The sequence below is a fragment of the Natrialba swarupiae genome (genome assembly GCF_008245225.1).
GTDB classification, from domain to species: domain Archaea; phylum Halobacteriota; class Halobacteria; order Halobacteriales; family Natrialbaceae; genus Natrarchaeobius; species Natrarchaeobius swarupiae.
On record NZ_VTAW01000024.1, the window covers coordinates 1 to 55282 of the forward strand.

At 63.6% G+C, this 55282-nt stretch carries 54 protein-coding genes and 1 tRNA gene; 21 read left to right on the forward strand and 34 right to left on the reverse strand.

The features are described 5' to 3' along the window. Positions 1–280: 280 nt before the first annotated feature. The gene (locus tag FYC77_RS15590; RefSeq protein ID WP_149082426.1) at positions 281–604 is read right to left on the reverse strand and encodes a chorismate mutase; all 324 of its coding nucleotides are present in this window, start codon (positions 602–604) and stop codon (positions 281–283) included. Then, the gene (locus FYC77_RS15595; protein ID WP_149082427.1) at positions 601–1473 is read right to left on the reverse strand and encodes a shikimate kinase; all 873 of its coding nucleotides are present in this window, start codon (positions 1471–1473) and stop codon (positions 601–603) included. Before FYC77_RS15595 ends, FYC77_RS15590 begins: the two co-directional genes overlap by 4 nt. A gap of 144 nt (positions 1474–1617) precedes the next feature. Here FYC77_RS15595 and FYC77_RS15600 point away from each other — a divergent pair, with 144 nt between their 5' ends. The 3 genes from FYC77_RS15600 (at position 1618) to FYC77_RS15610 (ending at position 3556) form a co-directional block, all read left to right on the forward strand. Beyond that, the gene (locus FYC77_RS15600) at positions 1618–2055 is read left to right on the forward strand and encodes a DUF5796 family protein (protein ID WP_149082428.1); all 438 of its coding nucleotides are present in this window, start codon (positions 1618–1620) and stop codon (positions 2053–2055) included. 3 nt (positions 2056–2058) lie between these two features. Next, positions 2059–2304: a DUF7508 domain-containing protein gene (locus FYC77_RS15605; protein WP_149082429.1), complete on the forward strand. Its 246-nt coding sequence runs from the start codon at positions 2059–2061 to the stop codon at positions 2302–2304. Positions 2305–2491: 187 nt separating this feature from the next. After that, a complete protein-coding gene (locus FYC77_RS15610; protein ID WP_149082430.1) occupies positions 2492–3556 on the forward strand; it encodes a polyprenyl synthetase family protein in 1065 nt (354 codons plus the stop codon). Positions 3557–3705: 149 nt separating this feature from the next. Here FYC77_RS15610 and FYC77_RS15615 read toward each other — a convergent pair whose 3' ends face one another. After that, on the reverse strand, positions 3706–4314 hold the full coding sequence (locus FYC77_RS15615; protein ID WP_149082431.1) for a TetR/AcrR family transcriptional regulator: 609 nt from the start codon (positions 4312–4314) through the stop codon (positions 3706–3708). Positions 4315–4421: 107 nt separating this feature from the next. On the opposite strand from FYC77_RS15615, the gene FYC77_RS15620 reads away from it, so the two are divergent. Together FYC77_RS15620 and FYC77_RS15625 are read left to right on the forward strand one after the other, a co-directional pair. After that, on the forward strand, positions 4422–5777 hold the full coding sequence (locus FYC77_RS15620) for an amidohydrolase family protein (RefSeq protein WP_149082432.1): 1356 nt from the start codon (positions 4422–4424) through the stop codon (positions 5775–5777). A 2-nt stretch (positions 5778–5779) separates the two neighbouring features. Continuing rightward, a complete protein-coding gene (locus FYC77_RS15625; protein WP_149082433.1) occupies positions 5780–6673 on the forward strand; it encodes a fumarylacetoacetate hydrolase family protein in 894 nt (297 codons plus the stop codon). 58 nt (positions 6674–6731) lie between these two features. Here FYC77_RS15625 and FYC77_RS15630 read toward each other — a convergent pair whose 3' ends face one another. Continuing rightward, positions 6732–7745, reverse strand: coding sequence for a TatD family hydrolase (locus FYC77_RS15630; protein ID WP_149082434.1), 1014 nt, complete (start codon positions 7743–7745; stop codon positions 6732–6734). Between the two features lie 154 nt (positions 7746–7899). On the opposite strand from FYC77_RS15630, the gene FYC77_RS15635 reads away from it, so the two are divergent. Together FYC77_RS15635 and FYC77_RS15640 are read left to right on the forward strand one after the other, a co-directional pair. Continuing rightward, positions 7900–8946 carry a WD40/YVTN/BNR-like repeat-containing protein gene (locus FYC77_RS15635; RefSeq protein ID WP_149082435.1) on the forward strand — a complete coding sequence of 349 codons (1047 nt, stop codon included), beginning with the start codon at positions 7900–7902 and terminating at the stop codon, positions 8944–8946. A 3-nt stretch (positions 8947–8949) separates the two neighbouring features. After that, the gene (locus FYC77_RS15640) at positions 8950–9390 is read left to right on the forward strand and encodes a DoxX family protein (protein WP_149082436.1); all 441 of its coding nucleotides are present in this window, start codon (positions 8950–8952) and stop codon (positions 9388–9390) included. Between the two features lie 85 nt (positions 9391–9475). Here FYC77_RS15640 and FYC77_RS15645 read toward each other — a convergent pair whose 3' ends face one another. The 15 genes from FYC77_RS15645 to FYC77_RS15715 all read right to left on the reverse strand — a co-directional run bounded on the left by FYC77_RS15645 (position 9476) and on the right by FYC77_RS15715 (position 24625). Beyond that, on the reverse strand, positions 9476–10282 hold the full coding sequence (locus FYC77_RS15645; protein WP_149082437.1) for a CBS domain-containing protein: 807 nt from the start codon (positions 10280–10282) through the stop codon (positions 9476–9478). A 72-nt stretch (positions 10283–10354) separates the two neighbouring features. Further along, entirely contained in the window at positions 10355–11857 is a 1503-nt protein-coding gene (locus tag FYC77_RS15650) for a DHH family phosphoesterase (RefSeq protein WP_149082438.1), read from the reverse strand. Between the two features lie 52 nt (positions 11858–11909). Next, positions 11910–13433 (reverse strand): NADH-quinone oxidoreductase subunit N, encoded by a 1524-nt coding sequence (locus tag FYC77_RS15655; protein WP_149082439.1) that lies wholly within the window; start codon positions 13431–13433, stop codon positions 11910–11912. After that, entirely contained in the window at positions 13433–14962 is a 1530-nt protein-coding gene (locus tag FYC77_RS15660) for a complex I subunit 4 family protein (protein ID WP_149082440.1), read from the reverse strand. The genes FYC77_RS15655 and FYC77_RS15660 overlap by 1 nt, the downstream gene beginning before the upstream one ends. Continuing rightward, a complete protein-coding gene (gene nuoL, locus FYC77_RS15665; RefSeq protein ID WP_149082441.1) occupies positions 14959–16995 on the reverse strand; it encodes an NADH-quinone oxidoreductase subunit L in 2037 nt (678 codons plus the stop codon). Before nuoL ends, FYC77_RS15660 begins: the two co-directional genes overlap by 4 nt. 1 nt (position 16996) lies before the next feature. Next, positions 16997–17302, reverse strand: coding sequence for an NADH-quinone oxidoreductase subunit NuoK (gene nuoK / locus FYC77_RS15670; RefSeq protein ID WP_149082442.1), 306 nt, complete (start codon positions 17300–17302; stop codon positions 16997–16999). Beyond that, on the reverse strand, positions 17299–17763 hold the full coding sequence (locus tag FYC77_RS15675; RefSeq protein WP_149082443.1) for a hypothetical protein: 465 nt from the start codon (positions 17761–17763) through the stop codon (positions 17299–17301). The genes nuoK and FYC77_RS15675 overlap by 4 nt, the downstream gene beginning before the upstream one ends. Further along, positions 17760–18041, reverse strand: a complete 282-nt coding sequence (locus FYC77_RS15680; protein WP_149082444.1) for an NADH-quinone oxidoreductase subunit J — start codon at positions 18039–18041, stop codon at positions 17760–17762. Before FYC77_RS15680 ends, FYC77_RS15675 begins: the two co-directional genes overlap by 4 nt. Positions 18042–18043: 2 nt before the next feature. Beyond that, the gene (locus tag FYC77_RS15685; RefSeq protein ID WP_149082445.1) at positions 18044–18505 is read right to left on the reverse strand and encodes a NuoI/complex I 23 kDa subunit family protein; all 462 of its coding nucleotides are present in this window, start codon (positions 18503–18505) and stop codon (positions 18044–18046) included. Continuing rightward, the gene (locus tag FYC77_RS15690; RefSeq protein ID WP_149082446.1) at positions 18502–19587 is read right to left on the reverse strand and encodes a complex I subunit 1/NuoH family protein; all 1086 of its coding nucleotides are present in this window, start codon (positions 19585–19587) and stop codon (positions 18502–18504) included. Before FYC77_RS15690 ends, FYC77_RS15685 begins: the two co-directional genes overlap by 4 nt. Further along, positions 19584–21242, reverse strand: coding sequence for an NADH-quinone oxidoreductase subunit D (locus FYC77_RS15695; protein ID WP_149082447.1), 1659 nt, complete (start codon positions 21240–21242; stop codon positions 19584–19586). The genes FYC77_RS15690 and FYC77_RS15695 overlap by 4 nt, the downstream gene beginning before the upstream one ends. After that, positions 21239–21946: an NADH-quinone oxidoreductase subunit B gene (locus tag FYC77_RS15700; RefSeq protein ID WP_149082448.1), complete on the reverse strand. Its 708-nt coding sequence runs from the start codon at positions 21944–21946 to the stop codon at positions 21239–21241. Before FYC77_RS15700 ends, FYC77_RS15695 begins: the two co-directional genes overlap by 4 nt. After that, complete coding sequence (locus FYC77_RS15705) at positions 21943–22356, reverse strand: NADH-quinone oxidoreductase subunit A (protein WP_149082449.1); 414 nt, start codon at positions 22354–22356, stop codon at positions 21943–21945. The genes FYC77_RS15700 and FYC77_RS15705 overlap by 4 nt, the downstream gene beginning before the upstream one ends. A gap of 388 nt (positions 22357–22744) precedes the next feature. Further along, complete coding sequence (locus FYC77_RS15710; protein WP_149082450.1) at positions 22745–23383, reverse strand: AIR carboxylase family protein; 639 nt, start codon at positions 23381–23383, stop codon at positions 22745–22747. Positions 23384–23449: 66 nt separating this feature from the next. After that, a complete protein-coding gene (locus FYC77_RS15715) occupies positions 23450–24625 on the reverse strand; it encodes a 5-(carboxyamino)imidazole ribonucleotide synthase (protein ID WP_149082451.1) in 1176 nt (391 codons plus the stop codon). A 109-nt stretch (positions 24626–24734) separates the two neighbouring features. Between FYC77_RS15715 and FYC77_RS15720 the strand changes: the two genes are divergently transcribed. Then, on the forward strand, positions 24735–25529 hold the full coding sequence (locus FYC77_RS15720; protein WP_149082452.1) for a class I SAM-dependent methyltransferase: 795 nt from the start codon (positions 24735–24737) through the stop codon (positions 25527–25529). A gap of 343 nt (positions 25530–25872) precedes the next feature. Here the strand turns inward: FYC77_RS15720 and FYC77_RS15725 are convergent, their stop codons facing one another. Together FYC77_RS15725 and FYC77_RS20970 are read right to left on the reverse strand one after the other, a co-directional pair. Further along, the gene (locus tag FYC77_RS15725) at positions 25873–27054 is read right to left on the reverse strand and encodes a hypothetical protein (RefSeq protein WP_149082453.1); all 1182 of its coding nucleotides are present in this window, start codon (positions 27052–27054) and stop codon (positions 25873–25875) included. After that, positions 27054–27203, reverse strand: a complete 150-nt coding sequence (locus tag FYC77_RS20970) for a hypothetical protein (RefSeq protein ID WP_160046583.1) — start codon at positions 27201–27203, stop codon at positions 27054–27056. Before FYC77_RS20970 ends, FYC77_RS15725 begins: the two co-directional genes overlap by 1 nt. A gap of 824 nt (positions 27204–28027) precedes the next feature. Here FYC77_RS20970 and ribH point away from each other — a divergent pair. The 4 genes from ribH (at position 28028) to FYC77_RS15745 (ending at position 30691) form a co-directional block, all read left to right on the forward strand. Beyond that, positions 28028–28441 (forward strand): 6,7-dimethyl-8-ribityllumazine synthase, encoded by a 414-nt coding sequence (ribH, locus tag FYC77_RS15730; protein ID WP_149082454.1) that lies wholly within the window; start codon positions 28028–28030, stop codon positions 28439–28441. Between the two features lie 4 nt (positions 28442–28445). After that, on the forward strand, positions 28446–29594 hold the full coding sequence (locus tag FYC77_RS15735; protein WP_149082455.1) for a pyridoxal phosphate-dependent aminotransferase: 1149 nt from the start codon (positions 28446–28448) through the stop codon (positions 29592–29594). Between the two features lie 134 nt (positions 29595–29728). After that, positions 29729–30478 carry an HNH endonuclease gene (locus tag FYC77_RS15740; protein ID WP_149082456.1) on the forward strand — a complete coding sequence of 250 codons (750 nt, stop codon included), beginning with the start codon at positions 29729–29731 and terminating at the stop codon, positions 30476–30478. Positions 30479–30588: 110 nt separating this feature from the next. Continuing rightward, positions 30589–30691 (forward strand) — tRNA-Gln (locus tag FYC77_RS15745). A 236-nt stretch (positions 30692–30927) separates the two neighbouring features. Here FYC77_RS15745 and FYC77_RS15750 read toward each other — a convergent pair. Beyond that, positions 30928–32091 carry an LTA synthase family protein gene (locus tag FYC77_RS15750; protein WP_149082457.1) on the reverse strand — a complete coding sequence of 388 codons (1164 nt, stop codon included), beginning with the start codon at positions 32089–32091 and terminating at the stop codon, positions 30928–30930. 514 nt (positions 32092–32605) lie between these two features. On the opposite strand from FYC77_RS15750, the gene FYC77_RS15755 reads away from it, so the two are divergent. Together FYC77_RS15755 and leuS are read left to right on the forward strand one after the other, a co-directional pair. Beyond that, complete coding sequence (locus FYC77_RS15755) at positions 32606–33067, forward strand: SPW repeat domain-containing protein (RefSeq protein ID WP_149082458.1); 462 nt, start codon at positions 32606–32608, stop codon at positions 33065–33067. A 107-nt stretch (positions 33068–33174) separates the two neighbouring features. Further along, on the forward strand, positions 33175–35859 hold the full coding sequence (gene leuS, locus FYC77_RS15760) for a leucine--tRNA ligase (RefSeq protein WP_149082459.1): 2685 nt from the start codon (positions 33175–33177) through the stop codon (positions 35857–35859). A gap of 126 nt (positions 35860–35985) precedes the next feature. Here leuS and FYC77_RS15765 read toward each other — a convergent pair whose 3' ends face one another. From FYC77_RS15765 to FYC77_RS15785, 5 genes are all read right to left on the reverse strand, one after another. Beyond that, the gene (locus tag FYC77_RS15765) at positions 35986–37959 is read right to left on the reverse strand and encodes an ATP-binding protein (protein ID WP_149082460.1); all 1974 of its coding nucleotides are present in this window, start codon (positions 37957–37959) and stop codon (positions 35986–35988) included. A 49-nt stretch (positions 37960–38008) separates the two neighbouring features. Beyond that, positions 38009–38605, reverse strand: a complete 597-nt coding sequence (locus FYC77_RS15770; RefSeq protein ID WP_149082461.1) for a DUF420 domain-containing protein — start codon at positions 38603–38605, stop codon at positions 38009–38011. A gap of 51 nt (positions 38606–38656) precedes the next feature. After that, on the reverse strand, positions 38657–38944 hold the full coding sequence (locus FYC77_RS15775; RefSeq protein ID WP_149082462.1) for a HalOD1 output domain-containing protein: 288 nt from the start codon (positions 38942–38944) through the stop codon (positions 38657–38659). 201 nt (positions 38945–39145) lie between these two features. Further along, positions 39146–39919: an ABC transporter permease gene (locus tag FYC77_RS15780; RefSeq protein WP_149082463.1), complete on the reverse strand. Its 774-nt coding sequence runs from the start codon at positions 39917–39919 to the stop codon at positions 39146–39148. Then, complete coding sequence (locus FYC77_RS15785; RefSeq protein ID WP_149082464.1) at positions 39916–40932, reverse strand: ABC transporter ATP-binding protein; 1017 nt, start codon at positions 40930–40932, stop codon at positions 39916–39918. The genes FYC77_RS15780 and FYC77_RS15785 overlap by 4 nt, the downstream gene beginning before the upstream one ends. A gap of 130 nt (positions 40933–41062) precedes the next feature. Between FYC77_RS15785 and FYC77_RS15790 the strand changes: the two genes are divergently transcribed. Then, positions 41063–42019, forward strand: coding sequence for a TIGR03557 family F420-dependent LLM class oxidoreductase (locus FYC77_RS15790; protein ID WP_149082465.1), 957 nt, complete (start codon positions 41063–41065; stop codon positions 42017–42019). 144 nt (positions 42020–42163) lie between these two features. Continuing rightward, complete coding sequence (locus FYC77_RS15795; protein WP_149082466.1) at positions 42164–43162, forward strand: aldo/keto reductase; 999 nt, start codon at positions 42164–42166, stop codon at positions 43160–43162. 74 nt (positions 43163–43236) lie between these two features. Here FYC77_RS15795 and FYC77_RS15800 read toward each other — a convergent pair whose 3' ends face one another. The 3 genes from FYC77_RS15800 to FYC77_RS15810 form a co-directional block, all read right to left on the reverse strand. Next, positions 43237–43875, reverse strand: a complete 639-nt coding sequence (locus FYC77_RS15800; protein WP_149082467.1) for a DsbA family protein — start codon at positions 43873–43875, stop codon at positions 43237–43239. A gap of 69 nt (positions 43876–43944) precedes the next feature. Continuing rightward, entirely contained in the window at positions 43945–45366 is a 1422-nt protein-coding gene (locus FYC77_RS15805) for a heme o synthase (protein ID WP_149082468.1), read from the reverse strand. A gap of 285 nt (positions 45367–45651) precedes the next feature. After that, complete coding sequence (locus tag FYC77_RS15810; RefSeq protein WP_149082469.1) at positions 45652–45978, reverse strand: DUF7111 family protein; 327 nt, start codon at positions 45976–45978, stop codon at positions 45652–45654. 98 nt (positions 45979–46076) lie between these two features. On the opposite strand from FYC77_RS15810, the gene FYC77_RS15815 reads away from it, so the two are divergent. From FYC77_RS15815 to FYC77_RS20535, 3 genes are all read left to right on the forward strand, one after another. Then, positions 46077–46979, forward strand: a complete 903-nt coding sequence (locus FYC77_RS15815) for a DUF3267 domain-containing protein (protein WP_149082470.1) — start codon at positions 46077–46079, stop codon at positions 46977–46979. Between the two features lie 94 nt (positions 46980–47073). Next, positions 47074–47367 carry a PadR family transcriptional regulator gene (locus FYC77_RS15820; protein WP_149082471.1) on the forward strand — a complete coding sequence of 98 codons (294 nt, stop codon included), beginning with the start codon at positions 47074–47076 and terminating at the stop codon, positions 47365–47367. Positions 47368–47503: 136 nt separating this feature from the next. Then, on the forward strand, positions 47504–47827 hold the full coding sequence (locus FYC77_RS20535) for a hypothetical protein (RefSeq protein WP_200840325.1): 324 nt from the start codon (positions 47504–47506) through the stop codon (positions 47825–47827). Between the two features lie 96 nt (positions 47828–47923). On the opposite strand, the gene FYC77_RS15830 is transcribed toward FYC77_RS20535, so the two are convergent. Then, a complete protein-coding gene (locus tag FYC77_RS15830; RefSeq protein ID WP_149082472.1) occupies positions 47924–49069 on the reverse strand; it encodes an acyl-CoA dehydrogenase in 1146 nt (381 codons plus the stop codon). A gap of 242 nt (positions 49070–49311) precedes the next feature. Between FYC77_RS15830 and hemE the strand changes: the two genes are divergently transcribed. Then, positions 49312–50328, forward strand: coding sequence for a uroporphyrinogen decarboxylase (gene hemE / locus FYC77_RS15835; protein WP_149082473.1), 1017 nt, complete (start codon positions 49312–49314; stop codon positions 50326–50328). Between the two features lie 9 nt (positions 50329–50337). Here hemE and hemH read toward each other — a convergent pair whose 3' ends face one another. Next, entirely contained in the window at positions 50338–51411 is a 1074-nt protein-coding gene (gene hemH / locus FYC77_RS15840) for a ferrochelatase (RefSeq protein ID WP_149082474.1), read from the reverse strand. A 90-nt stretch (positions 51412–51501) separates the two neighbouring features. Next, complete coding sequence (hemG, locus tag FYC77_RS15845) at positions 51502–52776, reverse strand: protoporphyrinogen oxidase (RefSeq protein ID WP_149082475.1); 1275 nt, start codon at positions 52774–52776, stop codon at positions 51502–51504. 362 nt (positions 52777–53138) lie between these two features. Between hemG and FYC77_RS15850 the strand changes: the two genes are divergently transcribed. Next, a complete protein-coding gene (locus FYC77_RS15850; RefSeq protein ID WP_149082476.1) occupies positions 53139–54191 on the forward strand; it encodes a phytoene/squalene synthase family protein in 1053 nt (350 codons plus the stop codon). A gap of 54 nt (positions 54192–54245) precedes the next feature. On the opposite strand, the gene FYC77_RS15855 is transcribed toward FYC77_RS15850, so the two are convergent. After that, positions 54246–55100: a 3-hydroxyacyl-CoA dehydrogenase family protein gene (locus tag FYC77_RS15855; RefSeq protein WP_149082477.1), complete on the reverse strand. Its 855-nt coding sequence runs from the start codon at positions 55098–55100 to the stop codon at positions 54246–54248. Positions 55101–55282: the final 182 nt, after the last annotated feature.

Genomic DNA, 55282 nt, shown 5'->3' on the forward strand with positions numbered 1-55282 from the left:
CGAACGAAGCTCCACCGCCTCTATCCGACTCTCGAAGAGGTCGAGAACTAGTCACTCGACGCTTGGGAAGGTACTAGATCCGTCACTGACCGATTCGCGCTGTGCATTCATCACGACTCTTCAAACAGATGCGCTGATTGTCAGGAATTCGAGTGGTCAATAAGCACGTGTAGTGTCCGCCAGTTCCAATGTACTCACTCTACTGAACCAACTGGACAGCAACCGGAAGATTTCTGTTCGTTGATCGGGCAGTACACGCACTCAGAGGCCCCGCTTAACGCTATCTACTATTCCTTTGTTCAACCTTGTTCAACTCGATCAGCAGTCGGAAAATCGCTTTCACGAGATTGGCGTCGACATCGAACTGATCAGCATTGTCGCCCGCGCGATCCATCACCTGCTGTTCTTGGGATTCGTCCGTTGTCGGCAGGCCCTGTTCCTCTTTGACCTGGGCGATCGCGTCCGCCACGTACGTTCGCTGTGCGATCAGTTCGACGATCTCGCGGTCGATCGTCTCGATCTCTTCGCGGAGTTCGTCCAGGCTCATCTCCTCCGGGGTTCGACCCCTCGTCTCCTCTCCCGTGGCTGTGGATTCTCGAGTCATATCGTTCGTGTTCCGTCGGTCCGCGTTTGCAATAGTCGCATCGTTCCATCGCGTTCGTTCCACCGCTCCGACACCGCCTCGAGCGTTTCGCGGTCGCCGACTGCGACGTAGCTTGGCCCCGTTCCGGACAGCGAGACGCCCGTCACGTCGGGCAAGGCGTCGATCATCGGCCCGGTCGAAAAGCCAAGCGCCCCGCAGAACGCGAAGCCGTTGACGGTCATCGCCTCGCCGTATCGTCCCTCGAGGGCGAGTTCGGCGACGAGGTCGGCCATCGGCGCGATTCGCTCGCAGGCGGAGACGTCGGCGTCGGCGCTGTAGGCCCGTTCGGGCGGTGTGAAGACGAGCGCGTGCCAGTCGAGTTCGTCGCGAGCGAGCAACTCGTCGGTCTCGTTGTCGGTGACTGTGACGCCGCCGAGCATGCTCGCGCTGGCGTCGTCGAACGCACCGGTCACGGTAACGCCGGCCTCGCGGGCCGCGCGGACACCGAGACGGCAGGCGTCGATTCGCTCGACGGCGTCGGCGACGGCGAGCGCGTCGAGAGTCGCGAGCACCGTCGCGTTTGCTGCGGCGCTCGAACTCTTCAGCCCGCCGGCCATCGGGACCTCGCTTTCGGTTCTGACGCTGGCACCGACGGTCGACGGATCGAGCCCGGCGGTCTCGGCGTACTCGTCGACTGTCACCTCGACGCAGCGCTCGATGAGTGTCGTATCCGCGTCGGGCTGTTCGTCGACGTCGCCGACGACCTCGCCGTCGTCGGTGAGTTCGACCGTGGCTGTCGTCTCGAGGTCGATCGCGAACGCGGATCCGGTTCCGGTGGCGAGTGCGTTGAGAACCGTTCCGGCTGCGGGTGCGACGGCGCGGCCGTCCATACGAAATCACTCACAGAGGGCGTATTTACGGCTGACGGTCTCGACAGATCGTGTCCCCTCCCGGATAGCGATCGGTTTCGCCGACGAGCGGACGAAGCCGCGAGAACACACCGCTTTTCCCCCGTCCGATCGAACATCGGGGCGATGAGCACACGGAACAACGTCGCACCCAGTACGATCGGCGTCGACTTCGTCGAGGGCGGCGTCGTCGTCCAGTATCTCGACGGGCGGGAAGTCTTCTACCATGGTCCGCCCGAACCCGTCACGGGGTGGATCAAAACGCCCCCCGGCAAGGATGTCCACGTCCTCGTCACCGATCCCGACGGCGTCGAGGGCGTCATGACCTACGTCAACGACCGCGACACCCACGACGGCATCCTCGAGACGACCGGGGTCGGGCGGGTGATGCTCGAGGGAGACGACGAGGAGGTCCTCTTTCCGGGCGTGACGGTGTCTACGGAGGCGTACTCGATCCGCGTCGAGGCGGACCTCTCGGCCGTCGATGGCCGGGTGTTCGTCTTCGCCGAGGACGAGATGAGCGAACACGCTTACGAACTGGTCGACGAGGACCACGACGCCTGACCAATGCCACTCCAAAAACCCTGGCGCGACCTCGATCGATCGACGGTCTCGAGCGCACCCGACCGCCCCGGCGTCTACGAACTGGGGGATTCGTCGGGGACCGTACTCGCCGTCGAGAGCGGCGTCCTCCGCGACGAACTCAAGACGGCCCTGGCTTACGGCGACGGCGACCAGGTTCGCTGGACGGAGACACACACCCTCGAGCGAGCCCGCGAGATCGCAAGCGAACACCGCGACCGCCTCGAGTGACGAATCGTCTTCGACGACGGCGGCCGTCGACTCGAGTACGGAAACCCCGAACGAACTGGCGTCGCTTGCGCGTCGTCGACTTCTCTTTTCATCGATCGTGCAACAACCTCTCGACCTGTAATTCGTCCAATCGGTCTGGTACACGAATAACTGAATCTTTTTTACCCCGGTCACTCTCGAGACGGGTATGCGGGAGACGCTTGCCGAGTGGCGGCCGGCCGTAGACGAGGCGATCGACGACCTCGTCCCACGGGAGATCGACGCCGAATACCTCGAGTCGTTTTTCGGCGAGCCGACCTACGAGTACGATCCCGAGGGGATCCAGCGGGCGCTGTCGGATCCCCTCTGGGATCTGCTCAATCGGGGCGGCAAACGCTGGCGTGCAGTGCTCTTTCTCGTTTTCGTTGACGGGTTCGGACACGATCCGTCCGAGTATTTGCCGTACGCGTGTATTCCGGAGATCCTCCACAACGGGACGATCATCGTCGACGACGTCGAAGACGAGGCATCGATGCGCCGGGGAGAACCGGCGTTACATCACATCTACGGAGAGGACGTCGCGTTGAACGCCGGCAACGCGATGTACTTCCTACCGCTCAAGATCCTGACCGAGAATCCGGCGGATCTCCCGGCCGACAGACGGCTCGCTGCCTACGAGATGCTGATGTACGAACTCAACCGCACCCACCTCGGCCAGGGGATGGACATCTGCTGGCACAACGAACGTGAAGTGCGGATCACGCCCGAACAGTACCTCGAGATGTGTGCGTGCAAGACCGGCTGTCTCGGCCGCATCGTCGCCCGGCTCGCGGCGATCATCACCGACCAGCCCCTGGAGGTCGAGGAAGCCGTTGCCAGCTATGCCGAGCTGACGTCCGTCGCGTTCCAGATCGGCGACGACATCTTAGACGTCGAGAACTCGCTCGGACGGGCCGGCGAGTTCGGCAAGGAGTTCGGCAACGATGTCCGCGAGGGAAAAAAGACGTTGCTCGTGATCGATGCTATCGAGGGGAGTCCACCCGAGCAGGCCGACCGACTGCAGGAGATCCTCGAGGCCGACACTAACACGGACGAGGAGGTACTCGAGGCGCTCTCGATCATCGAGGAGGCCGGAAGTATCGACGACGCTCGCGAACGCGCACTGGAACTCGCGGCACAGGCTCGCGCGGAGATCGACGGGCTCGACTTCGACGAGGAGACGTCGGAATCGCTTCGCGAGTTTACTCGGTTCGTCGTCGACCGCGACGTGTAGATACGGTCTGCGATGACTGATTACCGGTCGATCGCCCGCCGGTGTGCGATCGGCCGGGCCACGTCGCAGTCCGTATGATACGCACTGCTGTCTCGATTCCTTACTTGGATCGCCGTCTGGCACTCTCCGGAAGACGGACAGAAGGGGTGTCAGGAGTGCAATGAATCGAGGATGAACTCGTCGATAGCTCGGCGGGTTTCCTCGGGGGCGTCTTCGTGACCGAGTGAGATCCGCCGTCCGCGGGCAGCGTGGATGACGTCGGTGATCAACTGTCCCATTCGTTCGGCGTCGACCGATCGGAACTGGCCCTGCTCGATTCCGTCTTCGACGACCTCGACGATGCTTCCGCGGATACGTTCGTAGTGGTCGTCGAAAATCTCTCTGTGTTCGCCGTCGTTCTGGGCGTACGTGTACAGTTCGTGATACACTTTCATCCGATCCCAGTGGGTGAACTCCTCGAACTCCGGTCCGAACAGACACTGGTCGATCCGGGCGTCGAGTTCGGACCGTGGATCGGTCTCTTCGTCGACCTGAACGCTCCCTTCGTACTGTTCGATGACGTACTCGAGAAACGACGACATCAGATCGTACTTCCCGTCGAAGTGGTAGTGGATGACCTGTCGGGTGAGGTCCATCTCTTCGCCGATGTCGCGCATCCGGAGGTCGGTGTAGCCGTGCTTGCTCAACGCACGAAACGTCGCTTCCATGATCACCTCCTCGGTGTCTTTCGCGGAGACCGTCTCGCTGGAGTCGCTCATACGATCACTCGGGGCGAGAGGTACATAATACGACTGTTCCGATCGGCGAACCAGTCTTTTACCGAGCGGTAAACTTTTACCCTCTTGGTCAGATCCTTTAACTGAGCATGACACGAACAATCATACGGAACGGAACGGTCGTCTCCCTCGATCCGGACGTCGGACAACACGACGAGGCGGACATCCTCATCGAGGACGGCGAAATCGTCGAGATCGGCCACGGGCTCTCGACGTCTAACGCGGAGGTCATCGACGCGGAGAACCACATCGTCCTCCCTGGATTCGTCGACTCACACATCCACCTCGCACAGACCCAGGTACGGGGCATCGCCGGTGACTGGTCGCTCATGGGCGAATACTTCGAGCACATGCTCGGCAACATCACCGGGCTCTACCAGCCCGAAGACATGTATCTCGGCGGCCTCTTCGGGGCCTTCGAGAAGCTCTATACGGGGACGACGACGGCACTGGACTGGTCGTACCCCAACACGCTCGAGCACGGCGAACGGGCCGTCGACGCGTTGCAGGATGCTGGACTGCGCGCAGTCTATACCTACGGGCCGCCGGGTGACGACGCGGCGAAGTGGTGGTTCGACAGCGACGTCGGCCTCCCCGAAGCGAAGATCCGCGACCTCTACACCGAACAGATCCGCGACGACGACCTGCTCAGCCTCGCACTCGGGCTCCGAGGGCCGGATTTCTGTACCGACGAAACCGCCCGCAGCGATCTGGAACTAGCACGAGACGTGGGGGCGCTCGCAACCGTCCACATGGGGGCGACGGTGTGGCCGTCCTCGGTCTATGGCGAGGACTACCAGGGCTTTGGCTGTCTCCACGACATGCTCGGCCCGGACGTCAACGTCGCCCACGGGAACCACTTCGCCCAGGAGGACATCGACCACGCCGTCGAGCAGGGCGTCTCCTTCTCGGCGACGCCGGAGGTCGAGATGCAGATGGGCCACGGCATTCCCGTGACGGGGAAGGTCCTGGAAGCCGGCGGTCGACCGGCCTGGGGCGTCGACGTCTGTTCGAACATCAGCGGGGACATGGGTACCCAGATGCGGGTCGGGCTGCAGGTCCAGCGGATGTTCGAGAATCAGGCGATCCTCGAGAGCGACGAGGAAGTCACCGGCGTCCAGACGACGGCCAGGGACACCCTCGAGATGGCGACCATCGAAGGCGCGAAGGCGCTCGGTCTGGAAGACGAGATCGGGACGCTCACGCCCGGCAAGCGCGCGGACATCGTCATGGTGCGTGCCGACGACTTCATGACGGCACCGTGTCACTCACCGATTCAGACCGTCGTCTTCCAGTCCGATCCGTCCCACATCGACACCGTGCTCGTAGATGGCGAACCGGTCAAACGCGACGGCGAACTCCAGAACCCTCTCGTCCACGAGGAGTTCGATCGGTTCGTCGAGTCCGGTTGCCGACTGATCGACGAAGCCGGTATCGACCGCTAACCATGCGACTCGGACAGTATCAGACCCAAACGGGGACGACGGACGAACCGTGGTGTGGCGTCGCGGCCGACGACGAAACGGTCGTCAACCTCTCGGAAGCGGGAGCAGCGATCGACGTTGCCCTTCCCGAGCGCAGTGTCGCCCTCCTCGAGACGTGGGAGTGGGAACGAAAGGCCGAACTCGCCCTCGAGTACGCCGCAGCGACTGGGGTCGGCGTCTACGACCGCGACGAAGTGACGGCGCTCGCGCCGATCACGGAGCCGGAGAAGATCGTCTGCGTCGGCCTCAACTATCGGGACCACGCGGAGGAAGGAGACAATCCGATTCCCGACGAACCCGTCCTCTTCTCGAAGTTCCCGACAGCGGTGACCGGCCCCGGCGAGACGATCTCGTGGGACCCAGACTACACTGAGAAGGTCGACTACGAGGCGGAACTGGTCGTCGTGATCGGCGAGGAGGCACGGCGAGTCAGCGAGGACGAGGCGATGGACCACGTCGCCGGTTTCCTCGTCGGCAACGACGTCTCGGCGCGTGACCTCCAGCACGGCGACGGCCAGTGGGTTCGGGGCAAGAGCCTCGACACCTTCGCACCGATCGGCCCGGAACTCGTCACGCCCGAGGAGGTCTCCGACCCGCACGACCTCGAGATCTGGACGGAAGTAAACGGCGAGCGCCTCCAGGAGTCGACGACGTCGAACCTGATCTTCGGGATCGACGAACTCGTCTCGTTCTGTAGTCAGGCGTTTACGCTGCGCCCCGGCGATCTGCTCTTCACCGGGACGCCACCCGGCGTCGGTGTCTACCGCGAGCCGCCGACGCTGCTCGAGGACGGCGACAGCGTGACGGTCGGTATCGAGGAACTCGGGACGTTGACGAACGACTGCGCGTTCGAGTAGCAGCGAACTGGCGAGCGGACAGAACGGTCCGTCGTCTGCCTGTTCGTGGTTCGTCTGGTTACGCCGAACCGCCGTCGGCAAGTCCGAAGACCTCGCGCGGGTTCTCGTAGACGACCTGTCGAATCGCGTCGACATCGATTCCGTACCGGTACAGCTCGAAGATCGCCCGTTTCAGCGCGTATGGGTCCGTTCTGAGGACGTTGGCGCAGTCGGTATCGACCATGATCCGCTCCGGGCCGTAGGCGTCGATCGCGTCCGCGACGTCGGCGGCGTCGACGCCGATCAGCCACGAGTGGCCGATCGTATAGCTCAGGTAGCAGTCGGTTTCTACCATCAGGTACTCGGTGTTGTTGCCGTCGGCGTGGGAGGCGACGACCCGCTCCTCGTCGAGTCCCGCCGAATGCGCCGCCTCGAGGTCCAGTTTCACCGCCTCGAGGGCGGGATTCTCGCCCTCCAGCACCGGCTCCTGACCGAGGGTGGTGTTCTTCTCGTAGCCCGGCGTCCCGAGTTCAGGCCGGTAGGAGCGACTCGAGTCGCTCGACTGGTTCGGCGTGTGCAGGATGGCCGGGAGGTCGTGGCGTGCCGCGAGTTCCAGCTGGGCCTCGACGACGGCCTGCTGGTGGTCGACGCCCCAGCGTTCGACGTGCTGGGCGGGCGTGACGCCGGTTTCGCCGACCGCGACGACTTCCTCGAGTTGGCAGTAGTCGTCCATCGCCTCGAGCAGTTCGTCGGGGTTCTCGATTCGGACGCCGGTGTGGGCGCCAAGGCCGAGTTTGGCCTCGAAGAAGTGGTTGCGCTCGATCGCTGCGCGGCGGTTGATCGCGTCGCCCCAGAGATAGCGGATGTCCGCGGCACGGACGGGTTTGTACGGCGTCCAGTGGTAACCCGAGGCGACCATCACCATCGATCGACAGCCCGAGAGGGCGTAGCGCTCGCGGTCGTCCCACGAGAGGGTGTGGGCGTGGTTGTGGCAGTCGATCCACGGCAGGTTCAGGAGTTCTCTCGGGAGGTCGGGTTCGTCCTCGAGATGCGCTGCGTCCGTCGGGCGTCGGGTCGGCTGTGTCGAAGTCATGGCTTGTGTGGGTGCGTCGGCGTCATCGCTGATGTGAAGACCGGGATATCGCCGCTCGCGGACGGTCCGCCGCGATCGTCCCGTTCGACTCGGTCTAACGTAGCGTTTTACAGCTTGGTAAAACTTTATTATGTGAGCAGGGCTCACACGTAGTATGTCACTGTTGATCGGTACAGACGACGGACTGTATCGGGTCGGGGAGGTGCCGTTCGACCGCGACGAGGCCGAACAGGTACTCGACTGCGGCGTGGTAACTGCCGTCGAGTCGTGGGACCACACCGAGGGCGCGTTCGTCGCCTCTTCGACCGGCGCGTACCGCTCTAGAGACGGAGGTCAGTCGTGGGAGGATCTGGGGGTACCGCTCGGCGATCGCTTCTGGCACGCCGGCGAGAGCGAGGTCTGGTCGATTCTGGCAACCGCCGAGGGCGCGCTCTACGCCGGCACGAACGACCCCTATCTGTTCCGCTCGACCGACGACGGGGAGACGTGGGCCGAACTGAAGGGGTTTCGCGAACTGCCCTCGAGAGGCCACTGGGAGTCACCGATCGACCCCCACTACGCGCGCTTGCGGGCGCTCGAGACCGTGCCGGGGCGACCGGACCAGTTGATCGCCGGCGTCGAGGCCGGTGGGATCCACCTGAGCAGGGACGGCGGGCAGACGTGGATCGACCGGCGCGACACGATCGTCGACGACGTCCATCAGGTGCTCCCCATTTCGGAAGATGTCTGGCTGGCGTCGACCGGCTACCTGGATCTGGATCTCGAGAATCTCGGTCTCGGCCACGCAGTCGGCGAGGGCGGGCTGTACCGGACGACCGACGCCGGCGAGTCGTGGACCCGGCTCGATCGGGGCAACGACTTTTCCTACATCCGGTGTGCGTTCGTTCACGACGGGACGCTCTTTTTCTGTGGCGGCGAGGAGGCGCCGCCGGCGTGGGTCAACGACGACCACGACGTGGCGCTGTTCGAATCGACGAACTTCGGTCGCGACTTCGAACGGGTCCCGTTCCCGGGCGAGCCACACGAGATCGTCGAGGCGTGGGTCGTCCACGACGGCGACGTCGTCTGTGGCTCGGGGCTGTTCGACGTCCCCGACCAGCGCGACGACGTCGAGGGACGAATCATGCGCCGCACCGACGACGGCGAGTACGAAACTGTCGGCCATCTCCCCGCAAACGTCAGCCGCCTCGAGGTGGTCTGATCGATGACGAAGACACGATCGCGATCATCGTCGGCATCGGCGTCCTCGAGCGAGAGTGGGGCCGGAAGCGAACGTCAGCCCCCGTCACGTCTCGGCCGCACGCTGTACAGCGGGATCCTCATGTACATGGCCATCGATGGCTTCCAGAACAACGACAAACGAGTCGCGGTCGCCGAAGAGAAGGGCGTCCCGATGGCGGACGTGCTCGTCCCCTTTGTCACCGGGATGCTCTTCGTCGCCAACCTCGGCGTCCTGTGCTGGAAGTTCCCGCGAGCGTCCGCCGGCGCGCTCATCGTCTTCTTCCTCGGGACGACGCCTGGAATCCACGATTTCTGGACGATGGAAGGCGAGAAGCGACAGGCCAACAAGATCAACTTCTGTAAGAACGTCGCGTTGCTCGGCGGCGCACTCGTCTTCCTCGAGGAGGCGAACCGCCACGAGTAGGCTCGACCTCCGTGGCGACGTCACGGATCGGCCCCCGAGATCCCGTACGCACACGAACGGTTGCTGGCGACAGTCGATTTCGGGCTCAGCCGTCCGACTGGAGGCGTTTCGTCGTCTGCACCAGCGGGTGTCGGGCGTAGTCGACGATATCGATATCCTGTATACCCTCGAGTCCCTCCTTCTCTGCCGTTTCGGCCATGCCGAGTTCGATCTCGTAATCGATGACGATCACGTAGGCGTCCATCTCGTCGATGCCCAGTTGGTCCGCTGCGAGCACGCGGTGGTGGCCGTCCGCGAGCAACAGCGTGCCGTCGTTGTCGATCACCACCAGCGGTTCGGCCAGTCCACGCTCGAGTTCGTAGCGCCGCCCCTCGAGTTCGTCGGCGTACACCCGGCCCTGCGTCGGTGTGAGCTCGGCAAGCGCGACCGTTCGCCGATCTTCTTCGAGGTCGACACCGTGGATCTGCTCGAGTGTTCGAGTGAGTTTACCGACTTTTTCTGGGGTTGCGCGTTCGATCTGGCTCCGGATCACATCGGCGTTCGAGATGATCCCGACGAGGTTCCCGGCGTCGTCGACGACGGGTAGCTTCTGGATGCCCGACCGGAGGATGACGCGAGCCGCGTCGGTGACCTTCATTTCGGGATGGGCGACCAGGAGGTCGGTCGTCATCACTTTGAAGATCGGTTCGTCGTCGTCTGCCAGCAACAGGTCGCGGGCGCTGACGAACCCCTCGACGCGACGGCGCTCACAGACGGGGAAGCCGCTGTGTTTCTCGCTCTCTGCGATCTGCGTTGCGACCGTCCCGACGGTGGTGTCGGGCGAAACCGTCACCACGTCCTGGGTCATGTACTCTTCGACCTGGGGTTTTCTCCTTTCCGACACGACGTCCATACGTGGATCGTAAGCGGTCCGTGCGCAAAAGCGCTGTCACCGAGTTGCGGGGACGATCGGTGTCGACGTCGACTACGCTGACTCGCCGTCTTCGGGATCGCCGGTTCGAGTGAACAGCCACTCGCTCGTCTGCGTGTAGGCACCGACGGGGACGCCGGGACGCGTCTCGATCGCCTCGAAAAACCGGTTCGTGATGACCTCCTCGACGACGCTGACGATCGACTCGACCTCGTCGGCGTCGTCGACGTCGCCGAGAATGCCGATCTCGAGTTGGGCACCCGCCATGTCGGCGTGTCCGCCCGCGCTGCCGATCCTGTCGAAGGCATCCCGGAGCGTCTCGCCGAGGTCGATCTCGCTGGCTCTCGAGCGCGCGGAGAGAAACGCCATCTCGTCTCTGAACCCGAACACGAGCGTCGTGTCGACGCCGTTCATCGCGAGTAACTGATCCGCCGCCTGCGGTAAGGCGTCCCGGTTCGTGATCCGGCCGGCGCTCGCCACGACGATCGATCCGTCCTGTGTTCGGTTCTTGATCGCTCGAGCGATCGTCTCGAGCGTGTCGCCCTCGATCGTTGGCTGTTCGACCCGCTCAAGGACGGAGGTGTCGACGTGGGGCCAGAGGATCGATGCCGCACGAAAGTCCGCCGGAGAGACTTCGCGTGTGAAGTCGTTCGTATCGACGCGGATCCCATAGAGTAACGCGGTCGCCGTCGTCGGGTCGAATCCGACGCCGAACTGATCGATGTACTCCGTCAGCACGGTACTCGTCGCGCCGGCGTGTTCGCGCAGGTCGACGAACGCGGCTGAAACCGGGGCGCGCGGTGGGTGGTGGTCGATGACGATCTCGATCGGCAGCGTCTCCGGCAACTGGTCGTTTACCCCTGGTCGGGAGTGATCGACCAGCGCGAACGCGTCGTACCGTTCGAGGGAGTCACCGGCGACGAGGTTTCGAAGGTCGAGCGAGAGCAAGTTGATCATCGCCCGGTTCTCCTGGTGGGAGATCTCCCCGAAGTAACAGGCTTCAGCCTCGATACCGACGGATTCGGCGAGATCGACGAGTGCAACGGCGCTCGCGATCGCGTCCGGATCTGGATTGTCGTGCATGACGACGCCCAGACGGCCGTCGATCGACTCGAGGTGGGAACGTAACTCGATCGCGGCCTCGGTCGTCGGTCGGGCGACCTCGTCTAAGACGCCGTCGACGAGGGCGTCGTTCGGATCGACGACGTGGTCTGCGAGGTCGTCGAAGCTCCGTCGGTCGGCCGTGGTCGGGTTCCCGCCGATGTGTGCGACGATCGAGGCCGCAGGGAATCGATCACTGGCTGCCTCGAGCGTCGCGCGGTTGACGTCGGTTCGATCGCCGCCGACGAAGATCACGTCCGGCTGCTCGATGTTCTCGAGAACTGTCGGATCGGTTGGATCGGCGTGTCGTGCTGGAACGCTCTCGTCTCGAAGCGCACCGACGACGCTCTCGTCGTCCGTCACGACCAGCAACCGTCCAGCGCTGTCGCGCTCGGCGAGCTGTTCGACGACGTGGCGGCCAACGGTCCCACAGCCGAGCACGAGCCGGAAAACCATCTGTCGCGGGTTGGAACGCCGCCGGGTAAAAAGTACCGGGTCTGCGCGCAGATCAAGCGATCATGGCCGCCGCCGCGTCGAGGGCGGTCTCGACGACCGGTCCGAAGCCGGGGAGCAAGACGACCGTCATCACGGCGGCGAAGACGATCGCCGCGTACAGCCCCGTCGGCTGTCCGAGCGAGTCGCGGGCGGCGGGTGGCTCCTCGAACCAGACCGCCTTCACCAGGCGCGAGTAGTAGTACAGCGAGAGCGCGCTGTTGACGATCAGCGCGGCCGCGACCACCAGCAAGCCGGCCTCGATCGCGCCGGTAAATAGGAAGTACTTGCTCCAGAAGCCACCGAGTGGCGGGATGCCCGCCAGACTGAACATGAAGATGACGAGCGCGAAACAAGCGACCGGTGCTCGCTGACCCAGGCCGTTGTAATCCTCGAAGGTCCGTCCGACGCCCCAGTGTTCTGCGAGCGCGACGAAGAGGAACGCGCCGGTGTTCATGAAGCCATAGACCAGCAGGTGCATCATCGCCGCACCCATCACGAGCTCGCTTCCCGCGCCGAGTCCGGCGAGGCCGATCAGCGCGTAGCCGGCGTGGCCGATCGAGGAGTACGCGAGCATCCGCTTGACGTTTTGCTGGGTCGCCGCGGCGAAGTTACCGACCGTCATCGTGACGATCGCCAGGATGACGAACGCGAGCGTCCAGTCGACGCCGATCAACGCCGAGGTCGCATCGAGTGGGAACGCCGTCGTGAACACGCGAAACGCGATGACGAAGCCGGCGGCCTTCGAGGCCGAGGAGAGAAACGCCGCGATCGGCGCGGGCGCGCCCTCGTAGGCCTCGGGCGCCCAGAAGTGAAACGGGACGCTGGCGGTCTTGAACGCGAAGCCGCCGATCAGCATGAGGATCCCGAGTCCGAGCAGCCCGCCGTAGGCGAACTCGCCGTCGGCGGCACCCGTCTCGAGTTGGGTCGCGATCGCGTCGAGTTGCAGGTAGCCGGTCGCACCGTAGACCAGCGAGATGCCGTAGACGAAGATGGCCGACGACAGCGCGCCGATCAGGAAGTACTTCAGCCCTGCCTCGATGCTTCCGCGATTGTCCTTCAAGATTGCGACGAGCGCGTACGACGGCAGGCTCGCTAACTCGAGGGCGATGAGAATGGTGACGAGGCTGTTGGCCGCGGCCATCGTCGCCATTCCGGTCGCCGCAAGCATAACCAGCGAGTAGTACTCGGCCTGGTAGGTGTGGCCCTCCATGTAGTCGTAGCTCGCGACCGAGACGAGCGCCGTCACGACGGCGACGATGATCATGAAGTAAAGCGCCATCTGATCGACGACGAGCTGGCCGTCGAACAGCTCGATGGCGCCGAAGCCCTCGAGACCGGACGCACCGACGCCGGCGACGGTGAACCAGACGGCGACGCCGAGGGCGACCAACGAGCCGATGGCTGCGGTGCCGGCGAGTACCGTCCGGTTGGTCGATCGCGGGTTGATGCTGTCGAAGACGAACAGCGCCAGGGCCGTCCCGGCGAGGATCAACACCGGTGCGAGCGCGGCCCACTCGGGGAGTTCGACGACCGCCATTACAGCTCACCTCCGTCGAGGATCGGATCGACTGCGTCGGTTATCATCTCGAATATCAGTTCGGGGGCCACGCCCAGGGCGATGATCAGCCCGAGCAACACGAACATCGGCGCGACGTCGTGAAGCGGCGCTCGACCCACCTCGTAGTCAGTTTCTAAGTTGTACGGTCCGAAGACGGCTCGTTGCATCGCAAACAGCAGGTAGCCGGCGACGACGACGATGCCGAACATCGCCAGTGCCGTGAATATCGGCGCGTACTCGAGGAACGTCGATTCGAACGCGCCGAAGAAGATGTAGAACTCCGCGGCGAAGCCGCTCATCAGCGGCAGCCCCATGTAGCCGAACGCGCCGGCGATCAGGATGCCGACGGCGACGGGCATTCGGTCGGCCATCCCGGACATGTCGGTGACCATCCGGGTGTGGGTGGCGTTGTAGATGACGCCGACGGCCATGAACATCAGCCCGGATATGAGTCCGTGGCTAACCATCTGGAAGGTTGCGCCGCCGATCCCGAACTGGGTGAACGCGATCAGTCCGAGGATGACGTACCCCATCGAGGAGACCGACGAGTAGGCGACGATCCGCTTTAGGTCCGTCTGTGCGAGTGCGAGCATCGCGCCGTAGATGACGCTGATCACGGCGATGGCCGCGATCGGAAGCACGAACGGTTCGATAATCTCCGTCGGGAACATCGTGAAGTTGAACCGGAGTAAGGCGTACGTCCCCATCTTCAGGAGGACGCCGGCCAGCAACACCGAGGCCGGCGTCGGCGCCTCGACGTGAGCGTCGGGAAGCCACGTGTGGAACGGCACTATCGGTACCTTGACCGCGAATCCGACGAACATCGCGACGAAGACGGCCGAGGCGAGCGTCGTCGGGCCGAGACCGTAGAAACTCCCGAGTTCGCCCGCCGCCATGGCGGCCGTGATCTCGGGTAAGGCGAAACTCGTCACGGAGTCACCGAGACCGAAGACGAGCGCGATGAACGCACCGAACATCAGAAGCGACGCCACGTTCGTGTAGACGAAGAACTTGATCGCGGCGTACTTCCGGCGCGGGCCGCCCCAGATCCCGATCAGCAGGTACATCGGGATCAACACGGCCTCCCAGAAGACGAACCAGAGGAAGAAATCCAGCGCCGCGAAGACGCCGATCAGGTTCGCCTCGATGAACAACACGAGCCCGTAGAACTGTGACTCGCGGTCGTCGATCGGCGTCCACGAGCTAACGATCGCCAGCGTGACGAGGATCGTCGTCAACACGACCAACGGCAGGCTGCTCCCGTCGAGACCGACGAACCACGTGATGTCGTATGCGCCGAGCGTGATCCACGCCGCCTGTGATTCGAAGGCGAGATCACCGCCGAGCAAGGCGTTTCCGCTGCCGTCGAACGCCGAGAACATCCATATCGACAGCCCCGCGGGAATCAGACTGATCGCGAACGCCAGCTTGCCAGCGATGCGATTCGGCGCGAGGAACGTCGCGAACGCGCCGATCAGTGCGACCCCGATCAGTATCTCGATCATCATAGGAACCACCCTCCAGCGTAGCCGAGGACGAGTAAGAGGACGATGAAGCCGGTCACGAGGAGTGCCGCGTAGTTCGTCACGATACCCGTCTGGATTCGTTTCAGCCGATCACTGCCGAACAGACTCGCAGTCGAAACGCCGTCGACAGCGCCGTCGATCGCCGTCTGGTCGAACCGGTCGGCCGCTCGAGCCAGCGGAAGCGTCACGCCTTCGGCGAGCCAGACCTGGTACTCGTCCTGGTAGTAGTTGGCCTCGATGACGTCGCCCACGCGGCCGAGTCGGTCGCGGTAGACGACCGGCTCCGGGACGTTGTACAGTTTCCAGGCGACTCCGGCACCGGAGAACGCGAGCAACAGCGAGAGCCCGGCGGCAATCATGACTGTCAGCTGTTCCGTGCCGACGACGCCGGTCTCGTAGGCGAGTAACTCGCCGTAGGCGCCGTACGTCAGTCCCTCGATTGCGCCGTACTCGCCGTCGAGCCAGGACTCGAGGAACGTCAACTCGAGGCCGGTGAGTTTGTACACCGGCGCGAGGTTAGCCGCTCCTGCGACGACCGCGAGGACGCCGAGGACGATCAGCGGCGCCTTGATCGACCAGCCGACCGGGTGTGGGTCTTCGGCCGCTTCGGACCGTGGCTCGCCGTGGAACGTCAGGAAGACCATCCGGAACGTGTAGAAGCCGGTGAAGAAGACGGCCGCGAGCCCCATCGCGTAGGCGGCCATGATCACCGGCTCCTCCAGGCCCACGATGAACGCGTCGTAGAGGATCTCGTCTTTGGACCAAAAGCCCGAGAACGGGATGATTCCCGCGAGTGCGAGCGCGCCGGCGAGGAACGTGTAGTAGGTAACGGGCGCTTTGTCCTTCAAGCCGCCCATCTTCCACATGTCCTGTTCGTGGTGCATGAGGACGATGACGGAGCCGGCACCGAGGAACAGCAGGGCCTTGAAGAAGGCGTGGTTCATGAGGTGGAAGACTCCGGCGACGTAGCCGCCGACGCCGAGTCCGAGCATCATGTAGCCGTACTGGCTGATCGTCGAGTACGCCAGCACCTGCTTGATGTCGTCTTTGACGACGCCCATCGTCGCGGCAAAGAGCGCGGTGAAACCGCCGACGAACGCGATGATCGCGAGCGTCGTCGGGGAGAGCGCGTAGTAACCGAACATCCGGGCGACGAGGTAGACGCCCGCGGCGACCATCGTCGCCGCGTGGATGAGCGCGGAGACGGTCGTCGGGCCCTCCATCGCGTCGGGGAGCCAGGTGTGAAGCGGGAACTGTGCGGACTTGCCGAGCACGCCGCCCAGCACCAGCAGTCCCGTGATCGTCACCCACGTCTGTGCGTCGAAGCCGAACAGCGTCCCACCGTCGTCGATGGCCGTCTGTGCGGCCGCGACGAACGACTCGTCGCCGGCGAACTGGAGCGTACCGAACGTCGCCGCGATGGCGACGACCCCGATCAGGAAGAAGTAGTCCCCGAATCGGGTGACCAGGAACGCCTTCTTCGCCGCCGAGGGGGCAGATTTCGTGCGGAACCAGAAGCCGATCAGCAGGAACGAACACAGCCCCACGAGTTCGAAGAACATAAAGGCCATCAGCAGATTGTCCGCGTAGACGAACGCGAGCATGCTGAACGTAAAGAGGCCGAGACCGGCGTAATATCGGGGCAGCCCGGTCTCTCCCTCGGCGTTCATGTAGCCGAGGCTGAAGACGTGGACGAGGAACGCGACGAGCGAGACGATAACCAGCATCAACGCAGCGAGCGGATCGATCAGGATCCCGAACGTGAACGCGATCCCCTCGACACCGGTTGCACTCGTCGCGTCGCCAGCCGCCCACTCGTACAACGTTTCGTGATACACTTCGCCACTCGAGACGGCCACGAGCATCAACGCAGAGAGGAGCAACGAGCCCCCCGTCGCGAGGATACCCGGTATCGCCCCCTTCTTCGGCAGATGTTTGCCGAAGGCGAGCGCGATGACGAACGCCACGAGCGGGAACACCGCGATCGCCGGCGCGAAGTCGAATACACCTTCCATCTTACCACCTCATCGTCGTCGGAACCGTGACGTCGACGTCACGGAAGTTGCGGTACAACACCAGGATGATCCCGAGTCCGATCGCGACCTCCGCGGCGGCAAGTGCCATCACGAACAGCGCGAGCACCTGCCCGGTGAGATTGCCGTGGTAGAACGCAAAGGCGATCAGATTGATGTTCGCCGCGTTCACCATGAGCTCGACGGACATCAGGAACATCAGTGCGTTTCGGCGCGTCAGAATACCGAACAGCCCGATGCAGAACAACAGCATCGAGAGAAGCACGTAGTACTCGATCCCGACCGTCATCGGGACTCACCTCCCTCGCTCGAGTCGGCGGTCGCCGTCGACGCGTCGGAGTCACGACCGCCGTCGGTGGCAGTCGATCGGTCGTCCGCGGCCGCGGCTCCGGTGGCGGCGCTCGTGGAATCCCCACTCCGGCTGATGAGTGCCGTGACGGACTCACCGCTTTCCTCGCGTTTCGCGAGGACGAGCGAGGCGTCGAGCGCCGCGTCGAGCGTGATCGCGATCAGCAAGAACGCCGCGAGAAACGCTTCGGTCTCGCCGATCGCGCCCTCCTCGGATTGCAGCGGCTCGAGGTCGAACATGGCGTAACCGATCTCGGAGGTGATCGAGATCCCATCTGGAAAGCCGGCCATCCCGCCGAACTGTGTGTTCCACGCGATCAGTCCCATCATGCCGAAGAGGACGACCGCGAGGATGCCTGGGGCGAGCGTGGTGCCGAGCCTGAGTTCCGGTCGTCTCGTCATGGCTGTACCACCTCGTCGGAGTCCGCGGCTGTCTCGGGTTCGTCACGCTGGGTCAACATCACGGCGAACGTGATGAGGATGAGCACCCCGCCGACGTAGACGAGGATCTGCATCATGGCGACGAACTCCGCCGCCAGCATCACGTAGTGGACGGCGACGCTGAGTAGTGCGACGCCGAGCATCAGCGCCGAGTGCCAGGGGTCCTTCAGGAGGACCACGCCCAGCGCGCTGGCGACCGTCAGGAACGCAAACAGCGCGAACGCGATCGTTTCCATCATTGTTACTGGTAGTCGACCTCCCCTTCACCTTCGCCGATCCACGCGCCCCGGTCGGGTTCGCGCGACTCGAGCGGGTCGATGTCCTTGTACCACGGGACGGCCTTGAGCTGTTCTTTGTTGTAGACGAACTCGTGTTTCGTGTCGGCGGTGAACTCGAAGTTCTGCGTGAGCAAGATGGCGTCGACGGGACAGACCTCCTCACAGAGCCGACAGTAGATACACTGTCCGATGTGGAGGTTGTACTGTTCGCCGTTTCGCTGGTCGTCCATCACGATCTGGATCGTGTCGTTCGGACAGACATTCTCACACTGACGACACCAGATACAGCGCTCCTGGCTGAACTTGTGGACGCCTCGGAACCGGGGTGAGACGTCCGGTGCGGTCTCGGGGTACTCGACGGTGAACGTCGAGCCGCTCAGTGCGTGTTTCATCGTCGTCGCCATGGATTTGAGTAGTCCGATCATGCGATCACCCCCACGATTGCCGCGGTGAGTGCAAGGTTCGCAAAGGAGAGGACCAGGAGGCCCTTCCAGCCGATTTCGATCAGTTGGTCGATACGTACGCGCGGGATCGCCGAGCGGAGCCACTGCGTGAGCAAGAAGACGGCCCAGATCTTCAGTAGGAACCAGACGATGCCCAGTTCGGCCGGACCGGGTCCAGCGGGTCCGCCGAGGAAGATCGTCGCGATGATCGCCCCGCCGAGGAAGATGTGGAGGAACTCGCCTAAGTAGACGAGCACGAAGTAGACCGAGGAGTACTCAGTCTGGTAGCCAGCGATCAGCTCCGCAGGTGCTTCGGGCATGTCGAACGGGTTCCGTCCGACCTCGGCGAAGTTCGCGATCAGGAAGAGGACGAACGCGAACGGGTTGACCAGCGCGTACCACGACGGGATCGAGACCACGCCGAGGTCGACGAGCGGTTGTGCCTGCGCTTCGACGATCGTCCCCATCTGAAGCGAGCCGGCAAAGAGGACGACCGACATCCCGGTCACCACGAGCGGAATCTCGTAGGCAACGTTCTGTGCGACCGCCCGCAACCCGCCGAGCATCGAGTACTTGTTGCCCGACGCGTAGCCGGCCATCACCAGTCCGATCGATGCGATACCGGCGACAGCGAAGACGAACACGAGTCCGACTTCGGGATCCGCGAGGTGGATACCGCTTCCCATCGGAATTACCGCAAAGCCGAGCAACGCCGAGCCCGCGATGACGATCGGCGCGAGATCGTACGCCGGGCGGTCCGCGTTCTCCGGGATAATGTTCTCTTTCGAGAGGAGTCGGACCGCGTCGGCGACGATAATGAAGATACCGGCCGGGCCGAGGTGGTTGACCGCGATCCGGTCGGTGAACGCGGCAGTAATCTTTCGTTTCGCCCACGGGCCGGCAACGCCGGTCATCGCCATCATCAGGTTAGCGATGACGAACGCGCCCAGAAAGGCCGCGAGTAACTCGCCGGCGACACCGAATTCGCCGAGCCCGGTCAGGTCGGCGATCCGCTCGGGCAACAACACCGTGTCGCCGTTTTGAAGGGGAGTCACCGCGCTCATCGATCCACCTCTCCGAGTACGATGTCCAGGCTGCCAAGCGATGCGATCAGGTCAGGGATGTACTCTCCCTGTGACATCTCCTCTAGGGCTTGCAGGTTCGAAAAGCAGGGGCTGCGAATCTTGAACCGTCCCGGCTTGTCCGTCCCGTCCGAGCGGATGTAGATGCCGAGTTCGCCCTTCGCGGCCTCGACCGCCCGGTAGACTTCCGCGTCCGCATCCGGTTTCAACGTTCGCGGCACGTTCGCCTGCACCTCACGGTCGTCCTCGGGCCACCCCTCGAGTACGTCGAGACACTGTTCGACGATCTTCGCCGACTCCTCGACTTCCTCCATCCGACAGAGCACCCGGGCGTAGTTGTCACAGCCGTCGCGGGTGACGACGTCCCACTCCAAGTTCTCGTAGTAGCCGTAGGGATCGTCGCGCCGAAGGTCGTAGTCGACGCCGGAGCCGCGGGCGACCGGTCCCGTACAGCCGTAGTCCTTCGCGACGTCGGGCTCTAGGACCCCGGTGTCGATACACCGCGTCTGGAAGATCTCGTTCGTGGTGATCAGGTCGTTGTACTCGGCGACTTTCGCGGGCAGTTCGTCGAGGAAGTCCCGCGTCTGCTCGAAAAACTCCTCGCGGGGTTCGGGCAGGTCCCAGGCGACGCCGCCGACGCGGAAGTAGTTGAACATCATCCGCTGACCCGTCAGGTCCTCTAAGATGTCCTGGACGAGTTCGCGGTCGCGGAACGTGTACATGAACGTCGCGGTGAACTCGCCGTAGACGTCGAGTGCGAACGTCCCGAGTGCGAGCATGTGCGAGGCGATTCGACACAGTTCGGAGCCGAGCGTCCTGATGATCTGTGCGTACTCCGGAACCTCGATCTCCGCGAGATCCTCGATCGCTCGGGCGTACGCCCACTCGTTCAACAGGCCGGAGGAGACGTAGTCCCAGCGGTCGGGATACGGCATGATCTGATGGCGGTAGGTCCCCTGTTGGCACATCTGCTCCTCACAGCGGTGGAGGTAGCCGATGTCCGGCTCGATGTGGGCGATCGTCTCGCCGTCGAGAACCGTCTTGACGTGGAGGACGCCGTGGGTCGCCGGGTGGTGTGGCCCGACGTTCAGGAACATCGTATCCGACTCGGGGTCCTCGTGGTCCGGCTCGAGCGGGTTCGCGTGTTCCGAGAGGGTGACGACCTGTGGTTTCTCCTGGTCATAGCTCGCGGAGAGCGGGTGGCCCTGCCAGGTCTCCGGAAGCAGGATTCGACGGAGATCCGGATGGTCCTCGTACTCAATGCCGACGAGGTCGTAGGCTTCGCGCTCGTGCCAGTCCGCCGTCCGGTAGACCGGTTCGGCACTCTGGCTGACCGGCTCGTCGAGTGGCGTCGGGACGACGATACTCACCTCGTCGGTCGGATCGGCGTACTTCTTCAAGTGATAGATCGTCTCGAAGCGGTCCTCGTATTGCTGTGCGGTGACACACGAGCAGTGGTCGTAGCCGGCTTTCTCGCGCAGATCGAAGAGGACGTCCTGTACGTCTCCCGGGTTGACGACGAATCCGGGTGCGTTAACGTGATCTTCGCGCGTGAGTGCGCGAGAGCCAAGCAGGTCGGCCAGTTCGTCGACCCTGTCCGTCGCGTCCTCCGGCATCGACTCCGTTCCCGTGCTCATGGCGAATCAGCCCAGTTATAGCGCATGACCAGGTCGTCTTCGTCGATCTCGCTTGCGAGTTTCTGGACGAGTTCGTCCTCCGGAAGGTCGCCAAACTCCTCAAGTTCGTAGGGCTTGACGACGACGGGAGAGGACTCGCCGTTCTGGATCCGCTCTTGGAGTTTGAGGATGCCGTAGATCAGCGCCTCGGGCCGTGGTGGACAGCCCGGGACGTGGATGTCGATCGGGATGATCTCCTCGGCACCTTTCACGACGTTGTACCCTTCCTGGAACGGACCGCCGGAGATCGTACACGATCCCATCCCGACGACGAACTTGGGTTCGGGCATCTGGTCGTAGACGCGTTTCATGCGCGGCCCGAACTTCGAGACGATCGTCCCGGGGACGATCATGACGTCGGCCTGCCGCGGCGAGGCGCGGGGGACGCCAGCGCCGTAGCGGTCGACGTCGTGTTTGATCGCGTAGGTGTGGATCATCTCGATGCTACAGCAGGCGATCCCGAACTGTAGCATGAACATCGAGTTGCCGCGAACCCAGTTCATGAACTGGTCGAACTTCGTGAGGATAAACGGCGACGTGCCGAACGCCTCCCGAAGCTTCGAGTTGAAGCGGTCGTCGGCCCCTTCACCCATCCGCGCCTCGCGGGTATCCGTCGACGGTGCGGTGCTCCCGTGGATCGTCTGTCGTGGTTCGTCGCTACTCATGATCGATTACCTTCCGCGTCCACCTGACGAGTCGTCTGTGCCCACTCTACCGCGCCGTTTCGCCACGCCCACGCGAGACCAATGAGCAAGATGACGACGAACGCGACCATCGGCGCGAGGATCTCGAACAGCGAGACGGCATCGGATTCGACGGCATCCAGATACACGACCGCCCACGGAAACAGGAGGACGGTCTCGATATCGAAGACGAGGAACAGAAGCGCAACCATGTAGTACTGGATGTTGAATCGGATGCGCGTCCCGCCCGTCGGGACCTCGCCACTCTCGTAGGTGGCACGTTTACTCGTTTCCGGAACGCTCGGCCGCAGGAGATACGATACCGCCATCATACCGAGCGGTATCAGAAGTCCCACGAGCGCCAGCGCCCCAATAGCTATCCAGTCGTTCATCTCCGTAACGTCCGGACGTTAAAACCGCACCCACATAAGGGTTGATTGTTCGTTTTTCCGGCCAAAACGGGCCAAGCAGTGGCTTCTGTCGAAGCGAAATTTCCCAGACGTTCACTCCAAACGACCAGCAGGTATCGAACGGTCGACCGCGTCGGTATCGTTCTGTTACTCTTGAACGTCAGATCGAGTGACGTTCCAGTCGAATCGCCGACGGGAATTAAATCGACGACGCACTCCGTCCGCCGAGTTCGACGCCTGGGCACCAACAACGTCAGGCTCCTGATAGGTCTGCCGAATCGGTCGGCCACCGTTCGTTCGGAAAAGGGAATGTTACCGGTGAAACCGATCTCCGGAAGGGACGCTCACGACGCCAGACCGGCCGAACCGGTTACTCGGTAGTGTTCGAGAAGCGCTTCGTTCCGGCGTCGTGCAGTTCTCTCGAGACGTCGCCAACGCCGCCTCGAAGCCCCTCGTGATAGGCGACGAGCCGTTCACGAACGTCGTCGTGCTGGCGGGCGAGAATCTGGGCTGCCGACAGCGCGGCGTTGAACGACTTGCCCGCGTCGACGGCGACCAGCGGTGCACCGGTCGGCATCCCGATGACGCTGTCGACTGACTTCTCCTGGACCGGCACGCCGATCACCGGCAGCGGGTACGCGATCGACGCCGTCATGTTCGGCAGATCGGCCGACTTCCCACCTGCTCCCGCGATGATGACCTCGAGTCCCCGTTCTTCGGCCGTCTCCGCGTACGCCGTCATCAGGTCGGGCGTGCGGTGGGCGGAAGTGACGTACGTCTCGAAGGTAAAGCGTTCGTCCGGCGGAGACTCGAAGTCGGTCTGCTCGGCGAAGTCGAGTTCGTCGACGAACGCGTCGTAGGCCCCCCGACGCTTCCCGCCGGTCATCATCGTCTCGAGATCCGAGTCACTGCCCATCACGATGCCGACGTCGGGCGTCTCCTCGTCCGGACGGTCCTGGTCGGCCTCGCGGTGCAACCGATCGATCAGGCCGCGAACGCTGTCGCTCATGTCCGACACTGCTCGGGGCGAGAACTTCAATTGGCAGCAATCGGATCGATGGCGGACGTCGAGTCGCTACGAACGGAACGTCACGTCTTCCTCGAGGCTTCGTGCCGTCTCGAGTAACTCCTCGACGCCGGTTTCGTCGTCGCGAGCGCACACGGTGACGTGTCCCATCTTTCGGAGGGGGCGGGCCTCGCGCTTGCCGTACCAGTGGAGGTGTGCGGCGGGCGTCTCGTGGATCCGCTCGACGTTGTGAAGCGCCGCCGCCCGTTCTTGGTCGACGTCGGCGAGGAGGTTCGCCGTGACGGTCGGATTCCGGAGGTCTGTCGCGGCCAGCGGCCACCCGAGCACCGCCCGGACGTGTTGTTCGAACTGCGAACTGTGTGCGCCTTCGATCGTCCAGTGTCCCGAATTGTGCGGACGGGGGGCGATCTCGTTGAGGAGCATCTCGCTCTCCGCGTCGTCGCCAGCCACCTCGAACAGTTCGATCCCGTAGACACCTCGCCCCTCCATCACCTCGAGAACGTCCGTGGCAACCTCTCGGGCGCGCTCCGCGGCGGCGTCGCTCGAGCGCGCGGGCACGATCGTCTCCCGGAGGATCTCCTCCTCGTGGACGTTCTCCCCGATGGGGAACGTCGCGGTCTCGCCGTACCCCTTGGTGGCGATCACCGACACCTCGCGTTCGAACTCCACGAACGCCTCGACCATCGCGGGGCCGGCGACCGACTCGAGAGCCTCTTCGGTCTCGTCTTTCGACTCCACGGGGACGTTTCCGCGGCCGTCGTAGCCGCCGGTCCGTGCTTTGAGCATCACCGGCGCGCCGTAGTCGTCGATCGCCGCCCGGACGTCGTCGGCGTCGGAGACCTCGCGAAACGGCGGGACCGGAACGCCGGCGGCCTCGAGTTCGCGCTTCTGGACGAGTTTGTCGTGGATCGTCTCGAGCGTCGACGGCTTCGGGTGAACCAGCGTTCCGGTGTCGTTGCTCACGCGCTCGAGGACGGTCTGGTCGGCCAGTTCGATCTCGAACGTGAGGACGTCGGCCCGCTCGGCGAGTTCGCGGATCCCCGCCTCGTCGTCGAAGTCGGCGACGATCTGGTCGCGGGCGACCAGCGAGGCAGGACACTCGGGCGTCGGATCGAGCACGACGATCTCGACGCCGAGCGGCGCGGCCGCCTCGGCGAGCATCCGACCGAGCTGTCCCCCACCGACGACGCCGACCGTCGGTCCCGGCGTCTCGAGCGTAGTCATTGCGCGGCGGTTGACGACGGCCGCGCTTAAGCATTCGCAAAGAGTACGGTGGGGATGGGTAGGGACGAGCTACGATACTCCTTTATACACGTCTTACCTCCGTTGGGGAATGCGAACCGTGGCCGACGTAATTGATGCCGTCTCAACCGAACGCCGATCCCCATCAGGTGACGTTTACAGGCACCTCGCTCCGGTGTACGACGTTTTCGCACGAACGATTGATTACGATGCGTATGCATCGTTCATCAGGACGCACGAGCCCGAAGATACGACCGCTATTGGACTGTTCGCCTGCGGGACGGGCCGGCTCCTTGCGACCGTCGCGGATCGTTACGAGATCGCTGTAGGGTTCGACAGAAGTTCCGCGATGCTTTCGCAGGCGACCGCGCGGACCGACGCGCCGACCGTCGTCGCTGACCTCCGCACGTGCGTCGTTCCCGGGCGCTTCGACGTCGTCACGATCCTCGGCAATTCGCTCGTTCACCTCGCCCCCCAGGACAATGGCCCCGACCCGTTCCAGATCGTGCTTTCAAACGCGTTCGAGTCACTCCGACCAGGCGGCGTGTTGCTCTGTGACTTCATCCCACCATCATCCGTAATCGACGGGCACGTCATGGAGGCAGTCGCGACAGATGATCCATACCAGATTACACGTACGATCGTGACCCGAGTGACCAACCCGGACGCAGGCGGGCTCGGGCCGGCCGGTCGGTATACGTACGCCTACAAGATCGAGGATCGCCGAACCAACCGAACCGCCCGCGTGAGTGCGACCGCCCCAATCCGTGGGTACCGACCGGCCAGCGTGTTGCGGACGGCGCTCGATGTCGGCTTCACGGAAGCGGCACTGGTCGAGTCGTCACCTGAAAGTGATGAAGCGCTCGCCGCGAGAAAACCAACGTAATCAAAAGCCCTCGCCGGTGGTTCCGAGATCGGTCTCGGATTATCGTAGCCACTGCAGGTCTTGCACACCTGATCGCCAGACGAAAAGCGCGGTTCGGAGTGTGCGCGGTTCGGAGCGAACGAAGTGAGCGAGAACCGCGGGAATGCGAACGGGGAACCCAGTGACCCGTGAGCGAACGAAGTGAGCGAGAACCGCGGGAATGCGAACGGGGAACCCAGTGACCCGTGAGCTCGTCGATCAGTGTGTACATCGTTGCAGTTGTTACTATGGCTGGTATAGAGGGCGCTAAGCCCCTGTCCCAAGGAACGGACGGCGGTAGCCACAGTGAGTAGCCAGGGGGAGTTTACCGGTCGCCGCCAGCTTTACGGAGCGTCACCATCGTCGCAGTAGTCAGTTCACGTGCTCGAGTGAGTGTCTCCCCGTCGAGCACACCGGTCGCATCTGTATCGGCGACGGGTCGGCGGTTGATGCCCGTGGCAAGTACGATATCGTCGTCAACTAGTCGTGCGGCGTGGATAGCGATCGCCCAGGGGCCGACTTGCCCGTTCAACACGCCAACAAATGTTCGGAGGTCGACCTCGTCGTCGAGCAGTGTCGTGGCGGGATCGGCCTCGAGGATCGGATCCGGATTCGCCACGAGCGGCGGGACGCGGTCACCATCGACGGCGTCGGGCCCGACGAGCCACTCGACTGTTCGCGCGTCGGTAACTCCGGCCCGGCGCAGCACGTCGCGAACCTCCTCGTGGGCGAAAATTTCCTCGAACTCGAGCCCGGCAAGGGGGTTGAGGTTCTGTCCGGCGACGCTCGCGTTTGGCGTAGCGAGAACGCTGAAGCCGAACGTCGCTCCCGACAACGGGGCGGATATGCCCGCATTGAACAACTGCCCGATATCGATCCGGTCGGGCGACGTCAGCGGTGTTGATGGGAATGTGCGGTCGTCCGTGAACGCAGCGATCAACAACTCGTCGGTTCGAAGCTCCTCGTCCGCTTCGACTGTCCGATACGGGCCAAATCGGTCGCGGAGTTCACGCGTCTCGACACCCAGCCGAGAGGCGAACGTAGCCTCATCGGTCGGAATAAACGTGGAGACTGATTTGGATTCGTTGGGATCCCAAGTGCTGCCAGGGATCCACGCGGTGCTTGGGCTCCACCCCTCGCCAGTCTCGTCGTCGTATTCCTCGGTCCAGGACTCGTTTGGAAACACGCGCCACGGCTGCTCGATGAGGAGTCCCTCACCGCCGGTGTTCTGGAACGCGTCGACGCCAGTCGACGTCGCGCTCGCGAACAGCATACCCGGCAGCGGCTCGCCGTCCATTGCGCGTGCTTCCGTCGGGACGAGAAACGACGCCTCCGTGCCGAGGAGATCAACTGCGCCGCCGTCGGCGAAACCGAGTTCGATCGTTTCAGCGCCGACATCCGCTGGCGTGACGATGAGGCCGCCGTCGCTGAGGCCACCCGCGTTGGTTTCGTGGGTGAAACTACCGATGACGTTTTTCCAAATGCCCTTTTGTTTTCTCGCCGCCATCAGTCGTCCTCATCGAAGTCGGGTGCGTACACTGCCCCGTGGCTCGTAATTGTGACGGAAATACCGGCTTGCTCGCGCTCGAGCGTGGTCGACTCGTCGGCTAGTGTGGCGTATCCAAACGCCTCGCGGTCGGCCTCCGGAATAACCACGGGTGTCGCTTCGAATCGTTGATCCCTGAGATCTGAACACCCCGCCAACCCAGTTGCGACAATAAGACCGGCTCCCGCCAGCAAGCGTCGTCTCGTCGGTTTCGCACCCTCATCAACTGTCTTCCCACCCCTGTCAATCATTTCCACGTTCTAATCGAAACACATTCTTCATTTTATATAAGTATTCCCATAATTATGTTGGATCGATTAGAGGCATGTTTCCCAGGGCATCCGAATTTTCGGACGAGGGAACGGCGAACGCTTCCGAGGGGTGAGAGACAACCCACGCTAAAATCGGTCACTCCTTCACCCGGAGATCCACTGGTGAGAGGCTTATACGTGTTCGGTGACCACCTACGCTGTCCCGTCTACCTTCAGCCTCGGTGCGAATCTCGAGTGTGATAGAACGACGGAACTAATGCCAATATATTTGATACGAGAACCATGTGCCGATGTTCTGTTCTCTCGACAGGGGCGATCCTGGTGGGAGGTGCGATAGCTGGCTGTAGCGCCAACTCGAGTCGTGCAGAGATAGCGGTCGTAGACGGGTACGTCGAACGCGAGAACGACGTTTCCGAGGACGTCAGAAGATGGACCGAGTCCGCACAGACGACACCTCCCGACGAGATGGGGGCTGTCGACGAGGAGTACGATGCAACCGCGACGATCTTCGAAGAGTCCACCCCATCGAAGAGTTCGACCTCGAGACGCGGTGAAACACCGCAACTCGAGGCGAGGAGTCGACCCAACCAACCGCGTCGAGCGATCCGGCGAGTTCGACGGAGAACGGTACCTCTTTTACCCGCCCTCTCTACCGCTCGCGTATGACCACGCTCGGACTGGTAGTCGCGCAGTTCAACCGGCCGATCACCGAGCAGATGGAGCAGGAGGCGCTCGATGCTGCACACGCCGCTGGTGTGGAGGTCTTCGAGACCGTCCGCGTGCCGGGCGTCTACGACGCGCCGCTTGCCGCCGACCGACTCGCGCGCAGGGAGGCGGTCGACGCCGTCGCCGTCGTCGGGAGCGTCATCACCGGCGACACCGACCACGATCAGGTGATCACCGATGCCGCCGCACAGCGACTCGCAGACGTCAGTCTCGAGCGTGATACTCCCGTTACCCTCGGCGTGACGGGCCCCGGAATGTCAGCCGCCGAAGCACGGGAACGCGTCGAGAACGCGGCGAAAGCCGTCGACGGCGCGCTCGATCTCGTGTCCGAACTACCCGACCCACAGTGATACGATGACGATGGAATTCACCGACCGCGTAACCCGAGTCGAACCGTCCGCAACCCTCGCGATCTCAGCACTCGCCACCGAACTCGAGGCCGACGGCGCAGACGTCGTCGACCTCTCCGTCGGCGAACCCGACTTCCCGACGCCGCAAAACATCGTCGACGCCGGACAAGACGCGATGGACGCCGGCCACACCGGCTACACCACGTCGGCCGGCATCCTCGACCTGCGAGAGGCGATTTCGGAGAAGCTCGCAGCCGACGGCCTCGATCACAGCACGGACGAGATCATCGTCACACCCGGCGCGAAGCAGGCACTGTACGAAATCGTCCAGGCACTCATTCAGGACGGCGACGAGGTCGCACTGCTCGACCCCGCGTGGGTCTCCTACGAGGCGATGGTGAAGATGGCCGGCGGCTCGCTTTCGCGGGTCAATCTCTCCGATTCCGGCTTCCAACTCGAGCCAGCACTCGAGGACCTCGCCGACGCAGTATCGGACGAGACGGAACTGCTGATCGTCAACTCGCCGTCGAACCCCACCGGTGCGGTCTACTCCGACGAGGCGCTCGAGGGCGTCCGTGATCTTGCCGTCGAGCATGATATTACGGTGATCTCGGACGAGATCTACAAGGAGATTACCTACGGCGTTTCCCCGACGAGTCTCGGCACGCTCGAGGGAATGGCCGACCGGACGGTCACGGTCAACGGCTTCTCGAAGGCCTACTCGATGACCGGCTGGCGACTCGGCTACTTCGCCGGTCCCGAGGAGCTGATCGACCAGGCTGGCAAACTCCACAGCCACTCCGTCTCCTCCGCGGTGAACTTCGTCCAGCACGCCGGTATCGAAGCACTCGAGAACACCGACGACGCCGTCGAAGAGATGACCGACGCCTTCGAAGACCGGCGCGACCTCGTCATCGACCTGCTCGAAGACCACGGCGTCGACGTCGCCGAACCCGAGGGCGCGTTCTACATGATGTTGCCCGTCGACGACGACGATCAGGCCTGGTGTGAAGGTGCCATCGAGGACGCCCACGTCGCGACGGTTCCGGGCAGCGCCTTTGGGACGCCCGGCTACGCGCGAATCTCCTACGCCGCGAGCGAAGAGCGACTCGAGGAGGGTATCGAGCGGCTGGCTGAGGAAGGCTATCTGTAGTTCGGTTTCCACGGCTTTTCGTGTCGTCTTTTGTGGCTGGGTAGCCTCGCGGCTTCGCCCTCGAGTTTGAGAGTTCGAGTATCGCAGACTCGGTTCGCCTCGAGTTTATACGCGATGGCGCAACCAACGTCCGCATGGATTGCCCGACCTGTGGCACGTCGCTCAGTTCCGAACGGGGAATGCGCCAACACCACACGAAGGTCTACGGCGAGCCGCTGCCGAATCGAACCTGTAACGGCTGTGGGATCGAGTTCTACGACCCGAAGGCGCGCCTCGAGTATTATGACGACTGCAATCCGAACGCGGGCGAACACAACGGCAACTGCAGCGACGCGAGAGAAACCACGACGTGTGAGTGTTGCGGCGACTCGTTCTCCTACTATCCATCCGACAAGGACGGCGTGTACTGTTCGGTGTGTGTTGCAGAGGCGATCGGACTGCTTCCCGAAAACCCGTCGGAGAAAGGCGAACGGGTTATCATCGAGTGTGAATGCTTTGGGTCCGATCTCGAGGTCCGCCCCGCGAAAGCCGACAAACGGGAGCGTGGTTGTTTCTGCACCCTCGAGTGTTACGGCGAGTGGCTCTCGGAGAACGTCGTCGGCCCTGATCACCACCAGTGGGAGGGAGGTGCGATCGACTACGGACAGGAATGGTGGCAGATTCGACGACAGGCGCTCGAGCGCGACGGATACGAGTGCCAGCACTGTAGCGCGGACGCGGACGACCTCGGCCGGAATCCGGATGTCCACCATCTCGAGCCTGTACGGTCGTTCGATCAGCCTGCGGATGCACACACGATGAACAACGTCGTCACCCTCTGTCGGAGCTGCCACCGACGTGCCGATGAGGGTGAAATAGAGGTTTCGCCCCGAAGCGAAAAGTAACACTATTGTGCGACGGCGGTCTATCCGAGAAGTGAAGTCCGAAGGAGTCCCGTGGTGGTGAGCAGTTCCACAGGAACTGCGAGCTACACGGGGCTTCGAACGGAGTGAGAAGTCCCGTGGTGTAGTGGCCAATCATCTGAGCCTTTGGACGTGTCCGGTTCCGGCCGTCACGGAAGTGAGCTCAGGACGGCGGTTCGAATCCGCCCGGGACTACTTTTGCGCCGAACAAACCCGTGAGGCGCAAGTATCCTCGGCGGTTCGAGCCCAGCAGACGAGAGGATTCGAGTCTGCGCGGTTCGAATCCGCCCGGGAATATATAATATTTTTGATGTATTTCGGATCGTGAGCGGATACGATACCGATCCGATGAGCCTCGAGTCGACCTGCCGCTACACGGGACGCATCGTCCGCGATACCCCCAGCGATGACCCGCACCCGGGTAGCCGATCTCAGGGCTCGCCGAGGTGTCTGTGCCGATGAAGGACGTAGACGATGGGCGGAACGAGGGGGCTCACCAGGACGGAGCCGACCGCGTAAGCGAGCACGGAGGGCTGCCAGTTTCCGCCGGCCTCGCGGATGGCCGTCGCGTCCAGGTATATCGCCAGCACCGAGGCGTAACCAGCGACCGCGAGAACGAGCATTACTGGGACGAAAAACAGGAGCACAAGCACGGCGGAGACATTCGTTGCAACGACGACGCCGACGGTCCCGATTCCGACGAGAGCGGAGGCCACGGTCACTCCAGCCGTAATCGCTGGCACGTACCACCAGTTGGAGTCGACGTCCGCAGCGGTGACTGGCTGGTCGTCGTTCGTACTCCGATCGTTACCCGCCGTTCGGTCGGCTTTCATCCGACGATCACCGCTCGAGGGGCCCGCTTTCGGCTCCGTCGGAGCGCGAGTCGAGGCGGTCAGTTCGCCGTCCGTCGAATCGGAGTTCTCGTCGTCGAGGACCGAAAACGGTGCGTCGGGATTCCGTTTTGCGACGTACGCGGGGACCACGACGACGTTGAGAAGCGGGATCGCCCCACCGGCGACCCACAGCCACGTTTCGGGCTCCCACTCGTACCGATCCGTGACGTACGCAATGTCGTATCTTACGGCCACGGGCACCAGAAACACCGTGAGAAGGAAGACGAGAAAGCTGAGCTCGGCGAGTACGACGTCGACGAGTGCGGACTCGAGTGCGAGCACGTCGACGATTAGAATGTCGACGAGGATCAACACGAGAAACAGGGCCACCCCAGCGCCCGCGAGTCGCCACCAGAAATCCCACGCTTCCCGTCGATTCAGCCGTTCGTACCGTCTGAGCAGGTACGGAATCGTGACGCTTACGTTGAACAGCGGGAGGAGAGACCCGAGGACCCAAAGCGGTGCTGTCGGCTGCCAGTCGACGCTCCGGCGTACGATTCGGATGTCGAGGTAGACCGCGATGGGCAACGTGATCCAGGAGAGGAAAAACAGGGAGTCGAGTGTGGTGACTACCTCGTCAGGAACCCACGTAACCGGAACGAACAACCACGTCGTGATCACAGCTCCGAGCAGTAGTATCACGAACGCGGTCAGATTCGAACTTCGGGTGGCCTGTGGCGGATCTTCTACGGCCTGTGACATTCACGGGTAGTTTACACCGAGAATACTTCAAATTTGATGCAATATCTGTATCAGCAAAAATCCTCGTCTACATCTGTATCGAGCGCCGTTTCACACTCACACCGCCGTTGTCACCTCACACGTTCAAACCGGTCTCTCTCTCTCCAAGTTGGACGAACGGTCGGTCGAGCTGCCGCCCACAGGAATAACGCGTACTGAAGAAGACACTCCGACTCGAGTCACCTTTCGCTCGAGCGTAGACGGTCGGGACCGAGTCCGCACGAATCTCGTCCGGAGTCGGGCCATCGACCGAGTCGTATCGCGTCGCCGCATTCGGGGCACGATCGTCCAGACGGAGAGCGTCGCGTGTCAGTAACCGATCGTTACCGGCCGAAGTAACCCGATCTTAGCGATGCCAACCTCGAGTCGATCGATCGGAACAGATCACCGCGTGAGCGGGTTTCGAGGGCGTTGCTGGAAACAGTCACCGCGCTTTTTGAGCGACGATGGGCTATCGCCGGCCTGGCGATCGATCATGAGTGAATCCACGACGAGCGACCCGGAAACAGGGGATGCACAGATGCGAGACCAGGGCGAACCGGAGGGACAGAAGTGGTTGAGCGGGGTCGTCTCCCTCGTCGGTCTGTGGATCGCGATCTCACCGTTCGTCTACGAGGCGGCCGCGGAGTTCGCGTGGAACAACGTCGCAGTCGGCGGAGCGATCTTCCTCTTAGCTGGCTACAACTTCTACCGGATCATCACGGCACACCCGACCAGTACGAGCGTGATGTCACTCGTCGCCTTACTGGCGCTGTGGATACTGGTCTCTCCGTTTGCACTCGAGGGCCAGTTCGCGATGGAAGGACTCGAGGTGGCCGCGGAGGCGCTCGTCTGGAGTAACGTCGTCTCGGGACTCGTCGGCGCTGTGTTGGCGGCGTACGTCGCGTACGCTGCCGGACGCAGGGCACCGGCCGGAACGCCCGCTGGGGCGCGGTGAACGGTCGGCGGTCTCTCACGAACTCTCCCATCCGGCCCGCTCGTTCGTGCCTCGAGTGGCCAACAATGATATAGCCGGCACTCCGAGTGGTGGACAACGGGGTCCCAATGCCGAGTCATTACGATCACGCGCAGGTACAGGAGTTTTGGCAGTACGTTTGGGAGCGCGACGACGTCTACGAGCTTCCGGACGACGCGACGGACCCGACGTACGTCCTGGGGATGTTTCCGTACACCTCCGGGACGCTTCACATGGGCCACGTTCGCAACTACGCGATCACCGACGCCTACGCCCGATATCGGCGGATGTGTGGCGACGACGTCCTCCATCCGATGGGGTGGGACGCGTTCGGTCTCCCCGCGGAGAACGCCGCCTACGAGCGTGCGAGCGATCCGGAGTCGTGGACCAAAGCGTGTATCCGCCGGATGCGAGAGGAACTCGAGACGCTGGGCTTTGGCTACGACTGGTCCCGAGAAATCACGACCTGTGAGCCGGAGTACTACCGGTGGAACCAGTGGCTGTTCAAACGCCTCTACGAGGCGGGGCTCGTCGAGTACGAGGCGGCGACGGTCAACTGGTGTCCCGACTGCGAGACGGTACTCGCCGACGCACAGGTCGACGAACGGGACGATGATCGGATCTGCTGGCGGTGTGATACGCCTGTCGAGCAACGCGAACTCGACCAGTGGTTTTTCACGATCACGGAGTACGCCGAGGAGCTCCACGACGGTCTCGAGGACCTCGAGGGGTGGCCCGAGGGCGTCCGCGAGATTCAGCGAAACTGGATCGGCCGCCAGGAAGGCGCGAAAATCGACTTCGAACTGTCGGCACCTGTCACGGGCGACGAATCGAACGGGGCGATCGACGCTGTCGACGTCTTCAGCACCCGGCCGGAGACGATCTACGGGGCGACGTACCTCGCCGTCTCGCCCGGACACGACCTCGCCCGAGCGCTCGCCGACCGAGACGACGACATCGCCGACTACGTGGAGACGGTCCGCGAGCGCGGGCCCGACGAGGTCGGCTTCTCCGGCGTCGAGACCGACGTGACGGCGGTCCATCCCCTGACGGGAGCGAAACTGCCGGTGTACGTCGCCGGCTACGTGCTGGAGGACGTCGGGACGGGTGCCGTCATGGGCGTTCCCGGCCACAACGAGCGCGATCACGGGTTCGCACTCGAGCACGACCTGCCGATCGAACGCGTGGTCGTCACCGGGACCGAAGACGACACTGCTGGTGACGAGACGTTCGAGGACGGACCGTACACGGGCGAGGGCATCCTCGAGGGAAGCGGCGAGTACGACGGCCTCGAGACCGAACGTGTGCGAGACCGGCTGATCGCGGACCACGACGCGATTCAGGCAGACGTCACCTATCGGCTCCGGGACTGGCTGATCTCGCGACAGCGCTACTGGGGGACGCCGATCCCGGTCGTCCACTGTGACGACTGTGGACACGTGCTCGTCCCCGACGAGGAGCTTCCGGTCGAACTCCCGGAGTTCGTCCGCACGACGGGGAACCCACTCGAGGAACACGACTCGTTCCGGCACACGACCTGTCCCGAGTGTGGCGGCCCCGCTCGCCGGGAGACCGACACGATGGACACGTTCGTCGACTCCTCGTGGTACTTCCTGCGATTTCTCTCCCCCGATCTCGCGGAGGCACCGTTCGACGCCGAACGTGCAGACGAGTGGCTCCCGATCGACGTCTACGTTGGCGGCGACGAGCACGCGATCCTCCACCTGCTGTACATCCGGTTTATGACCCGTGCACTCGCCGATATCGGCCTGATCGAGAAGCGAGAGCCGGTCGAGCGACTCGTCAGTCAGGGGACGGTGCTCTACGACGGCGAGAAGATGTCCACGTCGAAGGGCAACGTGGTCGCGCCCCTCGAGTACGGTGCGGAGACGACGCGGCTGTTCGTCCTCTCTGCGGCCCATCCCGAACAGGACTTCGAGTGGACCGCGAACAACGTTCGCGGTGCGTACGACCTCCAGCAGGACCTCTACCGGATGGCGACCGAGTTCGTCGAGGCGGCGGATACCCGCGTCGAACGACGCGACCACGACGAGTACATCGCACGCGAAATCGATCGAACCATCGTCGCGGTCACCGAGGAGTACGAACGGTTCCGGTTCCACCGTGTTGCGACCGAGATTCGAGAACTCGCGCGACTCCTTCGCCGGTATCTGGCGTACGATCGTCCACACGACGAGGTCTATCGTCGCGGTCTGTTGACCCTCGCGGCGTTGATATCACCGATGGCTCCTCACCTCGGCGAGGAACTGTGGAACAAGCTTCGGGGGGAAGGGCTGGTCGTGGAAGCCGACTGGCCGGAGCCGCAAACGGAGCCGTCGAACTACGCGAGCGAGCGTCGACTCGTCGAGCGAACCCTCGAGGACGTCCGCGACATCGTCGACGTGGCCGACATCGACGAACCCCAGCGGATCGAACTCATCGTCGCTCCGGCGTGGACTTACCGCGTCGCGGCGGTGCTCACAGAAGAGACCGACGGAGACGTGGACGTCCCAGGCGTGGTCGATCGCGTATCCGCCACCGATCTCGAGACACCGCCTCGAGAGACCGTCGCGACGGTCGTCGGGACGCTACTCGATCGTGCGTCCAAAGGCGGCATCGATCAACCCTTGACGTTCGACGACGAGCGAACGCTGCTCGAGCGTGCCCGGTGGCTGGTCGCCGACGAGTTCGGTGCGGACGTCGTCGTTCGCTGTGCGGAGGGCTCGGAGACGACGAAAGCCCGCCCGGGGAAGCCGGCGATCCGAATCGATTGAGGACGGTCGCCGGTTCGTTTCTCTCGAGGGATGAACCGATCGTTCAGACGGGTTGCCATCACGATGGACCGACACACCTGCCCCAGGGGTCGCAGGTGCGCCGGCACTGACCGACAGGAAACCGTATCAGGCCGACCTCGTCACCGTCGATTCGGGATGGGCCGGAAGCGAAAACGAGAACGTCGATCCCTCGCCTGGCTCGGATTCCACCCAGATGTCGCCGCCGTGACGTTCGACGATGCGTTCACAGAGCGCGAGGCCGATCCCGCTCCCGGAGCGCTCGTCGACCGAGTGGAGTCGTTCGAAAACACCGAATATCCGGTCCGTGTCGGCGGGATCGATACCGATCCCGTCGTCGCTAACCGAGAGGATCCACTCGTCGCCGTCGCGTTTCGCGGAGACGTGAACCGTGGGCGGTTCGTCGTCTGCGTACTCGATCGCGTTCGAGAGCAGGTTCTGGAAGACCTGCCGTAACTGGTTGCCGTCGCCCTGAACGCGTGGAAGTGATTCGGCGGTGATCTCCGCATCGCTCTCCTCGATCTGAAACCACAGATCCTGCCGGACGTCTGTGAGCACGTCGTCCAGGTCGACCGGCTCGAACGGTCTACCCGCGCTCTCGACCCGTGAAAACGCCAGCAAGCCATCGATCATCTCGCGCATGCGGTCGGCACCGTCGACGGCGTACTCGATGAACTCCTCGCCGTCCTCGTCTAACTCGTCGCCGTAGCGGTCCTCGATCAACCGGAGGTAGCTCGAGACCATCCGCAACGGCTCCTGGAGATCGTGAGAGGCCGCGTACGCGAACTGCTCGAGTCGTTCGTTCGACTCCTCGAGGCGTCGGCGATACTCCTTTCGCTCGGTAACGTCCCGGAAGTAGACCGACGCTCCCGTCTCGGAGGGATAGATCGTCACCTCGAGCCAGCGGTCGGCCAGATCGAAGTAGTGGACGTAGCTGGTCGGCTCCTGGGTGTCCATCGCCGTCTCGAAGCTCTCACGGACGATCTCCTGGTTCGCCGCCTCCGGAAACTGCTCCCAGAGCTGCTCTCCCAGGAGTTCGGACTCCGAGCGCTGGAGAAGTTCCTCCGCGCGGTCGTTGACGTGCGTATACCGAAACTCCTCGTCGAACGCACAGACAGCGTCGTCTATCCGTCCGAGAATCTCCTCCAGTCTGGTCTCGAGGTGCTTTCGTTCGGTGATATCCTGAAGGGCGTACACCGCGCCGTCGAACGAGCCGTCGGCGTCGAACAGTGGACGACAGTGTGTAGAGAGCCAGACGCGGGTTCCGTCGGGTTGGTCGAAGCCGATGACTTCGCCGTACACTGGCTCTTCCGTCTCTTCGACGATCGAAAACGGAAGCGCTTCACTGGCCAGCGGATCGCCCGATTCGTCGACGAGATTCCACCGATCGTCGTCGTGTGTGTACGTCCGCAACTCCTCGATCGGTCGGCCGAGCAGCTCTTCGGCTCGCTCGTTTGCAAACACGTTCGTCCCGTCCGAATCGACGAGCGTGATTCCGATCGGAGTCGTTTCGACGATTTCGTCCGTTAGTTCCATCTCCTCGTGATGTCGTCGGTTCGCTCGTTCGTGCTCGATCGCAGAAGCGAGAACGTTCGCAACGGTCCTGACGAAGATCACGTCAGGGTCCGTGTACTCGGTATACGCCTCGTTGCGCACGTCGAGAACACCCCAGGGATCGTCCTCCGGTCCGACAACCACACTGATGCCACTTTGTACGTTGCGTTCGTATCCGCGATCGAGATCGGCGACGCGTTCGTCCGTTCGGACGTCTTCGACGACGACGGGGGCGTCGACCGTCAACGCCTGTCGGATGCGAGTGTTCGGATCCGGCACGACGACCGTCGACGTGGTGTCTTCGTCGACCGCGCCGCTGACACCCTGTACGTGAAACCGGCCGTCCGACAGCGACTCGAGGGCTACACACGAATCCACCGACAGCGTCTCGGCGATCGCGTCGGTGGCTCGCTCGAGCAGCTCCTCGAGTGGCCCCTCCGACAGCGCGAGATCGGAGAGGTCCGCGACCAGTTGCTGTTGGCGGTCCCGACGCTCGAGTTCCGAGCCGGTTCCGTTGGGCGACGCCATTTTGACTGGACTAGTCGTGAGCCACGCGTAAAGAGGCTCCGCTGGACAGTCACACCACGAGCATCGAACTGAACTCGTAGCTGTAGATGTGGTTGAGCATCAGGTATGTAACGATTCCGAGAAAGAGACTCAGAATCCACGAGCCGGCGGCGATGCGCCCGACTCGAGCGTGAGAGGTCTCCCGAAGCTCCGAGGGAGTATGTGTGAGCCCGAGGATCAACGCGTAGAGGACGACCGGAACGGCGACGATCGAGAGGACGATGTGGATCCCCAGCATGATCAGGTAGGCGTAGTAGACGGCATCCGGCCCGACGAAGAGTTTCTCGCCGCCCCCGCCGACGCGAATCAGATAGACGACCAGAAAGAAGATGATGAGTACGAACCCACCGACCATCGCGAACCGATGTTTCTCGATTTCGTTCGTTCGGATCCAGTACCACCCGAGTACGAGGAGAACCAGCGTCACCGAGTTGATGGCTGCGATCGCGTGGGTAAGTGCGTTTATCTGTGCGTTCGTGAGATCCGGATAGATCGGAATATCAAGGACGAACGTCCCGATAACCAACGCGTATCCGACGATCGTCAACAGGATCGTAACTCCGATCGGGCGCTCCCGAAGTCGCCGTCTCGCACCCGCAGTTGCCATTGGTCTCGATTGGACGGGACGTCGTATCTGTCTTGCTGTTTCCGAACGCGATCAGTCGGAGTCCCCGTCGGTGGTGTTCGCTGTGAGCGCGACCGTCCCGTCCTCGCCGACGGTGACCTCGTATCCACAGAACTGAAACGAGACTTCACAGTCCGTCGTGGGCCGATTGGCGCACAACGAATCGAGTGCATCCGGGTCGACGACCGCGTGGAGCGGTTCGTACTCCGGCGGTTGCAACTCGTCCGGTGAAATCCCCTCCGCCTCCGCGACTGCCTCGACGACCGCACGGCTCGGTGGTTTTCGAACGGTTTCGCCAGCATTGTCGCCACCACCATCCATCGTAATGCTCGCTTTCGAACCCCATCGAATAAAACTGTCCTTCTCCGTTTCGATTCGGGTGTCCGCCGACGTGAGAGCCTTCGATATCGAAGGATAAATCGTCCGATCCGATTCGGCCCGGAGTGCGATGGTCCGTCGATCCACGGGGAGAGACAGCGTTACCTCAGCAATATATCAACTTTCGGTGGCGACGGCGTCGAATCAATCCGTCCGCGGAATCGAGCGCGCGCCGAGGGCGAAGGCGACGATTGCGATCGTTGCGAGGACGGCGAGGTTTGCAAGTACGGGGTCGACACCGGCGACGCCGGCCGGGTCTGCCTCCGGGAAGGTCGCCGCCCGCACCCCTCGAGCGAAGTAGGTCAGCGGTGAGAGTTCGACGAGCGGTCCGAACCAGCCGGGCAGTTGCTCGAGTGGAACGAACGTCTCGGAGAGAAAGAGCAACGGGAGCCCGATGGCGTTACTCGCGGCGACCGCGCCGTCCTGGGAGTCAGTGTAACTGCCGAGCATCGCACCGACGCCACAGAAACAGACGACGCCGACGAGGACGTAGGGAACGAGTACCGGAGAGAGAACGATGTCGGCGCCGGTCAGTACGACCACGAGAACAAGGATGAGGACGCTCGCGAGCCCGATGATGATCGCGTTCACGAGCGTCTGAGAGAGCAACCACTCGCCGCGAGTCAACGGCGTCGTCGCGAGCTTCTCGAATCGGTTCCCCTCTCGGTGGCGGGCGACCTCGCTTCCCATCCGCGAGAGCGGCGTAAAGAGGACGACGACGGCCAGATACCCCGGCACGTAGTAGGCTGCGGGCTCGGCGAAGAGTCCGCCGCCGGTCGGGTCGGTCTGGACCAACGCACCGAAGATGACGATCAGGATCACCGGGAAGAAAAACGTAAAGAAGACGGCGGTTCGCCGACGGACGAACGAGCGCCAGCCGGCGTTCGTCTCCGCACGCACCCGATCGATCCGGCTCACGCGGTCTCACCCGCCGACGTCTGTTCGTCGTCCCGCGTTTCGGTTTCGGTCCCGCCAGCGCGGTTTCGATCCGCCGCGTCCGTCCGGCCGAGTTCGGCCCGGGACGCGAGTTCGAGATAGACCTCCTCGAGTCCGGGTTCTGTCCACTCGAGTCCCGAGTACGCGATTTCCCGTTCCTCGAGGTAGTCGACGACGTCGCCGATCTCTGGAGGGGTGACGGCCCGGACGACGATCGAGTCCGTCGTGGGCGAGCGGCTCTCGCCCCCTCTCGAGTCGCTCGGCTGTTCCACCGGATACGCTAGCTCGTCGAACGCCGCCGGTTTCGCAGCCGTCTCGATCGTCAGCCGACTCGAGCCGCCGTGTTCGTCCACGAGATCGGTCGGCGTTCCGTCGGCGACGAGCGCGCCGTCGGCCAGCAAGCCGACGCGGTCGGCGAGACGTTCGGCTTCCGCCATGTCGTGTGTCGTGAGGACGACGGTCGTCCCGCCCGCGGAGAGCGACTCGATCAGACGCCAGACCGTCCGCCGACCCGCGGGGTCGATACCGGTCGTCGGCTCGTCCAGAAAGAGGACGTCGGGATCGTTGACGAGCGTCGCCCCGACGCAGACCCGCCGCTGTTGCCCGCCGGAGAGGGCCTCGTACCACGTGTCGCCGGCGTCGGCGAGGCCCACGTCTGCGAGTACCTCCTCGGGATCGCGAGCGTCGTCGTACAGCCCCGCGTAGTAGCTGAGCAACTCGTGGGCGGTGAGCCGATCTGGCGGCGAGAACGCTTGCGGGAGGACCGCAAGCCGGTTTCGGTCGGTCGCCGGCGGTGGGTCACCCAGTACTCGTGCGGTTCCCGAATCTGGCTCCGTCGTCCCCGTCAGCGCCCGGACCAGCGTCGTCTTTCCGGCTCCGTTCGGTCCGATCAACCCGAAGATTTCACCGCGTTCGATCGCCACGGAAACGCCCGCCAGGGCGACCGTCTCGCCGTAGGATTTCCGAAGCTCACTCGCCTCGACGACGGCTTCCATGCGCGTCGATACCCATCCGGAGCGGGTAAGGGGTTCGATTCTCGCTGGAACACACCCGGTTGCGACTCGAGGTGCGTTCTTGCCGTCGCAGGCTCAACTGTTACCGACGGGTTCGTCGTAGGCGTGTCGCATGGTCGAACTGGGATACACGCTCTCGAGCGAGGAGCACGGACCGATGGAGCTCGTCGAATACGCCCGCCGCGCGGAGGAGATCGGCTTCGATTTCGTCTCGATCTCGGATCACTTCCACCCCTGGATCTCGGCGCAGGGCGAGTCGCCGTTCGTCTGGTCGACTCTCGGCGCGATCGCGGTGGCGACCGACGAGATCGAGGTCGGCGTCGGCGTCACCTGTCCGACGATGCGCATCCACCCCGTCAACGTCGCCCACGCCGTCGCCACCGTCGCCGAGATGTTCGACGGTCGTTTCACCTTCGGCGTCGGGACCGGTGAAAATCTGAACGAACACGTCACCGGCCACCGCTGGCCCGAACACGACGTCCGCCTCGAGATGCTCGAGGAGGCGATGGCGGTCATGCGTAACCTCTGGTCCGGTGAGACGACGAGTCACCGCGGCGAACACTACACCGTCGAGAACGCCCGCCTCTATACGATTCCCGACGAGGAGCCGGAGACGATCGCGAGCGCCTTCGGGCCACAGACGGCTCGGTGGGCCGCCGAACACGCCGACGGTCTCTGGTGTTCGGGGCCGAACGGAGACGTCGTCGAGGCGTACCGGGACGCTGGCGGGGACGGGCCCGCGTACACACAGCTTCACACGTGTTACGCCGAAACCGAAGACGAGGCGATCGACACCGTCCTCGAGTACTGGCCCAACGGCTCCCTGCCGGGCGAACTCGCCCAGGAACTCCCGACCCCCGCTCACTTCGCGCAGGCGGCACGACTGGTCGACCGTGAGGACGTCGCCGAGTCGGGCACGACCACCGATCCAGATCCGCAAGCACACGTCGAGAGCATCGAGCAGGCGATCGACGCCGGCTACGATCACGTCTACGTCCACCAGATCGGCCCCGACCAGGAGCACGCCCTCGAGTTCTACCAGGAAGACGTGTTGCCGTCGGTTCGGTAGCGGTTCCCGTGGACCAGGGAGACGATTGTGTACGGAACCACCCGGCGTTCGCCCCTCTCGAAAATATACTACATTTGTACTCACTTTCACGACGAATTCACCGGTTCCCGACCCGTTTTATTTCCCGCGGAGAGACCGTCGTGTATGGAGTACACCACGCTCGGAAACACCGGCACGACAGTCTCACAGATCTGTTTCGGCACCTGGCGCTTCGGGATGCAATCCGGCGGCGTCGTCGAAACCGACCGCGGGGAAGCCCACGACCTCCTCGATACTGCCTGGGACAACGGGATCAACTTCATCGACACCGCGAACGTCTACGGCAACCCGAACGGCCTCAGCGAGGAGTGGATCGGCGAGTGGCTCGCCGACCACGACCGGGAGGACGTCGTTCTCGCCTCGAAGGTGTACTTCCCTTTCGACGGCTGGGGCGAACCTGGGCCCAACGACTCCGGGCTCGGTCGCAAGCACATCCGTGCACAGATCGAGGGCACCCTGGATCGTCTCGACACGGACTACCTCGACCTCTACTACATCCACCGCTGGGACGAGAACACGCCCATCCGCGAGACGCTCCGAACGTTGACCACGCTCGTCGAGGAGGGGAAGGTCCACTACCTCGGCGCGAGTACGATGGCTGCCTGGCAGCTGACGAAGGCGCTGTGGACCGCCGACGTCGAGGGACTCGAGCGCTTCGACGTCACCCAGCCGATGGTCAACGCGGCCCAGTACGACGAGGTGGCCGACTACCTCGACGTCTGTGCCGACCAGGATCTCGCGGTCTGTCCGTACTCGCCGCTCGCGGGTGGCTTCCTCACTGGCAAGTACGACCGCGCCGAGGACGGCACGGTCGAGGCACCTGACGGTTCCCGCGGGAGCCTAGACGAGATGTTCGACGAGTGGTACACGACCGAGCAGGCCTGGGACGTCCTCGAGGCCGTCGAAGCGGTCGCCGACGAGGTCGACGCGACGCCTGCCCAAGTTTCGGTCCGCTGGCTCGTCGAACAGGACCGGTTCACGTGCGTCCCGATCGTCGGCGCTCGAACGCCCGACCAACTCGAGGAGAACGTCGGCGCGGTCGAGATCGAGCTCACCGACGACCAGTTCGAGCGGATCGACGAGGCGCGCCAGCTCGAGCAGTAAGTGGTTCGTTCGTCACCGACTCGTCGTTTCTCGGCGAATCGAACCGTCTCAGTACCGAATCGTCACCAATACCGTCAGGATGCGTCGTCGATCGCGGCCGCAATTTCGTCGAACTCGAGCGGTTCGTCGACGATCTCGCCGTCGACGACGACCGTCGGCGTGCGTTCGACGCCCCCTTCCGCGCCACGCTCCCAGTCTGCGGCGAGCGTCGGATAGTACGTGTCGTCTGCGAGCGCACTCGAGACCGACGCCGGATCGACGCCGACCGGTTCGGCGAGTTCTGCAAGCGCCTCGTCGTTCCAGTCGTCGTGTTCCATGACGGCGGATTTGTACTCGAAGAACTGGCCGTTCGAGTCGTCGTCGGTTCCCGTCTCGGCCTGGACGGCACGAGCGGCGTTGGCCATCGCGACGGACTCGTCGGCGGCCTCGACGGGAAAGTCGAAGTGGCGGTAGGTGATCCCGCCAGTTTCGAGATACGAGTCCTCGAGATCGGGGAAGACGTCGGCCTGAAACTCGTGGCAGTACCGACAGCCCAGGTCCTCGTAGACGTCGACGGTCACGTCGCCAGATCCGAGCGTCGGCGTCGGAAGCTGACTCTCTGGGTCGGTGCCCTCGAGTTCGTCCGGTCGAGAGGCCTCGAGCAGCGAGCTACAGCCGGCCACCGCGGTGACTCCACAGCCGACGGCGGAGACGAGAAACGCGCGGCGATTCATGTCTCGAACTACGAAATCGGATCGGTTAGAGGTGTCGTCTTCGACGTCCGAAATCGACGGCGTTCGGGGTTACAGGACGAGCGCGTCGACGACGATGACGACGAGTGCAGCGCCGAGGAAGGCGTTGGAGGCGTGAAACGCCCGGAACGCCGCTGACTCGGTCTGCTCGAAGTGTAAGCTGACGGCAGCCCAGAGGAAGATCCCGCCGAAGATTGCGACCGTCGCGGCGTACAGCGCCCCGAGGTCGGTGATCCAGGCGAGTCCGACCGTCGCGACGAGCGTCGCCGCGATGTAGTAGACGATGTGCTTTCGCGTCTCCGTCTCGCCGCGGACGACGGGCATCATCGGGAACCCCCCGCGGGCGTAATCGTCCCGGTAGGCGAGCGCGAGGTTGTAGAAGTGCGCCGGCGTCCAGAGGAAGATGACACCCGCGAGTGCAAGCGCGGGGAGACCGATCTCGTTGGTGACGGCGGCCCAACCGATAAGTGCGGGTAACGCACCCGCAGCACCGCCGATGACCGTGTTCTGGACGGTGTTGGGTTTGAGCAACAGCGTGTAGACGACGCTGTAAAAGAGGATCGCCGCCAGCCCGAGTGCCGCGGCGAGGGCGTTGATCGTCAGGAAGACGGCGATCGAGGCGACGGTCAGCGCCAGCCCGAAGACCATCGCGTTCCTGACGGGGATCAGGTCGGTCGCGAGCGGTCGATCGGCCGTCCGCGACATCTGTTGGTCGACGTCGCGCTCTAAGACGTGGTTGAACGTCCCCGACGCGCCGATCGCGAGCACGCCGCCGCCGAGGGTCGCGACGATCGTCGCGGCGTCGAGGGCTGGTCCGGCGGCGAGGGCCATCCCAGCTGCGGCGACGAGACAGAGCAACCACATCAGCCGCGGCTTCATCATCTTGAAGTACGCAAACGCGGTGAGTTTCGCTCTCGCGAGCCCCCCCGCGGGGAGTGACCGTTCGCCAGCCACTGCGTCGGGTTCGACCGGTTCCGGCTCCGGGGACGCGATCGCGTCGTCGTCACTACCGGTTGAGATCTCGAGATCCCAGGCAAGCGCGAGGACGATGGCGGTGAAGACGACGACGCCGAGTCCGAGGTGTAAGCCGGGTGTGATCGCGGCCGGGCCGAGCGTCGCGGTCGCGGCACCGATGGCGACCTGAACTGCGTACAGAATCGCACCGGCGACGATGGCCACGCGGACTCGCGTCGCCGCGTCGCCGAAGACGGCGGCGACGGCGGTCGTCGCGACGAGTATGCCGACGACGAAGGCGGTGAGTCGGTGGCCCCAGGCGATCGCCAGCTCGGTCTGATTCAACGGATCTGCTGGGGGATGGCAGGTCGGCCAGGTCGAACACGCCGAGGCGGCGTCCGTCAGCGACGTCGTCGCGCCGACGATCAACAGCAGATAGACGCCGAGTGCGGTCGCTGCCAGCAGTCCGGAGAACCGCCGACGCGTGTGGATCGGTCGGGGGAACGAATCTGGGGCCACGACTATTCTCGTCTGAACCTTCGCCTCCGCGTATTTATGATTCCCGCTTTTGACGACCTTCTGGGAGTCAACTCGAGTGGATCCGGTTTTCGATCGGCGAACCGGTTCGGTCGAGTGCGACTGGCGATTCGCTGGTGGTCACGGCTACGGAGCCGCGGGGACGGACACGGCCAAAGCCGTCGGAACGGAACGTCCCCCAACCCGTGAGATCGGGGGACGTCTCCAGTCCGGCGGCGAGCCTCGCTGCTCGCCTGACCCGGTCGTCCTCGACGGACGTCAGACAGCTTACATTCCCATGTCGCTCGCCGCCTCCGGTACCGGGAGGTCGTGGGGGGAGACGCCGAGTAGGTCGGCGACGTGGTCGAGCGCCATGTCGAATCCGTAGTAGCGCTCGAGTTCGTCGCCCTCGGCCGTCGGCCTGACCTTCAACATGGCGTACCCGTCGCGGTTCTGGGCGATCGCTGCCGTCGACCCTGGCGGGGCATCGGTTCGCTGACTCGAGTCGTCTGGGTTTCTCTCGCCTGCCGCCCGAAACTCGAGCACTCGCTCCGTCTCGGTCTCGTCGTAGCTCGCCACAATCCCGTTTTCTTCGGCCGTTCGCTCCTCGGTCATACGCGACCGTCGGTGGGCAACCACCGGGAATCTGTCGGTCTTCGTCGACGGCGATCGATACCGATACCGATTTTTCGCCCGCCTCTGGAGTCGGGTGCGTGGACCGATCGCCCGGCAACAGGACCGCCCGCCCGCTCGCGACGATTCGTCTCACGTCAAGGGTCGCCATCGCGTGGCTCGCAGTCTCGGTGGTCGGCTTCTTCGTCTCCGCCTACGCGTTCGGGCACGTTCTCGCGGTGGCACGCGGACGGCCACTCGAGCCGATCGTGATCGCGCCGCCGTCGCCCACGGGCACGGTCCTCTGGCTTCTCGCGTCGGGCGTCCTCGTCGCGCTCGTCGTCGTCCTCCACGAGACGATCCACGGATTCGCGATGGCACGGTTCGGGAACGCGCCGCGATTCGGAATCGGCGTGTCGCACTTCCTGTTGCCGTACGCCTACGCCGAAACCGAGGGCACGAACTACACCCGAACGCAACTGATCGTCGTCTTGCTCGCGCCGCTCGCGCTGATTACGGCGGGCGGAGTGGCCCTCGTGGCGATCTATCCAACGCCGCTTCTCCTCGTTGTCCTCGCGGCCAACGTCGCCGGTTCGGTGGGAGACGTCTGGATCGCCGCCGCGCTGTGTCGGTACCCCGCCGACGTTCGCGTGTCGGGGCTTCCCGACGGCGAGCAAGGGTTCGGGGTGTATCCCCCACCGGATCGGCCAATCGAATTCGATCCCGGTTCGTCGCTTCTCTCCTCGGTGACCGCGGGCGCAGTCGGGACGCTCACCCTGCTCGTGACGGCTCTCTTCGGGATCGTCATCCTCTCGCTCGCGTTCGGCTCGGGAACCGTCGTGATCGGTGACCCGGACGGACGCTGGTTTCTCGTCCGCCACGAGCTTCGAACCCACGGCCGCGGTGCCCTCCTCGAGGTCGGCACCCCACTCGTCCTCGCGATCACGCTCGCTGGCGCTATCTTCTGGGCGATCGTCACCGAACTCCGACGACGGGCGGCGTGATCCGCCGCTGTGGCCCCGCAGACCATCGGTTCGGGTGAAAACCGATCTCGAGCAAAACCGTAACGTTCGACTCGATCGCCGCCCGTCAAGCGGTATGAGCAAGTGGCTCCAGAGCGGACGTCGCCGGGACGTCTGTTTTCTTCTCGTGGCCGACGGGCCGTTGCGCGGACAGCAACTCAAATCTCGACTCGAGGCCCACTACGACGACCGCCTCGAGCCGAAGTCGTTCTACGGCTCGCTGTCGGCACTCGTGGACGCGGGGTTCGTCGAGAAGCGGACGGAGGGCATCCACGACGTCTACGCGCTCACCGACCCGGGTGAACGTCGGATGCGAGAACACGTCGCGTGGGTTCGTGAGTGCGTCGACGCCGAGGATCCAAATCGGTAGCCGACGGGAGGGGGCCGAACGCCAACTCGAAGCCGACGAGAGGCGTCCGAACCTCGAGTCGGTCGTGCGCTCGGAGAGAGACCCGACCGAATCGAGAAAACATATATGATTTTACGATCATTCTTCTCTCACAACCGTGCTCCCGTTTCCACCCCTGATCTCCCGCGAATCGATGCTCTCCGAGGACGACCTCCCGTTCACGTCGGCGTACCAGGAGGCAGTCGTCTACGACGAGGCCACCTCCCAGGACCCGCTCTACGAGGGGCCGATCATCGTCCACGCCAACGGCTGGATCGAACTGGAGGGCAACCGACTGCTCTCACCGAGTGCGATCCACCACATCGACGTCTTCGACGACGACCGTCTGGGCGGCGACGCAGACGACGCCGGAACCGGACGGCGACCCGACGACGGACACGGCCCAGGAGGCGAGCGAACGGGTCGGTACAGCCCCCGATAGTTCGATCGGCTGTTCGTTCCTCGAGGACCCGACGCCATACCTGATGATCGATGCCAGATTCCTCGAGCGACCGACGGCACGCCTCGAACCGGTCGGCTACGTTTCGAGCAACTGATCGCCGATCGTGTTCCGTAACACTTCGCTCGTGCCCTCGTAGATCTCGTTGAGTTTGGCGTCCCGGTAGAACCGCTCTGCGGGGAAGTCCTTCGTATAGCCGTAGCCGCCGTGGATCTGGATTCCCTCGTTGGCGACCTCGCGGCTGACCTCCGAGGCGTAGAGTTTGGCCTGGGCGGCATCTTTGATGTACTCTTCGCCGCGGATCTTCTTGTCTGCGGCCTTGTGCATGAGCAGTGTGGCGGCCTGAATCTTCGTGTCCATATCCGCGAGCTTGTGCTTGATCGACTGGAACTCGCCGATCGGCTGGCCGAACTGCTCGCGTTCGTTCGCGTAGTCCCGGGCCTCCTCGAAAGCCGCGCGGGCGATGCCGACGCCGCGTGCGGCGATGGTGATCCGGCCGCCGTTGAGCGTTTTCAGCGCCTGCACGAAGCCCTCACCCTCCTCGCCGATGAGCCGGTCTTCGGGGAGTCGCATGTCGTCGAACCGCAACTCGGCTGTGGGACAGCCCTTGTCACCGAGTTTCTCCTCCGTGCCCTCGACGATGAAGCCGTCGTCCTCCTCGGGGCGGACGATAAACGAGGAGATGCCCTTGTTGCCCGCTTCGGGATCGGTTTTCGCGAACAGCGTGATCGTGTCCGCGACGGAGCCGTTCGAGATCCAGAGTTTGCCACCGTTGACGACGTACTCGTCTCCGTCTTTTTCCGCCGTAGTCGCCATCGCGGGCACGTCACTCCCTGCGCCCGCTTCGGAGAGCGCGAACGCGCCGATATCTCGGCCTTCCGCGAGCGGGACGAGGTACTCCTGTTTCTGGTCTTCGTCCCCGAACTCGTAGAGCATGTTCCCCGCGAGCGAGATGTGGGCTGCGACCACCGTTCCGAGGCCACCAGAGCCACGAGAGATCTCCTCGAGGCCGATCGCGTAGGAGTGGTAGTCCAGTCCCGCGCCGCCGTACTTCTCGGGGAACGGCATCCCCATGAGCCCGAGTTCGGCCATCTCGCTCACGAGATCGCGGGGAAACTCGTCGTCGTGGTCGATCTCGCTTGCGACGGGAACGACCTCCTCGTCGACGAACTCGGCGACCATATCCCGAATCTGTGCCTGTTCGGCCGAGAGTGTAAAGTCCATACATGGGCCAACGGGCGGGTCATCCTTTACTGTTAGCGCCCGAAAACGACCACCTCGAGCGGGTTTATTTCGGTTTCCGGCCACCATCCCGATCGTACGGAGAGGGAAGAATCGAGGGGACGGTCGGCATCGAAGAGACGATACGATCGGAGCCGGCAACATCTATCGACCGCACGAGGACCGATACCACCGTTTCACCCGGTTTCAAAACTATTAGGCTCGGCCTCGAACAAGGGGCGGGTATGAAAGAACGGTTCATCGAGGCAGCCCGAGGCGGGCGGACCGACCGGCCACCGGTATGGATGATGCGACAGGCCGGCCGGTACCTCCCCGAATATCGCGAGCTGCGGGCGGAGTACTCCTTTCTCGAGGCGATTTCGACGCCCGAGCTCGCCGCCGAGATCTCGCTCCAGCCCTGGGAGCGGTTCCAGCCCGACGGCATCGTCATGTACTCCGACATTCTGACCGTCCTCGAGCCGCTGGACTTCGCCTATCACCTCGAGTCGGGCGTCGGCCCGGTCGTCGAGAACCCCGTCGAGTCGCCGGCCGACACCGACCGACCGCGCGGCGACGTCCGCGAGGAACTGTGGTACGTCGGCGACCTCCTCGAGCGACTCTCGTCGGAGTTGGGCGAGGAGGCGGCCGTGCTCGGTTTCGCCGGTGGGCCGTTTACGCTCGGGGCCTACGCGTGTGAGGGGACGCCCTCGCGGACGTTCATGGAAATCCGGCGGCTCCGTGCGGAACACCCCGACGCGTTCCGACGGCTGCTGCGGGCCTTTACGGACGTGCTCGTCGACTACGTCACCTACCAGGTCGAGGCTGGTGCGGACGCGCTCCAGCTGTTCGATACCTACGCTGGACTGCTCTCGCCGGCGGACTACCGCGAGTTCCTCCTGCCGCTCCATCAGGAAATCCTCGAGGCCGTCGACGTCCCGACGATCGTCTTCGCCCGGAACATGGGGGCCAATCTCGAGTTGCTGGCCGAGAGCGGCGCCGATGTGGTCGCGCTGGACTGGACGGTCGACATCGCCGAGGCTCGCGAGACGCTCGCGGCGGTCGGCGACGTCGCGATTCAGGGGAACCTCGATCCGGCGCTGCTGTACGGCGATCCCGAGGACGTTCGCGAGCGCACCCGCGAGGTCATCGACGCCGCCGGCGAGGAGGGACACATCCTCAATCTCGGTCACGGAGTCGATCGAAACACGCCGGTCGAGAACGTCGCTGCCTTCTTCGAGACGGCGAAAAACGCGTCGCAGTAATACGATTTCCTACTGCTGGGGCGGTAGCCCCGCGTTCAGACAGTACGTCCCCGGCTCGTCGCGACACTGACACTGCCGGAGGTTGTAGTACGACGGCTCGAGCCCCGACACGAACGGTTCGGCGAGATCCGAAAGCAGTTCCCCAAAGCGCGGATCGTCGTGTGGCACCGGGACGCGGTGAAGCTCGAGACCGACTTCTTCGGCGTCCTCGCGGAGGTCGACGTCGAGTTCGACCAGCGTCTCGGACTGTTCGTGCATGAAGCTCATCGGTTCCACGATGACGCGCTCGGCCGCGTCGGCACGGCCCAGTTCTTCGACGACGTCTTCGGTCTCGGGTTCGGTCCAGTCGATATCCCGATTCGAGTGGTTCTGATACCCGATCTCGTACTCGTCGAGACCGAGGAGCCGGCCGATCGCCTCGGCGTGTTCCTCGACGTACTGGTCGTACCGGCTGCCTTCCTCGAGGTACTTCGTCGGCGTGCCGTGAGCGGAGAAGACGAACGCGGTATCGGGATCGTTCGGATCGAGTCCCTCTTCGTCGAGGAACTCCCTGATTCCGTCGGCTCTGAGCCGGTTGTAGATCGGCGAGCGGTGCCAGCCGGTCAGCGACTGGAACTCGGGCTCGTAGCCGTCGACGTCGTCGATCGACGACTCGAGCGAGTCGATCGACGAGACCGTCGTCGACGGCCCACAGAGCGGGTAGATCGGAACCGCGAGCACCCTGCCGATATCGTCGCCAGCGAGCTCCGCGGCGACGTCGGGAATCAACGGCTCCATGAACTGCATCGCGCGGTAGACGGTCACGTCGTCGTGACCACGCGTCGCCAGTTCCTCCTCGAGAGCGGCCGCCTGGGCGTCGGCTTGCTCTTGCAGCGGCGAGCCGCCGATCTCCTCGTACTCTTCCATCAGGCTTGGCAGTCGGCGCTTGGCGAGTTCGCGAGAGCGCTCCCACGCCGCCTCGTCCGACTCGACGTCCTCGAGCGAGGCGTTGTCGTAGAAGATGCGCGTGAGGTACTCGAGGACGACCTCGCGGTCGGGCGTCGCTGGTTCGCCGAAGTTCAGCAGGACGATCCCTGTTTCCATACGAGGGGCTGAGGACGCGACTGGTATAGATACTTCGGAGCCGGAACGAAACCGGGGTTCGACCGAATCGGTTCCCCTCCTCCGTACCCATTACTTGCCGCCCGCGAGCGTGTCTGCGAGACGGGTGCCGTTTCGAATCCGACCGGGAATCCCCGCGCGGCCGACGTAATTCGCACAGAGGTGGATTCCGTCAGGTAACTCGAGGTCGTCCATCGCCGTCCACGAGCGGTCGTACGCTGGCATACCGGGCGTCCAGACGTGGACGTCGAGGGGCGTCGCGTCCGCGCCGGTGATGCGCTCGAACTCAGTCGTTGCGACAGCGGCGAGTTCGTCGTCGCTGGCGTCGATCAGGTCGGGATACCGTCCAGGATCGATGTAGCAGGTGAACACCCGATCGCGATCGAGGAAACTCGCGTTCCAGGTGAGACCGCTGATCTGACTCGGCTCCGTCGACGGCACGAGTGTCCCGATCCCCTCGCGGTCGAACGCCGATTCGAGGAACACAATCGCGATCGGGTTGTAATTGAATCGGTCGAGCGTCGCTGCGAGCCCCGAGTCGACCGACTCGAGGAGGTCGGCACTCGTTCCGGCGGGCGTGGTCAGGACGACGTCGTCGACGACAGCGGCGTCGTTCTCGGTGACGAGTTCGAAGCCCTCCTCGTGCTCACAGTTCCGTATTTGCGTGACCGGCGTCTCGAGGGCGATCGAATCGGCGTGGGCCTCGTACAGTCGTCTGGGGAGTTCGCCCAGCCCGTCGTCGAACGTACACACCGGCGGCGTCTCGCTGCCGGAGAGTAGCTTTCGAACGATCCAGAGGAGGATGCTGCCGTCGATCCCCCGCTTCTCGAGAACGCGGCCGAGCGAGTACTGCATCGGCATCTCCTGGGTTTCGGTGCCGTACAGGCCGCTGTACAGCGGGCCGAAGAAGCGACGCGCGGCCTGCGGGCCGAACTTGCGAACGAGAAACTCGTCGACAGTTTCCCCCGGCCGTGCTGGGTCGGTAAACGGCTCCTTCAGGATCCGGAGTTTCCCGCGCAGGCTGAGCAGGTTCGTGGTCAGCGCCTCGCGGACGGACAGCGGGACGACGCGCAACTCGCCGTCGTAGTAGAGATAGAGCGGCTGGTCGTCGTCGCCGAACCGAAGCTGGTCGCGAAGCCCGAGGTCGTCGATAAGGGAGTCGATGCCAGGGGTCAGCCGAAGCCGCTGTGGCCCCAGTTCGACGACGCGACCGTCGACGTGGCGGCTTCGCATGACCCCACCTGGCTCGTCGCGGGCTTCGTACGCGAGGACGTCCGCGCCTCGGTTCTCGAGTTCGTGAACGACCGTTAGTCCGGAGATCCCGGCACCGACGACGCCGACGGTCATCTCGGATCACCGTTCGGTCGACGAAAACCAACAGAAGCGACAGCGACGACACCGGATGGGTGGATCCCGTTTACGGTCATTCGTAGTGTCGCGAGTCTTTGCCCTACTGGTTCCTAAAGGAGTCGAATTACGTATCGGGACGCTCGAGTCGTACCGCTCGGTACTGGGTCCCTTCGTCTTCCCCTGTCCGTCAGTGCCGGTGTAGCCGCCCCAGAGGTCGTGGTCGCGCCAGCAGATCGGGATAGCAATCCGTGTAAGTCGTCTCACACGAGCGCATAATTTTAGCGATCAATTCAGCGAGCGGAACATTACGCCGCGACCACGATATTTTTCTGGGAAGCCCCCAAAGTAGCATCGAGTAGATGACCACCGGCCAGCCCGAATTCACAACCGACGCCGACCTAGAGTGGTGTTACGACGCGGTACACGGCGTTTCGCGGACCTTCTCGATTACGATCGATCGGCTCGAGGAGCCGATGGCGAGACACATCTGTATCGGATATCTTCTCTGTCGTGTCGCGGACACTATCGAGGACGCGGGACACATCCCCCCGGGGGACCAGACCGACCTGCTCGAGACGTACGACCGACTGCTCGATCCCGACGCGGATCAGTCGGTCGAGACGTTCATGGACGACGTCGAGCCCTGGATCCCCGGGGGCGAGGCACGCACCGACGACTGGGAGGTCGTCGCTCACACGCCGCGGGTCCTTCGCACGTTCGAATCCCTCGAGGAGGAGCCCCGCGAGATCATGCGCAAACCGGTTCGCGAACTCGTCGACGGGATGGCCATGTTTACCGATCGCTACGCCGACGAGGGCGGACTGCGTCTACAGACTCTCGACGAACTCGAGGAGTACTGTTGGTACGCCGCCGGCACCGTCGGAACGCTCATCACTGGCCTCGTCGCTCGCGGGGCCTCTCCCGAGCGTGCCGAGGAGATGCGTGCGAACGCCCGCTCGTTCGCGTTGCTCTTGCAACTCGTGAACATCGCCAAAGACGTCGACTCCGATTACCACGAGGAGAACAACGTCTATCTCCCCGCCGAGTGGCTCGCAGAGGAGGATGTCGACATCGAACGCGTCACCCACGAGGAAAACCACAGCGGCGTCACGAACGTCATCCGCCGCGTGACCGGACGCGCCGAGACCTATCTCGACGACGCACAGCGCTATCTCGAGGTCGTCCCGGAGCAACACGGGAACCGCCTCTCCGCGTGGGCGATTCCCTACCTGCTCGCGGTCGGAACGATGCGCGAACTCCGGGAGCGACCGGAGGACGTCGTCCGCGAAGGTGACGTGAAAGTCCCTCGAGCGGAGGTGTACGCGCTCCTCCAGCAGTTCGAGGAGGGAGTCTCACGCCACCGACTTGCCGACCTTCGAAACGAGATGGCAGAGGAACCGCTCCATCAGTGAGTCCGGAGTCTCGTCACGTCGGTGGCTATTATCCGTCTTCCAGGTCAGTCGCTATCACTCGTACTCGTAGAACCCGCGTCCGGTCTTTTTCCCGAGATCACCGGCCTCGACCTTCCGTTTGAGGAGGTAGGCGGGTTTGTACCGGTCCCCGAGTTCTTCGTACAGGGTCTCGGAGGCGTGCAAGCAGACGTCGAGTCCGATGTGATCGGCGAGCGTAAGCGGCCCCATCGGGACGTTCGTCCCGAGTTCCATGCCGGCGTCGATATCCGCCTTCGAGGCGACGCCCTCGTCGTAGACGCGGATCCCCTCGTTGATCCACGGCATCAGAATTCGGTTTGTGACGAAGCCGGGTTTGTCGTCCGACTCCCAGGTCGTCTTCTCGAGGTCGGCGGCGATCTCGTGGGCGAGGTCGATCGTCGCGTCGGTCGTCCGCTCGCCGACGACGACCTCGACGCCCTCCATTAGCGGGACGGGATTCATGAAGTGGAGTCCGATCACCCGCTCGGGCCGGTCGAGGTCGGATGCGATCGACGTGATCGAGAGCGTACTCGTGTTCGTCGCGAGCACGACGTCCGAATCGCAGACTCGTTCGAGGTCGGCGAAGACGTCTTTTTTGACCTCGAGGTCCTCCAGTACGGCTTCGATCGCCAGGTCACACTCTGAGAACGCGTCGACGTCGGTCGTGCCGTCGATTCGCTCGCGAATCGTCTCCGGTTTCTCCTCGAGTACGCCCTTCGAAGCGAGGCGCTCGAGGCTGTCCTCGATGGTCTCGAAACCACTCTCGACGAGTTCGGATTCGACGTCGCACAGGACGACGTCGAAGTCGTGAGTGGCGGCGACCTGTGCGATTCCGCTGCCCATCGTTCCCGCGCCGACGACGCCGATCCGATCGATTCGCTCTCGAACCATACGGTCGAGTTCCGCAGTCACGACCGTAAACGTGCTGGAGACTGTCGGATTCCGAACTCGGAACGACTCGCGATCGATGGGGCCGATCCGAATTCGTCGGGCAATTTCATCGGCGGTCGAGGCGGATACCCCGACCCTTGGGGTCGGGGAGGAAGCCGACACTCGATGACACAAACCACGCC

Bases quoted from the DNA above. Each gene is read 5' to 3' on its own strand.
- FYC77_RS15590 (WP_149082426.1), bottom strand. From the start codon at position 604: ATGACTCGAGAATCCACAGCCACGGGAGAGGAGACGAGGGGTCGAACC.
- FYC77_RS15595 (WP_149082427.1), bottom strand. From the start codon at position 1,473: ATGGACGGCCGCGCCGTCGCACCCGCAGCCGGAACGGTTCTCAACGCA.
- FYC77_RS15600 (WP_149082428.1), top strand. From the start codon at position 1,618: ATGAGCACACGGAACAACGTCGCACCCAGTACGATCGGCGTCGACTTC.
- FYC77_RS15605 (WP_149082429.1), top strand. From the start codon at position 2,059: ATGCCACTCCAAAAACCCTGGCGCGACCTCGATCGATCGACGGTCTCG.
- FYC77_RS15610 (WP_149082430.1), top strand. From the start codon at position 2,492: ATGCGGGAGACGCTTGCCGAGTGGCGGCCGGCCGTAGACGAGGCGATC.
- FYC77_RS15615 (WP_149082431.1), bottom strand. From the start codon at position 4,314: ATGAGCGACTCCAGCGAGACGGTCTCCGCGAAAGACACCGAGGAGGTG.
- FYC77_RS15620 (WP_149082432.1), top strand. From the start codon at position 4,422: ATGACACGAACAATCATACGGAACGGAACGGTCGTCTCCCTCGATCCG.
- FYC77_RS15625 (WP_149082433.1), top strand. From the start codon at position 5,780: ATGCGACTCGGACAGTATCAGACCCAAACGGGGACGACGGACGAACCG.
- FYC77_RS15630 (WP_149082434.1), bottom strand. From the start codon at position 7,745: ATGACTTCGACACAGCCGACCCGACGCCCGACGGACGCAGCGCATCTC.
- FYC77_RS15635 (WP_149082435.1), top strand. From the start codon at position 7,900: ATGTCACTGTTGATCGGTACAGACGACGGACTGTATCGGGTCGGGGAG.
- FYC77_RS15640 (WP_149082436.1), top strand. From the start codon at position 8,950: ATGACGAAGACACGATCGCGATCATCGTCGGCATCGGCGTCCTCGAGC.
- FYC77_RS15645 (WP_149082437.1), bottom strand. From the start codon at position 10,282: ATGGACGTCGTGTCGGAAAGGAGAAAACCCCAGGTCGAAGAGTACATG.
- FYC77_RS15650 (WP_149082438.1), bottom strand. From the start codon at position 11,857: ATGGTTTTCCGGCTCGTGCTCGGCTGTGGGACCGTTGGCCGCCACGTC.
- FYC77_RS15655 (WP_149082439.1), bottom strand. From the start codon at position 13,433: ATGGCGGTCGTCGAACTCCCCGAGTGGGCCGCGCTCGCACCGGTGTTG.
- FYC77_RS15660 (WP_149082440.1), bottom strand. From the start codon at position 14,962: ATGATGATCGAGATACTGATCGGGGTCGCACTGATCGGCGCGTTCGCG.
- nuoL (WP_149082441.1), bottom strand. From the start codon at position 16,995: ATGGAAGGTGTATTCGACTTCGCGCCGGCGATCGCGGTGTTCCCGCTC.
- nuoK (WP_149082442.1), bottom strand. From the start codon at position 17,302: ATGACGGTCGGGATCGAGTACTACGTGCTTCTCTCGATGCTGTTGTTC.
- FYC77_RS15675 (WP_149082443.1), bottom strand. From the start codon at position 17,763: ATGACGAGACGACCGGAACTCAGGCTCGGCACCACGCTCGCCCCAGGC.
- FYC77_RS15680 (WP_149082444.1), bottom strand. From the start codon at position 18,041: ATGATGGAAACGATCGCGTTCGCGCTGTTTGCGTTCCTGACGGTCGCC.
- FYC77_RS15685 (WP_149082445.1), bottom strand. From the start codon at position 18,505: ATGATCGGACTACTCAAATCCATGGCGACGACGATGAAACACGCACTG.
- FYC77_RS15690 (WP_149082446.1), bottom strand. From the start codon at position 19,587: ATGAGCGCGGTGACTCCCCTTCAAAACGGCGACACGGTGTTGTTGCCC.
- FYC77_RS15695 (WP_149082447.1), bottom strand. From the start codon at position 21,242: ATGAGCACGGGAACGGAGTCGATGCCGGAGGACGCGACGGACAGGGTC.
- FYC77_RS15700 (WP_149082448.1), bottom strand. From the start codon at position 21,946: ATGAGTAGCGACGAACCACGACAGACGATCCACGGGAGCACCGCACCG.
- FYC77_RS15705 (WP_149082449.1), bottom strand. From the start codon at position 22,356: ATGAACGACTGGATAGCTATTGGGGCGCTGGCGCTCGTGGGACTTCTG.
- FYC77_RS15710 (WP_149082450.1), bottom strand. From the start codon at position 23,383: ATGAGCGACAGCGTTCGCGGCCTGATCGATCGGTTGCACCGCGAGGCC.
- FYC77_RS15715 (WP_149082451.1), bottom strand. From the start codon at position 24,625: ATGACTACGCTCGAGACGCCGGGACCGACGGTCGGCGTCGTCGGTGGG.
- FYC77_RS15720 (WP_149082452.1), top strand. From the start codon at position 24,735: ATGCGAACCGTGGCCGACGTAATTGATGCCGTCTCAACCGAACGCCGA.
- FYC77_RS15725 (WP_149082453.1), bottom strand. From the start codon at position 27,054: ATGGCGGCGAGAAAACAAAAGGGCATTTGGAAAAACGTCATCGGTAGT.
- ribH (WP_149082454.1), top strand. From the start codon at position 28,028: ATGACCACGCTCGGACTGGTAGTCGCGCAGTTCAACCGGCCGATCACC.
- FYC77_RS15735 (WP_149082455.1), top strand. From the start codon at position 28,446: ATGACGATGGAATTCACCGACCGCGTAACCCGAGTCGAACCGTCCGCA.
- FYC77_RS15740 (WP_149082456.1), top strand. From the start codon at position 29,729: ATGGATTGCCCGACCTGTGGCACGTCGCTCAGTTCCGAACGGGGAATG.
- FYC77_RS15750 (WP_149082457.1), bottom strand. From the start codon at position 32,091: ATGTCACAGGCCGTAGAAGATCCGCCACAGGCCACCCGAAGTTCGAAT.
- FYC77_RS15755 (WP_149082458.1), top strand. From the start codon at position 32,606: ATGAGTGAATCCACGACGAGCGACCCGGAAACAGGGGATGCACAGATG.
- leuS (WP_149082459.1), top strand. From the start codon at position 33,175: ATGCCGAGTCATTACGATCACGCGCAGGTACAGGAGTTTTGGCAGTAC.
- FYC77_RS15765 (WP_149082460.1), bottom strand. From the start codon at position 37,959: ATGGCGTCGCCCAACGGAACCGGCTCGGAACTCGAGCGTCGGGACCGC.
- FYC77_RS15770 (WP_149082461.1), bottom strand. From the start codon at position 38,605: ATGGCAACTGCGGGTGCGAGACGGCGACTTCGGGAGCGCCCGATCGGA.
- FYC77_RS15775 (WP_149082462.1), bottom strand. From the start codon at position 38,944: ATGGATGGTGGTGGCGACAATGCTGGCGAAACCGTTCGAAAACCACCG.
- FYC77_RS15785 (WP_149082464.1), bottom strand. From the start codon at position 40,932: ATGGAAGCCGTCGTCGAGGCGAGTGAGCTTCGGAAATCCTACGGCGAG.
- FYC77_RS15790 (WP_149082465.1), top strand. From the start codon at position 41,063: ATGGTCGAACTGGGATACACGCTCTCGAGCGAGGAGCACGGACCGATG.
- FYC77_RS15795 (WP_149082466.1), top strand. From the start codon at position 42,164: ATGGAGTACACCACGCTCGGAAACACCGGCACGACAGTCTCACAGATC.
- FYC77_RS15800 (WP_149082467.1), bottom strand. From the start codon at position 43,875: ATGAATCGCCGCGCGTTTCTCGTCTCCGCCGTCGGCTGTGGAGTCACC.
- FYC77_RS15810 (WP_149082469.1), bottom strand. From the start codon at position 45,978: ATGACCGAGGAGCGAACGGCCGAAGAAAACGGGATTGTGGCGAGCTAC.
- FYC77_RS15820 (WP_149082471.1), top strand. From the start codon at position 47,074: ATGAGCAAGTGGCTCCAGAGCGGACGTCGCCGGGACGTCTGTTTTCTT.
- FYC77_RS15830 (WP_149082472.1), bottom strand. From the start codon at position 49,069: ATGGACTTTACACTCTCGGCCGAACAGGCACAGATTCGGGATATGGTC.
- hemE (WP_149082473.1), top strand. From the start codon at position 49,312: ATGAAAGAACGGTTCATCGAGGCAGCCCGAGGCGGGCGGACCGACCGG.
- hemH (WP_149082474.1), bottom strand. From the start codon at position 51,411: ATGGAAACAGGGATCGTCCTGCTGAACTTCGGCGAACCAGCGACGCCC.
- hemG (WP_149082475.1), bottom strand. From the start codon at position 52,776: ATGACCGTCGGCGTCGTCGGTGCCGGGATCTCCGGACTAACGGTCGTT.
- FYC77_RS15850 (WP_149082476.1), top strand. From the start codon at position 53,139: ATGACCACCGGCCAGCCCGAATTCACAACCGACGCCGACCTAGAGTGG.
- FYC77_RS15855 (WP_149082477.1), bottom strand. From the start codon at position 55,100: ATGGTTCGAGAGCGAATCGATCGGATCGGCGTCGTCGGCGCGGGAACG.